Annotated in this window: 48 protein-coding genes and 2 tRNA genes (1 of these 50 running past the window's edge); 25 read left to right on the top strand and 25 right to left on the bottom strand. The window is 71.1% G+C overall.

Annotated elements, in window-relative coordinates:
* The 6 genes from BCL76_RS36730 to BCL76_RS36705 form a co-directional block, all read right to left on the bottom strand.
* A protein-coding gene (locus BCL76_RS36730) for a 6-phospho-beta-glucosidase (protein ID WP_109783836.1) crosses the window boundary here: on the bottom strand, positions 1-916 show its 5' portion. The gene continues 350 nt to the left of window position 1, outside the view; 916 of the gene's 1,266 nt are visible here — the first part of the coding sequence; its start codon is at positions 914-916; the stop codon falls past the left edge of the window.
* 5 nt (positions 917-921) lie between these two features.
* Complete coding sequence (locus BCL76_RS36725) at positions 922-1,776, bottom strand: carbohydrate ABC transporter permease (protein WP_109783834.1); 855 nt, start codon at positions 1,774-1,776, stop codon at positions 922-924.
* Positions 1,773-2,717, bottom strand: coding sequence for a carbohydrate ABC transporter permease (locus BCL76_RS36720; protein WP_109783832.1), 945 nt, complete (start codon positions 2,715-2,717; stop codon positions 1,773-1,775). Before BCL76_RS36720 ends, BCL76_RS36725 begins: the two co-directional genes overlap by 4 nt.
* A gap of 4 nt (positions 2,718-2,721) precedes the next feature.
* Positions 2,722-4,056: an ABC transporter substrate-binding protein gene (locus tag BCL76_RS36715; RefSeq protein ID WP_109783830.1), complete on the bottom strand. Its 1,335-nt coding sequence runs from the start codon at positions 4,054-4,056 to the stop codon at positions 2,722-2,724.
* A gap of 182 nt (positions 4,057-4,238) precedes the next feature.
* Positions 4,239-5,468, bottom strand: a complete 1,230-nt coding sequence (locus BCL76_RS36710; protein WP_109783828.1) for an ROK family transcriptional regulator — start codon at positions 5,466-5,468, stop codon at positions 4,239-4,241.
* 207 nt (positions 5,469-5,675) lie between these two features.
* Entirely contained in the window at positions 5,676-6,758 is a 1,083-nt protein-coding gene (locus BCL76_RS36705; protein WP_352040804.1) for a mechanosensitive ion channel family protein, read from the bottom strand.
* Positions 6,759-7,043: 285 nt separating this feature from the next.
* On the opposite strand from BCL76_RS36705, the gene BCL76_RS36700 reads away from it, so the two are divergent.
* Entirely contained in the window at positions 7,044-7,586 is a 543-nt protein-coding gene (locus BCL76_RS36700) for an HNH endonuclease (protein ID WP_109783827.1), read from the top strand.
* A gap of 249 nt (positions 7,587-7,835) precedes the next feature.
* Here BCL76_RS36700 and BCL76_RS36695 read toward each other — a convergent pair whose 3' ends face one another.
* Positions 7,836-10,793 (bottom strand): beta-N-acetylglucosaminidase domain-containing protein, encoded by a 2,958-nt coding sequence (locus BCL76_RS36695; protein ID WP_375138010.1) that lies wholly within the window; start codon positions 10,791-10,793, stop codon positions 7,836-7,838.
* A gap of 259 nt (positions 10,794-11,052) precedes the next feature.
* On the opposite strand from BCL76_RS36695, the gene BCL76_RS36690 reads away from it, so the two are divergent.
* Positions 11,053-13,080, top strand: a complete 2,028-nt coding sequence (locus tag BCL76_RS36690) for a 4-alpha-glucanotransferase (protein ID WP_181382885.1) — start codon at positions 11,053-11,055, stop codon at positions 13,078-13,080.
* A 20-nt stretch (positions 13,081-13,100) separates the two neighbouring features.
* On the top strand, positions 13,101-13,340 hold the full coding sequence (locus BCL76_RS36685; RefSeq protein WP_030757193.1) for a hypothetical protein: 240 nt from the start codon (positions 13,101-13,103) through the stop codon (positions 13,338-13,340).
* A gap of 150 nt (positions 13,341-13,490) precedes the next feature.
* Here BCL76_RS36685 and BCL76_RS36680 read toward each other — a convergent pair whose 3' ends face one another.
* A complete protein-coding gene (locus tag BCL76_RS36680) occupies positions 13,491-13,982 on the bottom strand; it encodes a MarR family winged helix-turn-helix transcriptional regulator (RefSeq protein WP_109783821.1) in 492 nt (163 codons plus the stop codon).
* A gap of 117 nt (positions 13,983-14,099) precedes the next feature.
* Between BCL76_RS36680 and BCL76_RS36675 the strand changes: the two genes are divergently transcribed.
* The 4 genes from BCL76_RS36675 (at position 14,100) to BCL76_RS36660 (ending at position 18,325) form a co-directional block, all read left to right on the top strand.
* Positions 14,100-15,422, top strand: coding sequence for an MFS transporter (locus tag BCL76_RS36675; RefSeq protein WP_258310132.1), 1,323 nt, complete (start codon positions 14,100-14,102; stop codon positions 15,420-15,422).
* Positions 15,423-15,508: 86 nt separating this feature from the next.
* Complete coding sequence (locus tag BCL76_RS36670; protein ID WP_109783817.1) at positions 15,509-16,441, top strand: EamA family transporter; 933 nt, start codon at positions 15,509-15,511, stop codon at positions 16,439-16,441.
* A 50-nt stretch (positions 16,442-16,491) separates the two neighbouring features.
* Complete coding sequence (locus BCL76_RS36665) at positions 16,492-17,412, top strand: DMT family transporter (protein WP_109783879.1); 921 nt, start codon at positions 16,492-16,494, stop codon at positions 17,410-17,412.
* 10 nt (positions 17,413-17,422) lie between these two features.
* Positions 17,423-18,325: a LysR family transcriptional regulator gene (locus BCL76_RS36660; protein WP_109783815.1), complete on the top strand. Its 903-nt coding sequence runs from the start codon at positions 17,423-17,425 to the stop codon at positions 18,323-18,325.
* Positions 18,326-18,441: 116 nt separating this feature from the next.
* On the opposite strand, the gene pepN (BCL76_RS36655) is transcribed toward BCL76_RS36660, so the two are convergent.
* The 4 genes from pepN (BCL76_RS36655) to BCL76_RS36640 form a co-directional block, all read right to left on the bottom strand.
* Positions 18,442-21,027, bottom strand: a complete 2,586-nt coding sequence (gene pepN / locus BCL76_RS36655; RefSeq protein WP_109783813.1) for an aminopeptidase N — start codon at positions 21,025-21,027, stop codon at positions 18,442-18,444.
* A gap of 139 nt (positions 21,028-21,166) precedes the next feature.
* Positions 21,167-22,195, bottom strand: a complete 1,029-nt coding sequence (locus BCL76_RS36650) for an aspartate-semialdehyde dehydrogenase (RefSeq protein WP_109783812.1) — start codon at positions 22,193-22,195, stop codon at positions 21,167-21,169.
* Positions 22,196-22,517: 322 nt separating this feature from the next.
* Positions 22,518-25,841 (bottom strand): S8 family serine peptidase, encoded by a 3,324-nt coding sequence (locus BCL76_RS36645; RefSeq protein WP_109783878.1) that lies wholly within the window; start codon positions 25,839-25,841, stop codon positions 22,518-22,520.
* A gap of 273 nt (positions 25,842-26,114) precedes the next feature.
* Positions 26,115-26,675, bottom strand: coding sequence for a CGNR zinc finger domain-containing protein (locus tag BCL76_RS36640; RefSeq protein ID WP_109783811.1), 561 nt, complete (start codon positions 26,673-26,675; stop codon positions 26,115-26,117).
* Positions 26,676-26,796: 121 nt separating this feature from the next.
* Between BCL76_RS36640 and BCL76_RS36635 the strand changes: the two genes are divergently transcribed.
* Positions 26,797-27,255, top strand: coding sequence for a VOC family protein (locus tag BCL76_RS36635; RefSeq protein WP_109783810.1), 459 nt, complete (start codon positions 26,797-26,799; stop codon positions 27,253-27,255).
* Positions 27,255-28,142: a pyridoxamine 5'-phosphate oxidase family protein gene (locus tag BCL76_RS36630; RefSeq protein ID WP_109783808.1), complete on the top strand. Its 888-nt coding sequence runs from the start codon at positions 27,255-27,257 to the stop codon at positions 28,140-28,142. The genes BCL76_RS36635 and BCL76_RS36630 overlap by 1 nt, the downstream gene beginning before the upstream one ends.
* Here BCL76_RS36630 and BCL76_RS36625 read toward each other — a convergent pair.
* A complete protein-coding gene (locus tag BCL76_RS36625; protein WP_109783806.1) occupies positions 28,118-29,080 on the bottom strand; it encodes a hypothetical protein in 963 nt (320 codons plus the stop codon). The two genes, BCL76_RS36630 and BCL76_RS36625, sit on opposite strands and share 25 nt — an antisense overlap.
* A 230-nt stretch (positions 29,081-29,310) precedes the next feature.
* Positions 29,311-31,872, bottom strand: coding sequence for an aminopeptidase N (gene pepN, locus BCL76_RS36620; RefSeq protein WP_109783804.1), 2,562 nt, complete (start codon positions 31,870-31,872; stop codon positions 29,311-29,313).
* Between the two features lie 139 nt (positions 31,873-32,011).
* Here pepN (BCL76_RS36620) and BCL76_RS36615 point away from each other — a divergent pair, with 139 nt between their 5' ends.
* A complete protein-coding gene (locus BCL76_RS36615; RefSeq protein WP_030715850.1) occupies positions 32,012-32,656 on the top strand; it encodes a mycothiol-dependent nitroreductase Rv2466c family protein in 645 nt (214 codons plus the stop codon).
* Between the two features lie 138 nt (positions 32,657-32,794).
* Here BCL76_RS36615 and BCL76_RS36610 read toward each other — a convergent pair whose 3' ends face one another.
* The 3 genes from BCL76_RS36610 to BCL76_RS36600 all read right to left on the bottom strand — a co-directional run bounded on the left by BCL76_RS36610 (position 32,795) and on the right by BCL76_RS36600 (position 36,622).
* Positions 32,795-33,451, bottom strand: coding sequence for a superoxide dismutase (locus tag BCL76_RS36610; RefSeq protein ID WP_030016698.1), 657 nt, complete (start codon positions 33,449-33,451; stop codon positions 32,795-32,797).
* A gap of 165 nt (positions 33,452-33,616) precedes the next feature.
* Entirely contained in the window at positions 33,617-35,017 is a 1,401-nt protein-coding gene (locus BCL76_RS36605; protein WP_109783802.1) for an amino acid permease, read from the bottom strand.
* Between the two features lie 207 nt (positions 35,018-35,224).
* On the bottom strand, positions 35,225-36,622 hold the full coding sequence (locus BCL76_RS36600; RefSeq protein WP_109783800.1) for an amino acid permease: 1,398 nt from the start codon (positions 36,620-36,622) through the stop codon (positions 35,225-35,227).
* A 285-nt stretch (positions 36,623-36,907) separates the two neighbouring features.
* Between BCL76_RS36600 and BCL76_RS36595 the strand changes: the two genes are divergently transcribed.
* A complete protein-coding gene (locus BCL76_RS36595; RefSeq protein ID WP_109783798.1) occupies positions 36,908-37,492 on the top strand; it encodes a biotin transporter BioY in 585 nt (194 codons plus the stop codon).
* A 75-nt stretch (positions 37,493-37,567) separates the two neighbouring features.
* Here BCL76_RS36595 and BCL76_RS36590 read toward each other — a convergent pair whose 3' ends face one another.
* Positions 37,568-39,001 (bottom strand): amino acid permease, encoded by a 1,434-nt coding sequence (locus BCL76_RS36590; RefSeq protein ID WP_109783796.1) that lies wholly within the window; start codon positions 38,999-39,001, stop codon positions 37,568-37,570.
* A 218-nt stretch (positions 39,002-39,219) separates the two neighbouring features.
* On the opposite strand from BCL76_RS36590, the gene BCL76_RS36585 reads away from it, so the two are divergent.
* Together BCL76_RS36585 and BCL76_RS36580 are read left to right on the top strand one after the other, a co-directional pair.
* The gene (locus tag BCL76_RS36585) at positions 39,220-39,705 is read left to right on the top strand and encodes a ribose-5-phosphate isomerase (protein WP_030710811.1); all 486 of its coding nucleotides are present in this window, start codon (positions 39,220-39,222) and stop codon (positions 39,703-39,705) included.
* A gap of 79 nt (positions 39,706-39,784) precedes the next feature.
* Positions 39,785-40,594 (top strand): Fpg/Nei family DNA glycosylase, encoded by an 810-nt coding sequence (locus BCL76_RS36580; RefSeq protein ID WP_109783794.1) that lies wholly within the window; start codon positions 39,785-39,787, stop codon positions 40,592-40,594.
* 67 nt (positions 40,595-40,661) lie between these two features.
* On the opposite strand, the gene BCL76_RS36575 is transcribed toward BCL76_RS36580, so the two are convergent.
* Positions 40,662-41,897, bottom strand: coding sequence for a GNAT family N-acetyltransferase (locus BCL76_RS36575; RefSeq protein ID WP_109783791.1), 1,236 nt, complete (start codon positions 41,895-41,897; stop codon positions 40,662-40,664).
* Between the two features lie 117 nt (positions 41,898-42,014).
* Between BCL76_RS36575 and BCL76_RS36570 the strand changes: the two genes are divergently transcribed.
* Both BCL76_RS36570 and BCL76_RS36565 read left to right on the top strand, forming a co-directional pair.
* Positions 42,015-43,157, top strand: a complete 1,143-nt coding sequence (locus tag BCL76_RS36570; protein WP_109783789.1) for a PP2C family protein-serine/threonine phosphatase — start codon at positions 42,015-42,017, stop codon at positions 43,155-43,157.
* Positions 43,158-43,272: 115 nt separating this feature from the next.
* The gene (locus BCL76_RS36565) at positions 43,273-44,163 is read left to right on the top strand and encodes an ABC transporter ATP-binding protein (protein WP_258310131.1); all 891 of its coding nucleotides are present in this window, start codon (positions 43,273-43,275) and stop codon (positions 44,161-44,163) included.
* Positions 44,164-44,166: 3 nt separating this feature from the next.
* Here BCL76_RS36565 and BCL76_RS39330 read toward each other — a convergent pair whose 3' ends face one another.
* The gene (locus BCL76_RS39330) at positions 44,167-44,574 is read right to left on the bottom strand and encodes a DUF4232 domain-containing protein (protein ID WP_181382884.1); all 408 of its coding nucleotides are present in this window, start codon (positions 44,572-44,574) and stop codon (positions 44,167-44,169) included.
* Between BCL76_RS39330 and BCL76_RS39325 the strand changes: the two genes are divergently transcribed.
* From BCL76_RS39325 to BCL76_RS36545, 4 genes are all read left to right on the top strand, one after another.
* The gene (locus BCL76_RS39325) at positions 44,555-44,812 is read left to right on the top strand and encodes a hypothetical protein (RefSeq protein ID WP_181382883.1); all 258 of its coding nucleotides are present in this window, start codon (positions 44,555-44,557) and stop codon (positions 44,810-44,812) included. The two genes, BCL76_RS39330 and BCL76_RS39325, sit on opposite strands and share 20 nt — an antisense overlap.
* A 75-nt stretch (positions 44,813-44,887) precedes the next feature.
* The gene (locus BCL76_RS36555; protein ID WP_109783785.1) at positions 44,888-46,306 is read left to right on the top strand and encodes a pyridoxal phosphate-dependent decarboxylase family protein; all 1,419 of its coding nucleotides are present in this window, start codon (positions 44,888-44,890) and stop codon (positions 46,304-46,306) included.
* Positions 46,303-46,758, top strand: a complete 456-nt coding sequence (locus BCL76_RS36550; RefSeq protein WP_109783783.1) for an HD domain-containing protein — start codon at positions 46,303-46,305, stop codon at positions 46,756-46,758. The genes BCL76_RS36555 and BCL76_RS36550 overlap by 4 nt, the downstream gene beginning before the upstream one ends.
* Positions 46,759-46,934: 176 nt before the next feature.
* Entirely contained in the window at positions 46,935-47,129 is a 195-nt protein-coding gene (locus BCL76_RS36545; protein ID WP_030008564.1) for a membrane protein, read from the top strand.
* Between the two features lie 142 nt (positions 47,130-47,271).
* On the opposite strand, the gene BCL76_RS36540 is transcribed toward BCL76_RS36545, so the two are convergent.
* The 4 genes from BCL76_RS36540 to BCL76_RS36525 all read right to left on the bottom strand — a co-directional run bounded on the left by BCL76_RS36540 (position 47,272) and on the right by BCL76_RS36525 (position 48,963).
* Positions 47,272-47,733 carry a hypothetical protein gene (locus BCL76_RS36540; RefSeq protein WP_109783781.1) on the bottom strand — a complete coding sequence of 154 codons (462 nt, stop codon included), beginning with the start codon at positions 47,731-47,733 and terminating at the stop codon, positions 47,272-47,274.
* A 128-nt stretch (positions 47,734-47,861) separates the two neighbouring features.
* The gene (locus BCL76_RS36535) at positions 47,862-48,323 is read right to left on the bottom strand and encodes a hypothetical protein (protein WP_109783779.1); all 462 of its coding nucleotides are present in this window, start codon (positions 48,321-48,323) and stop codon (positions 47,862-47,864) included.
* 101 nt (positions 48,324-48,424) lie between these two features.
* Positions 48,425-48,697, bottom strand: a complete 273-nt coding sequence (locus tag BCL76_RS36530; RefSeq protein WP_109783777.1) for a hypothetical protein — start codon at positions 48,695-48,697, stop codon at positions 48,425-48,427.
* Between the two features lie 195 nt (positions 48,698-48,892).
* A tRNA-Gly gene (locus tag BCL76_RS36525) sits at positions 48,893-48,963 on the bottom strand.
* Between the two features lie 168 nt (positions 48,964-49,131).
* Here BCL76_RS36525 and BCL76_RS36520 point away from each other — a divergent pair.
* The 5 genes from BCL76_RS36520 to clpX all read left to right on the top strand — a co-directional run bounded on the left by BCL76_RS36520 (position 49,132) and on the right by clpX (position 53,819).
* A tRNA-Pro gene (locus BCL76_RS36520) sits at positions 49,132-49,208 on the top strand.
* A 164-nt stretch (positions 49,209-49,372) separates the two neighbouring features.
* Positions 49,373-50,761, top strand: a complete 1,389-nt coding sequence (gene tig, locus BCL76_RS36515; RefSeq protein WP_030757272.1) for a trigger factor — start codon at positions 49,373-49,375, stop codon at positions 50,759-50,761.
* A gap of 276 nt (positions 50,762-51,037) precedes the next feature.
* On the top strand, positions 51,038-51,655 hold the full coding sequence (locus BCL76_RS36510; RefSeq protein ID WP_109783775.1) for an ATP-dependent Clp protease proteolytic subunit: 618 nt from the start codon (positions 51,038-51,040) through the stop codon (positions 51,653-51,655).
* Positions 51,656-51,710: 55 nt separating this feature from the next.
* Complete coding sequence (locus BCL76_RS36505; protein ID WP_033223992.1) at positions 51,711-52,379, top strand: ATP-dependent Clp protease proteolytic subunit; 669 nt, start codon at positions 51,711-51,713, stop codon at positions 52,377-52,379.
* A 153-nt stretch (positions 52,380-52,532) separates the two neighbouring features.
* Positions 52,533-53,819, top strand: coding sequence for an ATP-dependent Clp protease ATP-binding subunit ClpX (gene clpX / locus BCL76_RS36500; protein ID WP_030026955.1), 1,287 nt, complete (start codon positions 52,533-52,535; stop codon positions 53,817-53,819).
* 76 nt (positions 53,820-53,895) lie between these two features.
* On the opposite strand, the gene BCL76_RS36495 is transcribed toward clpX, so the two are convergent.
* A complete protein-coding gene (locus tag BCL76_RS36495; protein WP_109783772.1) occupies positions 53,896-54,831 on the bottom strand; it encodes a hypothetical protein in 936 nt (311 codons plus the stop codon).
* 127 nt (positions 54,832-54,958) lie between these two features.
* Between BCL76_RS36495 and BCL76_RS36490 the strand changes: the two genes are divergently transcribed.
* Positions 54,959-57,580: a valine--tRNA ligase gene (locus BCL76_RS36490; RefSeq protein ID WP_109783770.1), complete on the top strand. Its 2,622-nt coding sequence runs from the start codon at positions 54,959-54,961 to the stop codon at positions 57,578-57,580.
* Positions 57,581-57,671 lie beyond the last annotated feature (91 nt).

Here is a 57,671-nt window from a genome sequence, read left to right as displayed (position 1 = left end):
GGTCGACGGCCGCCTCGGAGTAGAAGGCGCCGCCCCGCTTCGCCAGCAGCGCCGGCTTCTCGTCGAGCGCGGGATCTGCGTACAGGGAGAGCAGTTCCCGCTCCATCGCGGCGACCTCGGCGGCCCGCGAGGGCTTGGTCCCCAGCTCCCGGACGACCTCGTCGTGGGCGTAGAAGTAGCGCAGGTAGTACGAGGGCACGACGCCGAGCCGGTCCAGCACCGCCCGCGGCAGCCGCAGGTCCCCGGCGACGGCGTCCCCGTGCGCGGCGAGCAGCCCCGGCAGCAGGTCCTCGCCGTCCGGGCCGCCCCGGCGCACGCCCATCTCCCAGGTGAGGTGGTTGAGGCCCACGTGGTCCAGGTGGATGTCGGCCGGCGCCAGGTCCAGCAGGGCCGCGAACTTGCGCTGCAGGCCGATGGCGACGTTGCACAGTCCGACGGCCTTGTGCCCGGCCCGCAGCAGGGCCCGGGTGACGATCCCGACCGGGTTGGTGAAGTCGATGATCCACGCGTCCGGGTTGGTCCGCCGGACGCGCTCGGCGACGTCGAGGACCACGGGGACGGTGCGCAGCGCCTTGGCGAGCCCGCCCGCGCCCGTGGTCTCCTGGCCGACGCAGCCGCACTCCAGGGGCCAGGTCTCGTCCTGGAGCCGGGCGGCCTGCCCGCCGACGCGCAGCTGGAGCAGGACCGCGTCGGCCCCGGCGATGCCCGCGTCGAGGTCGGAGGTGGTGGTGACGCGGCCCGGATGGCCCTGCCGGGCGAAGATCCGCCGGGCCAGGCCGCCGATCAGCTCCAGCCGTTCGGCGGCCGGGTCGATCAGTACGAGCTCGCCGACGGGCAGGGTGTCGCGCAGTCGCGCGAACCCGTCGACCAGTTCGGGGGTGTAGGTGGAACCGCCGCCCACCACTGCGAGTTTCATCGTCGTCAGCCTTTCACGCCGGTCAGGGTGACTCCCTCGACGAACGCCTTCTGGGCGAAGAAGAAGAGGACGATCACCGGTGCCATGACCAGTACGGTCGCGGCCATGGTCAGGTTCCAGTTGGTGTGGTGCGCCCCCTTGAAGGACTCCAGTCCGTAACTGAGGGTCCAGGCGGCCGGGTTGTCGGAGGCGTAGATCTGCGGGCCGAAGTAGTCGTTCCAGGCACAGAAGAACTGGAAGAGCGCGACGGCGGCGATCCCGGGCTTGGCCATCGGCAGCACCACGCGCAGCAGGGTGCGCAGCTCGCCGCAGCCGTCGACACGGGCCGCGTCCAGGTACTCGTCGGGGATGGTCAGCAGGAACTGGCGGAGCAGGAAGATGGAGAACGCGTCACCGAAGGCCATCGGCACGATCAGCGGCCACAGCGTGCCCGACAGGTCGAGTTGCCTGGCCCAGAAGAGGTACATGGGGATGACCACCACCTGCGGCGGCAGCATCATCATGGCGATCACCAGGAGCAGCGCGAGCCGCCGCCCGCGGAAGCGGAACTTGGCGAGCGCGTACGCGACGGGCACGGAGGAGACCACGGTCAACAGGGTGCCGAGTCCCGCGTACAGGAGCGTGTTGCGCCACCAGGTCAGGAAGCCCGGGGTGTGCCACACCTTCGCGTAGTTGCCCCATTCCCAGGTGTCGGGCCACAGGTCGCGGGTCAGCGCCTGCCGGTCGCCCATCAGGGAGGTGAGGAGCAGGAAGACGAAGGGGAGGACGAAGAAGAGGGCGGCGGCCACGCCGAGCGAGTGCACCGCGACCCAGTGCAGGAGTGCCTTGGAGGATCTCCGGCCGGCGTACGAGCTGCTCATTCACCGGCTCCGATCAGACCGCCACGGCGCCGCATCAGGAGCGCGGTGAAGGCCATGGACAGGGCGAACAGGACGAGCGCGACGACACACGCGGTGCCGTAGTCGAAGCGCTGGAACCCGAGGTTGTAGACGAGCTGGGGCAGCGTCAGGGTGGACTTGTCGGGGTAGCCGGGCTCGAACTGCTGGCCCGAGCCGCCGATCACCCCGGCCGCGACCTTCCCCGCCACCAGGGGCTGCGCGTAGTACTGCATGGCCTGGATGACCCCGGTGACCACGGCGAACATGATGATCGGCGAGATGTTGGGCAGGGTGATGTGCCGGAACCGGGCCCAGGCGCCGGCCCCGTCCAGCTCCGCGGCCTCGTACTGCTCCTTCGGTACGTCGAGCAGCGCGGCCATGAAGATGACCATCAGGTCGCCCACCCCCCACAGGGCGAGGGCGGTCAGGGCCGGCTTGGACCAGTCGGCGTCGGTGAACCAGCCCGGGGTGGGCAGTCCCACCGCGTCCAGCAGGGTGTTGACGGGGCCGGTGCCGGGGTTGAGCAGGAAGACGAAGGCCAGGGTCGCGGCGACCGGCGGGGCCAGGTAGGGCAGGTAGAACAGGGTCCGGAAGATCCCCGTGCCCGTCTTGATCTTCGTGATGAGCAGGCCGATGCCGAGGCCGAAGGCGACCCGGCAGGTGACCATCACCAGGACCAGCCACAGGGTGTTGCGCATCGCCGGCCAGAAGAGCGGATAGTCCGTGAAGACGTAGCTCCAGTTGTCCAGGCCGTTGAAGGCGGGCTGCCGGAAGCCGTCGTACCGGGTGAAGGAGAAGTACAGGGTGGACAGCAGCGGATAGACGAAGAAGACCGCGAAGCCGATGAGCCAGGGGGACAGGAAGGCCGCGGTCCGCAGGGCGGAGCGCCGCCGCTTCGACCGCAGGGGGTGGGCGCCGGTCATCGGTCTACTTCGCCTTCGCGATGTCCGTGTCGATCTGCCGGTCGGTCTTGGCGAGACCGGCCGGGATGTCGGCCACGTCGCCCTTCTCCACCCCGTACGCGAAGTCCTCGAAGGTCAGTTGGTAGGTGCCGCCGTCGGCCTGGGCCGGGGTGGTGGCGGACTTCGGGTGCCGGGCGATGTCGAGGAAGGTCTTGAACTCCGGGGTCACCTGCAGGTTCGGGGACTCCAGGGCGGCCAGGGTGGAGGGCACGTTGTGGATGGCGTTGGCGAAGGCCACGACCGCTTCGGTGTCGCTGGTCATGTACTTGACCAGCTCCCAGGCGGCGTTCTGCTTCTTGCTGCCCGCGGCGATGCCCATGATCGTGCCGGAGAGGTAGCCCTTGCCGTAGTCGTCGGCCTGATCGTCGGGTACGGGCAGCGGCGCGGTGCCGATCTCGAAGGTGACCCCGGCCTCCTTCGCCATCGGGGCCCGCCACTCGCCGTCGATCTGCATCGCGACCAGCCCCAGGTGGAAGGGGTGCTCGGCGCTCCACTCGTCCCCGAAGGTGTTGCGGAACCGCTCCAGCTTCTCGTAGCCGCCGAGCTTGTCCACCAGGTCCTTCTGCGCGGTCAGCATCTTCGCGAACGCCGGGTCCCCGGCCAGGTTGGACTTGCCGTCGGCCCCGAAGTACGTGGCGCCCCACTGCGCCGCGAGCCGCGTCGGCTTGGTCTCGTAGCCGTGGAAGGTGGGCATCAGGCCGACCTGCTCGTACGAGTCGCCCTTGGGTTTGGTGAGCTTCTGCGCGACCTCGGTGAACTGGCTCCAGGTCCGCGGGGGTTCGGTGATACCGGCGGCCGCGAAAGCGGTCTTGTTGTAGACGAGGCCGTACGCGTCGTGCAGCAGCGGCAGGGTGCACTGGTTGCCTTCGAACTGCGTGTACTCCAGGAGGGTCTTGGGGAAGACCTTCGTCTTGTCCACCCCGGACTTCTTCAGGAAGGGGTTCAGATCGGCGAAGGCGCGGGAGTTGCAGAACTTGCCCACGCTGTCGGTGGTGAAGGAGGAGACCACGTCGGGGGCCTTGTCCCCGCCCGCCCGCAGCGCTTGGTTGATCTTGTCGTCGGTCATGTTGCCGGTGACCTCGACCTTGATGTTCGGGTGCGCCTTCTCGAACCGGGCGATGTTGTCCTCGATCGCCTTGGTCTCGCTCGGCGCGGACCAGCCGTGCCAGAAGTTGAGGGTGACGTCCGCTTTCGGATCGTCGGAGGCGGTGTCCGCGCCCTGGCCCGTACAGGCCGTGGCGAGGGCGGATATCGCCGCGAGGACGGCGATCGCGGTGGTCGGGCGTCCGATTCTGGGCATGGCGGGGCTCGCTCTCTGCGGGAGGAACTTCCGTGGGGGGTGCCGGTGGCGGTGGGGTGTGCGCGTGCGGGCGTGCGGGTGCGTGCGGACGTGCGTGCAGACGGACGGACGGACGGACGTGCGGGTGCGGGTCCGGGATGCGGGGTGCCGGCCGAGGGTGTGGACGGCGGGGACCGGACGGTTCAGCCCGAGGTGTCGAACACCTCGTCCCGGGTGGCGGCCAGCGCGCTCTCCAGCGCGCCGTGCAGGACCGGCCTCTCCCGTACCTCGCCGGGGACCAGCCGGGGCCGGGAGGGGGCCAGTTCGGCGAGCTCGGCCTCCAGCAGCGCGCGCAGCGGCTCGCCGCCGGCGTTGATCGCCGCCCCGGACAGGACCACGATCTCCGGGTCCAGCACGGCGACGACCGAGGCGAGACCGGTGGCCAGCGCGGTGGCGTACGACTGGAGGAAGCGCAGGTGCGCCCCCTCGGGCGCGGCGGCGGCCCGGGCGAGCAGGGAGACGGCGGCGGCGACCTCCGGCCCGTGGGGTGCGCCGGGGGCCTGTCCGGTGGCGGGGACCTCGGGCGGCTCGACGCCCAGTTCCGCGGCGAGCCGGGGCAGCCCTTCCACGCCGGCCAGCTCCTGGTACCCGCCGGAGTTGGCCCGGGTGACCTGCCGGACCAGGGGCCGGCCCGGCACGGGCAGGAAGCCCACCTCGCCGGCGCCGCCGGTCCAGCCGCGGTGCAGCCGGCCGCCCAGGACCAGGGCGGCACCGAGGCCCTCCTCGTTCCACAGCAGGACGAAGTCCTCGTGGCCGCGGGCCGCGCCGAGCCGCTGTTCGGCGACGGCGGCGAGATTGACGTCGTTCTCGTACTCGACGGGCATCGGCAGGGCCGCCGCCAGCTCCTCCAGGAGGGTGGGGGAGTGCCAGCCGGGGAGGTGGCTGGCGTAGCGCAGCCGGCCGGTCTGGGGGTCGAAGGCGCCCGGTGTGCCGATGACCACCCGGCGCAGGTCGGTGCGGGTCAGTCCGGCGGCCTTGACGGCCCCGCCCAGGGCCTCGGTCACCTGGTCGAGGGCCTCGGCCCCCTCGGTGTAGGGAACCTCGTGGGTGGCGACCACCGTGCCCGTGAGGTCGGCGACGGCGGCCAGCACCCGCTCCGGGGTGACGTCCAGGCCCCCGACGTAGGCGGCCCGCGGGTTGATCGCGTAGAGCTGGGCGCTGGGGCCGGGGCGGCCGCCGTCCGTGCCGGTGGCCACGACCAGCCCGACCGCTTCGAGGCGGGCGAGCAGCTGGGAGGCGGTGGGCTTGGACAGCCCGGTCAGGTGCCCGATGCGGGTCCGGGACAGCGGGCCGTGCGTCAGCAGGAGTTCGAGTGCGGCCCGGTCGTTCATGGCGCGCAACAGGCTGGGCGTTCCGGGCGTGGCGGCGGGCATCGTGCGGCTCTCCCTCACCGAGGTGATCTGTTAGGTAAGTTTCCTATCACCTGTTGAAGTGTGTCAATGCCGCTGCCCCGCAGGCTGTGTCATTTCACGTGGCATTTCACGGATGACCTGCGGGGCAGCGGGACGAGCGGGGCTCGTGGGGTGCGCGGTGAGAGAGGCCACGCGGCTACCGGGCTACGGGGCTGCGCGGCCGGGTGGCTACTTGGTGATCCGCGGGCCGGCCGGCGGCGGGATCGGGGCCGTGGCCAGCGACTGCGGGGAGGTCGGGTTGGCCAGCGCGGACGGCGCGGCCACCGAGGCCGACGGGTCCGCCGGGGCCTCCTCGTCCTCGTCGCCCGCCGGCACCCCGCCGATGATCCGGATGCCCGCGGCGTCGAAGGCCTCCTTGATCCGCCAGCGCAGTTCCCGCTCCACGGCGAACTGCTGGCCGGGCATGGTCTTGGCGGACACCTTCACGGTCATCGAGGCGAGCAGCACCTCGTCCAGGCCCAGGACCTCCACCGGACCCCACAGGCGCTCGTCCCAGGGGGACTCCTTGGCCATGGCGTCGGCGACCTCCTTGACCACCTCGCGGATCCGGGACAGGTTCTCCGAGGGCTTGACCTGGACGTCCACACCCGCGGTCGCCCAGCCCTGGCTGAGGTTGCCGATCCGCTTGATCTCGCCGTTGCGCACGTACCAGATCTCGCCGTTGTCCCCGCGGAGCTTGGTCACACGCAGTCCGACCTCTATGACCTCGCCCGAGGCCACGCCCGCGTCGATCTTGTCGCCGACGCCGTACTGGTCCTCCATGATCATGAAGACGCCGGACAGGAAGTCCGTCACCAGGTTCCGGGCGCCGAAACCGATCGCCACACCGGCCACACCGGCACTCGCCAGCAGCGGGGCCAGATCGATCTTCAGCGCGGCCAGGACCATCAGCGCGGCCGTACCCAGGATCAGGAACGAGGCCACCGACCGGAGCACCGATCCGATCGCCTCCGAACGCTGGCGCCGCCGCTCCGCGTTGACCAACAGCCCGCCCAGCGCGGTGCCCTCCACCGCCTCGGCGCTGGTGTTCATCCGGGTTATGAGCTTGGTCAGCGCCTTGCGGACCGCCGAGCGGATCACCGCCGCTATCACGACGATCAGCAGGATCCGCAGGCCGATGCTCAGCCAGGTGGCCCAGTTCTGCTCGATGAAGCTGGCGGCCTCGGTGACGCTCGCCTGCGCCTCCTTGACCGATGCGGGCGCGTCCGGAACGTCGGCTGCCAGCGGCAGCAGAGCGGCGGGCCAGGGCACGACGGGAACCTCCAGGTGTAGCGGTCTGCCCGCGGAACCGGGGGGACCCCCGGACGGATCCGGGGATATGCGGGACAGACAGACCACACTAACGGGGCAATCCCTTCACCTTGGTGCCGTGTTCGAGGGAGAGACCAGACTCACCTGGGGATGACTGACTGTGGTTGAAAACACCTCGGACCCGTTACGGGCGAGTGGTGGCGTTTCGACCAGCCGTAAGGAGAGACTGGAGAGCAGATCGTCCCGGCGCGAGCCACGCGCCGCCGGCGTACAAGGAGGCAGTCCGTGCCGCACGTCCTGGTCCTCAACGCGTCGTACGAGCCCCTCGGCGTCGTACCGCTCCGCCGCGCGCTCGTCCTCGTCCTGGAGAACAAAGCGGTCTCCCTGGAGGAATCCGGCGCCTATCTGCACAGCGCGACAAGGGTCGTCCCCGCGCCCAGCGTGGTACGGCTCAAGCGCTTCGTGCGGGTCCCCTACCGGGGGCCCGTTCCACTCACCCGACGCGCCCTGTTCGCGCGGGACGGCGGTCGCTGCATGTACTGCGGTGCCGTCGCCACCAGCGTCGATCACGTCATCCCGCGCAGCCGGGGTGGGCGGCACGCGTGGGACAACGTCGTGGCCGCCTGCCGCCGCTGCAACCACGTCAAGGCCGACCGGCACCTGCTGGAACTGGGCTGGCGCCTGCGGCACCAGCCGGCGCCGCCGTCCGGGCTGGCGTGGCGGATCATCGGGACGGGGCATCGGGATCCGCGGTGGATGCCGTATCTCCAGCCGTACGGGGCGGAGGATGCGTTGGAGCGGATCGGGATCGGGGTGGCGGCCGGGTAGCTCCGGCCGGTCCCCTGCGGGGTCGCGCCCGTCGTGGACCTGCGGCCCGGCCTCCCGGGGCGCTGCCCCGGGCCCCGCGCCTCAAACGCCGGCGGGGCTGGGAGAGCGGGGCGCTGCCCCGGGCCCCGCGCCTCGAACGCCGGCGGGGCTGGGTGGGTGCGCCGGTGGGGCTGGGAGGTGCGCCGGCGGGGGTGGGTGGGTTGCGGGCCGGGAGGGAGGGCGGGGGCCGTCCCGTGCCTCGGGCGAGGGCTACGGCGTGACCGCGTAGGCCTCTGCCGACCAGAGGGAGCAGCCGTAGCGGGTCGCTCGGGTCTCGCAGGTGATGCGGAGGAAGCGGGTGTCCGGGGCGTCCATGCGGAGCGACTCGTGGCCGCCCCGGGAGGCCTTGACGGCTGCCGCCGGGCGCCAGGTCACCCCGTCCGTGGAGGTCTCCACCCGGTACGCCGACGGGTACGCGTCCTGCCATTGCAGCTCCAGCCGCCCCACCCGCGTCGCAGCGGGCAGTTCCGCCTTCCACCACGCGCCGTCCACCGCCGGCGACGACCAGCGGGTGGCCATGGAGCCGTCCACGGCCGCCGAGGCCGGGAAATCGGGCGTCTCGTTCGCCGACGAGGTCGCCCGCGCGGTCCGCAGCAGATCGGGGCCACCGGTACGGGCCACCGCACGTACCGTCAGGGTCCGTGTCTCCCCGTCGAAGGTCACCGGCACCTGGTAGCTGCCCGCCGGGGTGCCCGCGGCGACGCCGACCTCCAGCGGGATCGACACCTGGCCGCCCCGCGGGGCCACCACGGTCTGCGGGAGGCGCACCTCGATGCCCGCCGGCGGCCGCGCCGACAGCGGGCCCCGGACCTCGGCGGGCCCCAGCGCCGACAGCTGCGCCGAGACCCGCTGCGCGGCGCCGCCGATCTCGGCGTCCGCCGCGGCCCCGTCGGCCAGCTCGAAGCGGGCCCGCGGGCCGTCGCCGAACCACGGCACCACCTGGTGCACCGTGGGCGCGGACTCGGCCCCGGCCCAGGACAGCCGTACCGCGTCCGCGCTCAGCCCCGGTGTCTCCACCTGGGTCCAGCCCGAGGCCGCGGCGTCGGCGACCTTGCGCCAGCCCTCGCCCGGTACGTGCGCCTCGACCACGGCGCCGCGCGCCCCGGCCGGGAGCGGCTCGGTCATCACGGTGATCGCCGAGAGCGGGCGCGGGGCGTCCAGCCGCACGGTCCAGGCCTCGGCCTCCTTCGTCACCGTGCCGGTCTTGCGGGCGGCCCCGGTCCAGGCGTCGGCCTCGGCCACCGCCTTCGTCAGGAACGGTTCCAGGACGGCCTTGTCCACCCGGGCCGATCCCGGCTGCGCCAGTGTCGTCCGGACCTCGGTCAGGGCCCGGGAGGCCTTCCAGGCGGCCGTCCCGTCCCCGCGGGCCTGGGCCTGCAGCACGTCCACCGCCAGTTCGCCCGCCGTCCCGTAGCGCGCCAGGCGGTCCAGCCAGGGGCCCGCCTCGCCCGAGAGGGCCGGCAGCCGCTCCTTGGCCTCGCGCAGGACCGTGAACGCCTTGCGCAGCTCGGTCCCGGCCGCCGGATCGCCCGCGGCACGGGCCTTCCAGAACTGCTCGACCAGAGGCTTCAGATACGCCGACTCCTCCTGCTTGAGCCCGGACGACGCGGTGTTCCCGGCGAGCGCCGCCACGGCCTGTCGGGTGCGCGGGTCGGGGCCCGTCAGCTCGCGGACCGCCGCCGCCCAGGACTCGCCGGGCCGGTAACCGCGCGGGTTCCACGCGAAGTCCGCCGCCGTGAAGAGCGGGATCCGCGACAGGGTGCCCTGCGGCATCGCGTTGGCCAGCAGCGCCGCCGAACCGCCCGCCACCGCCGGCTCGCGGCCCGCGTACGGGCCGAGGAAGATCCGGCCCGGATCCCAGTCGTTCACCGGGTAGTTGTCCATGGTGATCAGGGGGTGCCCCAGGGCGGAGCGGGCCCCGGCCAGTTCCTTGCCCGTGATCGTCCGCGGCACCACGCCCACGCCCGTCCAGGCCACCTCCACCCGCGGGTCCAACGCGCCCGCCAAGGCCGTCCGGTAGGTGGTCGAGCCCTCCTGGTAGTACTCCGTCGGCAGCAGCGACAGCGCGGGCGCTCCCGGGTAGCGGGCGGCCAGGTGCGCGGCCAGTCCACCCGCGACCTCGGCGTGCGCCTTCGCGGCCGCCGCCGGACCCTTCCCGTACCGGTCCCGGTCGGCCCGGCAACCCCACTCGGTGTAGCTGACGTCCTGGAACTGCACCTGGAAGGCCCGGAAGCCGAGGTCCCACATCGCGTCCAGCTTGCGGGCGAGCGCCGCCCGGTCGGCCTCCGAGGACAGGCACATCGACTGCCCGGGGGTCACCGCCCAGGCCAGGACGACCTGGTTGGCGCGCGCCCGTTCGGCCAGCGCGCGGAACTCCGCCTGCTGCTCCTGCGGATAGTCCTGGCGCCAGTTCGTCGTGCGGTACGGGTCGTCGCCGGGCGCTATGAGCAGTCGGTTCTGCTTGGTGCGGCCCATGAAGTCCAGCTGGGCCAGGCGCTGTTCCTGGGTCCACGGCTGCCCGTAGAAGCCCTCGGTGATCCCGCGCACCGGCGCGGCCGGCCAGTCCCGCACCAGGACGCCGGGCATCTTCCCGCCGCCGGCCGCGAGGAGCTGGCGCAGCGTCTGCGCCGCGTGGAAGAGCCCCTCCCCGCCCATGCCGGCCAGCGCGATCGTGTCCCGGCCGGCGTACCGGCCCGCGGCCAGCCGGTAGCCCCCGACCGGCAGGTCCGACGGCGCGGCCGCGCCCAGCGCCCGCAGCGCCTGCTCCGTGTCGGCGTCCTGGAGCCGTACGACGGTGCCCCGCGCGGGCAGCGGGGCCCCGGGAGCCGGTTCGTGGACGGTGCGGACGCCCGCCGCGCGCAGGGCGTCCCGGACGACCCGGACGGCGTACGGATCGGCGTCGGGGGCCGCGACCAGTACGGCCTCGGTGCCCAGCGGCAGCTCGCGCGCCGGATCGGCGGTCATCGCCTGCGGCCGGGGCCACACGGCGGGACCCTCGGTGGCCGCCCGGGCGATGTCGGCTCCCGGGTCGAGCACCGGCCCGGCCGCGGCGGACACCGGGGTCGCGCCGGGGCTGCCCCCGGGCGCCGGTCTGTCCGGTGCGCTGGGCGCCGCGAAGGTCCCGGGCGGCGCGGAGGACACGGCGCCGCCCAGGAGCGTGCCGATCACCGCCACAGCGGCAGCGGTGTTCCGCCTCCTACCCCTGAACTGCACGGAGCCTCCTCGTCCCGAAACGTCCCCCACTCGTACGAATGAGCCTGAGCCCACCATCCGTGCGGCTGGAGTGTCAATGCGGGTGGGTGATCTGCCCCGGATGCGGCAGGAATGCGGTGCCTCCGAGTGGGTATGGACGCGGTGTTCCCCGGCGGCGTCCCACCCTCGTGAACCACCCTTGTGCCCCAGTCTTCTGACTCATCCTCATGCCCTGATGCCCGCACGCACGAAGGAGCGCCCGCAGATGGACGACCTGGCCCGGCTCGCAGCCCAGTACGGAGTCGCCACCGACTACCGGCCCGCCGCGGACGTCACCGTCCCGGTGCCGGAGGCCACCGTCAGGGCGGTCCTCGGGCTGCTGGGGGTGGCCACCGACGACGCGGAGAGCATCCGGGTGTTCGCCGAGTCCGCCGCCCGGGAGGCGGCCGGGCGGCTGCTGCCGCCCACGGTGGTGCTCTGGCGGGGGGAGCGGGTGGCCCCGGAGCCCGCCGGGCTGCCCGCGGGTACCCGGGTGCGGGTGGTGGCCGAGGAGACGGGCGAGGTGCTCGCGTGGGGTCCCGCGCTGCCGCTGGGCGTCCATCGGCTCGTCGCCGAGGCGCCCGACGGGCGCAGCGCCGAGGCCACCCTGGTCGTGGCCCCGGAGCGGGCCCCGGCGGCGCCCGAGCGAGCCCACGGGCTGCTCGTCCAGCTCTACTCCCTGCTCTCCGAGCGCTCCTGGGGCATGGGCGACCTCGGCGACCTCGCGGAGCTCGCGCGCTGGGCGGGCCGTACCCACGGCGCCGGGTTCATCCAGGTCAATCCGCTGCACGCGGCCGTGCCCGGGGCCCCGACCGACCCGTCCCCGTACCGGCCGTCCTCGCGGCGCTTCCCGGACCCCGTCCACCTGCGGATCGAGGACGTCCCCGAGTACGCCGACTGCCCCCACCGTGAGGCCCTCGACGAGCTCGCCGCACGCGGCGGCGAGCTGCGCCGCCAGGTCCTGGAGAAGGGCGCGCTGATCGACCGCGACGCCGTCTGGGATCTCAAGCGAGCGGCTCTGGAGCTGCTGTACGCCGTGCCGCGCACGCCCGAACGCGAAGCCGCCTATCGGGCGTTCTGCGCCGAGCAGGGCGCCCCGCTGGACGTGCACGCCGTCTGGTGCGCCGGTCACGCGGGGGAGGAGGACCCGAAGGAGCGCAGCGATTTCCACCGCTGGCTGGTCTGGCTGACGGACGGCCAGCTCGCCGCCGCCCAGCGGGCCGCCCGCGAGGCCGGCATGAGCGTCGGCATCGTCCACGACCTCGCCGTCGGGGTGCACCCGCAGGGTTCCGACGTCTTCGGCTCGCCCTGCTACGCCCGGGACATCTCGGTCGGCGCGCCCCCGGACGCCTTCAACGCCCGCGGTCAGGACTGGGGGCTGCCCCCCTGGCGCCCCGACGTGCTGGCCGCCACCGGCTACGCCCCCTTCCGGTCCCTGCTGCGCGGGGTGTTCCGCTACGCGGGCGCGCTGCGGATCGACCATGTGATGGGGCTGTTCCGGCTCTGGTGGATCCCGGAGGGGACCCCGCCCGCGGAAGGGGCGTACGTCAGCTACGACGGTGAGGCCATGCTGGCGATCCTCGTCCTGGAGGCCCACCGGGCGGGCGCCCCGGTCATCGGCGAGGACCTCGGGACGGTGGAGCCCCGGGTCCGTCGGGAACTGGCCCGGCGCGGGGTGCTCGGCACCTCGGTGCTCTGGTTCGAGCGGGACTGGGACGGCGGCGGCGACCCGCTGGCCCCGCAGGCCTGGCGGGCCGACTGTCTGGCCACCGTCACCACGCACGACCTGCCGCCCACGGCCGCCAAGCTCGCCGGGGGCCATGTGGAACTGCGCGACCGGCTCGGCCTGCTGACCCGCCCGGCCGAGCTGGAGCGTGCCGAGGACGCCGCCGACACCGCCGAGTGGCTGGAGCTGTTGGACGGGCTGGGGTTGGACACCAAGGGCGAGGAGGCCGCCGTACGGGCCCTGTACGCCTTCCTGCTGCGCACCCCCGCGCGGCTGGTCGGCGTATGGCTGCCGGACGCGGTGGGGGACCGGCGGCCGCAGAACCTGCCGGGCACCTGGGACCAGTACCCCAATTGGCGGCTGCCGGTGGCCGATGCCGCGGGGCGGCCGCTGACGTTGGAGGAACTGGTGTCCTCGCCCCGGGCGAACGCCCTGCTGAGCGCGGTGGGGGAGGGCGTACGGCCCCGTACGGCACCCCCGGGCGCGCGCCCTGTTTAGGTGTTCGCTACGTTTGCACCGTGGACAAGAAGAACGCTCTGCGCGCCGGCGCCGTCACGGCCGGAACCGCGCTGATGATGCTGCTGATGACGTCTCCCGCCCTCGCGCTCACCCGCGACGACGGTGACGACCCGGGTCCGGGCCTGAGCATCGGCGAGACGGTCGGCCTGTACGTGGTCACGCCCCTCGTGATCTTCGCGGTCATCATCGGCCTGGTGATGGTCCTCGACAAGTCGGACAAGAAGCAGAAGCAGGCCTGATCCGGTCCGGCCCCACGGGGCCGGGACCAGCAGACCTTTCCCGGGCGCCGGGGGTCCGCACAGCCGTTCCGAATCGGCCGTGCGACGCCCCCCGGCGCCTTGTCGTGTCCTCAGCCGACTCCAGTCGACTTCAGCCGATCTCGGCGGTCCTCAGATGCCGGCCAGGAGCCGGCGGAGCAGACCGGTGAGCACGACGACCTCGTCGTCGGTCAGCCCGGTGAGCGCGGCGCGTTGTACTTCGAGCCCGGCGCCGACGGCCTCGTCGATGAGGGCCAGGCCGCGGTCGGTGATCGTCACCTGGAGCCCCCGCCGGTCGTGCGGATCGGGCTTGCGGCACAGCAGCCCGGCCTTCTCCAGCTTGTCCAGACGCCCGGTCATGCCGCCCGTGGTGAGCATGAGGGTGGCCGAGAGCTGCCGGGGTGAGAGCGTGTACGGCTCGCCCGACCGGCGCAGCGTGGCCACGACGTCGAACTCGCCGCGCGAGATGCCGAAGCGCGCGTAGCACTCCTCCATCGCGTCGCCCATCGTCCTGGCGATCCGGTAGATGCGTCCGAAGACGGCCATGGGGGCCGTTTCCAGGTCGGGGCGCACGGCGAACCACTGGGCCGTGATCGCATCCACTGCGTCCTTGTCGTCACTCATGCGTGCAGTATCCGGCCTCCCCGAGATCGTTCGCAAGAAAGTTGCTTGACGATAAGTAGCTTAGCGATAAGCTACTTATCAGCAACCGAGTCCGGGGGAGAGGTCATGACGGTGTTCATGAGGAAGACAGCCGCGTCAGGGGAAGCGAAGGTCGCGGGGGAGCGGTCGCTGCTCCTCGGGATCGGTATCAGCGCGGTCGGGATCGGCATGTACGTCCCCTTCTCGCTGGTCTTCTTCCACCACGTCACCGGCCTCTCCCTCACCGTCGTCGGCCTGGTCATGACGGTCACCGGGCTGGCCGGGCTCGGGTTCATGCCGCTGGCCGGCACGGCCGTCGACCGGTTAGGCGCCAAGCGGGTCAACCTGGTGCTCTACGGGATACGGGCGCTCGGCTTCGCCCTCTACCCCTTCGCGAGCTCCCTGCCCGCCTTCGCCGCCGTCGCCCTCGTCACCGCCCTCGCCGACCGCTCCTTCTCCGTCGTCCAGCAGTCCCTGATCGGCGAGGTGGCGCGGGGCGCCGCCCGCGACCGGCTCCAGGCGTCCACCCGGGCCCTGCAGAACGCCGGGATGGGTGCGGGCGCCCTGCTCGTCACCGGGGTGCTGGCCCTGTGGGGCACCGGCGGATTCACGTACACCGCCTGGGGCAACTCCCTGGCCTTCGCCCTCGCCGGACTGCTCGTCGCCCGGGTACGGGCGGTCCGGGTGGTCCCGACGGCCGGTGCCGCAGGTACCGCAGGTGCCGCCGGTGCCCCGGCGGCCGGATCCGCCGGATACCGCACCGTCCTGCGCGACCGCCCCTTCCTCGGGCTCACCGCCGCCAACTTCCTCACCGCGCTGGGCTACTCCGCCCTCTCCGTCCTCTTCCCGCTCTACCTCTCCACCTGGCTCAGGGCCCCCGACTCCCTCACCGGAGCCGCCTTCACCGTCAACACCGTGCTGTGCGCCGGGATCGGCGTACTGGTCGCGGGCCGGGTCCGCCGCTCCGGCGCCCGCCGCACCCGCTCGGCCGCCCTCGGCGCCGTGCTCTTCGCCGCCGCCTTCGTCGGGCAGATCGCGCTGGGCACACTCCGACCCGGCCGGACCGCCACCCTGATCGCCCTGCTGGTCATCGTCGTCGTCTACACCCTCGGCGAGCTCGTCCACAGCCCCTCCGGCGGCGCCCTGTCGGTCTCCGCCGCCCCCGAGGCCGTCCGCGGCCGCTACCTGGCCACCTACCAGCTGTCCTACTCGCTGGCCGGTGCGCTCGCCCCCTCCCTCTTCACCGCCCTGCTCGCCGTCGACGGCCGCCTGCCCTGGGCCGTCCTGGCCGTCGCCGCCCTCGGCGCCGCCCTCGCGCTGCTCCGACTGGAACGGCACCTGCCGGCCGAGGCCGTGCACGCCGAGCCCCCGGTGGTCCGGGGCGCCGCTGCCCGGCCGGTCCCGGTGACCGCCGCGGCCTGAGCCCGGCCCCGGCCCCGGCCCCGGCCCTCCCCTTGCCTTCCCTCGTCCTCACTCGTCTTCCCTCGTCCGATCCAGGAGCCCCCGCCATGAAGCGCTCGGCCACCGTCGTCCTGACCGCACTCGCCCCCATCTCCTGGGGTTCCACCTACGCCGTCGCCACCGAACTGCTGCCGCCCGACCGGCCGCTGTTCACCGGGGTCATGCGGGCCCTGCCCGCCGGACTGTTACTGACCGCCCTGGCCCGCACCCTGCCCAAGGGGCAGTGGTGGTGGAAGTCCGCCGTCCTCGGCATCCTCAACATCGGCGCCTTCTTCCCGCTGCTGTTCCTCTCCGCCTACCGGCTCCCCGGCGGTGTCGCGGCCGTACTGGGTGCCGCCGGCCCGCTGTTCGTCGTAGGACTGGCCGCGCTCCTCCTCGGGGAGCGGGCGAGCCTGCGCACCGTACTGGCCGCCGTCGTCGGGGCGTTCGGCGTGAGCATGGTGGTCCTGACCGCCGAGGCCCGGCTCGACGCGGTCGGCGTCGTCGCCGGTGTGATCTCCTCCGCCTCCATGGGCGCCGGCACCGTGATGACCAAGCGCTGGGGCCGCCCGGAGGGCGTGGGCCCGCTGGCGATGACCGGCTGGCAGCTCACCGCGGGCGGACTGTTCATCATCCCCGTCGCCGCACTCGTCGAGGGCGCCCCGCCCGCGCTCGACGGCAAGGCCTTCCTCGGCTACGGCTACATGATGCTGATCAACACCGGGATCGCGTACTGGCTCTGGTTCCGCGGCATCGGCACCCTCAGCGCCACCTCGGTCACCCTCCTCGGCCCGCTCTCCCCGCTCACCGCCGCCGTCATCGGCTGGGCCGCCCTCGGTCAGGCGCTGTCGCCCGTGCAGCTCGTCGGGATGGCGATCGCTTTCGGGGCCACCGTCGCCGGCCAGCTGGTGGCCGCCCGCGCCGTCCGACCGTTCAGTTCTACTGAAAAGAATGATCAGAACATTTCGATGGACCTGACGGATGGGACGGTGCGACGGTAGTCCCCACACCCCACCGACCCACCCCGAGGAGCAGACCCACAGTGGCCGTCATGGACCGCGTCCGTACCGTCTCGCAAGCCAAGCCCGGCAGCACGGAGAAGAAGGGTGCCGCCGGGTTCGGCGTGCTCCTCGCCCTGCTCGCGACGGTCGTCTGGTCCGGCAGCTTCGTCGCCACCCGGGGCATGGCCGAGACCGTCCCACCGGTCCAGGCGGTCTTCTGGCGCTGGATCATCGCCCTGCTCGCGGTCGCCCCCTTCGCCGCCCGTCAGGCCTGGCAGCAGCGGGCCCTGATCCGGCGGCACCTCGGCTTCATCGCCCTCGCCTCGCTGTTCGGCGTCACCCTCTACAACACGCTCGTGCACCAGGCCGGACTGACCACCTCCGCCTCCAACATGGGCATGATCATGGCCGCCTCGCCCGTCATCATGGCGCTCTACGCCCGCTTCGGTGGCGAACGGCTCGGCGCACGCCGGACCTTCGGCATCCTGCTGGCCGCCCTCGGGGTGCTGCTGCTCGTCGGGGACGGCTCGATCGGCTTCGACTTCGGCGCCGGAGACCTGTGGATGTTCGCCGCCGCCCTTTCCTTCGCCACGTACAGCGCCCTGCTCAAGCGCAAGCCCGCCGAACTCGGCGGACCGGCCTTCCTGATCACCACCTTCGTGCTCGGCGCACTGATGCTGGCCCCCGCCTATGCCGTCTCCCTCTCCGTCCAGGGCGGCTTCGAGGTCACCGCCGGGACGGTCGGACCGCTGCTGTACGTCGGGGTGTTCTCCTCGGCCGTCGCCTTCTTCGCCTGGAACAAGGCCGTCTCGATGATCGGCGCCGCCCGCGCGGGAGTCGTCTACTACCTCCAGCCGGTGTGCGTGGCCGGGCTCGGCTTCCTGCTCCTGGGCGAGCGGACCGGACCGGCGCAGCTGCTCTGCATGGCGCTCATCCTCGGCGGAGTCGGGCTGGGGAGTGCCCGGCGGTAGGTTCGGGCCCATGACCGAGTGGGACATCAAGAAGCTGCGGATCCTGCGGGCCCTCGCCGAACAGGGGACCGTGACCCGGGCGGCCGAGGCGCTCCACATGACGCCCTCGGCCGTTTCGCAGCAACTGACGAACCTGGCCCGGCAGCTCGGCGTGGTGCTGCTGGAGGCCGAGGGCCGCCGGGTGCGGCTCACGGACGCGGCCCACCTCGTCCTACGGCACACGGAGGCGGTGTTCGCGCAGCTGGAGCGGGCCGACGCGGAACTGGCCGGCTACCTCGCGGGTGACACGGGCGAGGTACGGGTGGGCGCCTTCTCCACCGCGGTACCGGCGCTCGTGGTGCCGGCGGTGGCCGCGCTGCGGCGGACCCACCCAGGAGTGGAGGTCCGGGTCCGGGAGACGGAGGCGGCCGAGGCCTACGAGCTGCTGTCGGCCGGGGGTGTGGACCTGGCGCTGTCCCTCACCGCCCACGCGCCGACCGCGCGCGATCCCCGGTTCACCCGGGTGGCGCTCCTGGAGGACCCGCTGGACGTGGCGCTCCCGCCGGGCCATCCGCTGGCGGCCGCGGCCGATCTGCGGCTGGCGGACCTGTCCGGCGACCCGTGGATCTACGGGGGCAGCGGCCCCTGGTCGGAGATCGCCCGGTCCGCGTGCGAGGCGGCGGGCTTCGTCCCGGAACAGGCGCACTCGGCGTCCGGCTGGACCGCGATCCTGGCCATGGTCGAGGCGGGGATGGGGGTGGCCCTGGTCCCCAGGATGGTGTCGAGCCGTGCCTCCGGGGGGACGGTCCGGGTCCTCACCCACGACCGCCCGACCCGCCACGTGATCGCGGCGGTCCGCCGAGGCGCCGAGTCCGCGCCTGCCCTGTCCCACGTCCTGGCGGCCCTGCGCGAAGTGGCCTCGGCCCGGCGGTAGGGGTGGCCGGGCTCCGCCCGGACCCGGTCCTCAAACGCCGGACGGGCTGAAAAACCAGCCTCGCCGGCGTTTGAGGCGCGGGGTCCGGGGCGGAGCCCCGGCTACGGTGCGAGCCGTCAGACCTGAGCGGCAGCGGCGTCCGCGGCCTGGGCCTTCAGCGCGCGCTCGACGCCCGCACGGGACTCCGAGATCAGCCGGCGCAGGGCCGCGTTCGGCTCGGCCGAGGCCAGCCACGCGTCCGTCGCGTCCAGCGTCGCCTGCGAGACCTGCAGCGCCGGGTAGAGACCCACCGCGATCTGCTGGGCGATCTCGTGGCTGCGGTTCTCCCAGACGTCCTTGACCGCCGAGAAGAACTTCTCGGTGTACGGGGCCAGCAGCTCGCGCTGGTCGGTCTGGACGAAGCCGCCGATCACCGCCTCCTGGACCGCGTTCGGCAGGTCGCCGGACTCCACCACCGAGGCCCACGCCTCGGCCTTGGCCTCCGCCGTCGGGCGCGCCGCCCGGGCGGTCGCCGCGTGGCGCTCGCCGGCCGCCGTGGCGTCCCGCTGCAGCTCCGCCGCGATGGCCGGCTCCCCGGCGACACCCGTCGCGACGAGCCGCTCCAGGAAGGTCCAGCGCAGCTCGGTGTCGACGGCCAGGCCCTCGATCTCGGCCGCGCCGTCCAGCAGCGCCGACAGGTAGGTCAGCTGACCCTCGGTGCGGGCCGTGGCCGCGAAGGCCCGCGCCCACGCCAGCTGGTGGTCGCCCGCCGGCTCGGCGCCGCGCAGGTGCTCCAGCGTGGCCTCGGTCCAGGCCGCCAGGCCCTCCTCCCGCCACGCCGGGGCGGCGTACAGGTCGATGGCCAGCTTCACCTGGCGGTGCAGCGACTGGACCACGCCGATGTCGGACTCCTTGCCGATGCCCGAGAGGACCAGCGCGAGGTAGTCGCGGGTGGCGAGCTCGCCGTCGCGGGTCATGTCCCAGGCCGAGGCCCAGCACAGGGCGCGCGGCAGGGACTCGGTGAAGTCGCCGATGTGCGCGGTGACGGTGGCCAGGGACTCCTCGTCCAGGCGGACCTTCGCGTACGACAGGTCGTCGTCGTTCAGCAGGAAGACCGCCGGACGGGTGCGGCCGACCAGCTCCGGCACCGTGGTGAGCGCGCCGTCGATGTCCAGCTCGATCCGGTCGGTGCGCACGAGGGCGCCGTCCTGGAGCTCGTACAGGCCGACCGCGATGCGGTGCGGGCGCAGGGTGGACTCGCCCTTGGCGCCGGCGGGCAGCGCGGGCGCCTCCTGGCGGATGCCGAAGGCGGTGATCACACCGTTCTCGTCGGTGGTGACCTCCGGGCGCAGGATGTTGATGCCGGCCGTCTCCAGCCACGCCTTCGACCAGGCGGCCAGGTCGCGGCCCGAGGTCTCCTCCAGAGCGCCCAGCAGGTCGGACAGGCGCGTGTTCCCGAAGGCGTGCGCCTTGAAGTACGCCTGCACGCCCTTGAAGAAGGCGTCCGTGCCGACGTAGGCGACGAGCTGCTTGAGCACCGAGGCGCCCTTGGCGTACGTGATGCCGTCGAAGTTGACCATGACGTCGTCGAGGTCACGGATGTCGGCCATGATCGGGTGCGTGGAGGGCAGCTGGTCCTGCCGGTACGCCCAGGTCTTCATGGAGTTGGCGAAGGTGGTCCACGCGTGCGGCCACTTCGAACCCTCGGCGTAGGCCTGGCAGGCGATCGAGGTGTAGGTCGCGAAGGACTCGTTCAGCCACAGGTCGTTCCACCACTCCATGGTGACCAGGTCGCCGAACCACATGTGCGCCAGCTCGTGGAGGATCGTCTCCGCGCGCACCTCGTACGCCGCGTCCGTCACCTTCGAGCGGAAGACGTACTGGTCGCGGATGGTGACCGCGCCCGCGTTCTCCATGGCGCCCGCGTTGAACTCCGGGACGAAGAGCTGGTCGTACTTGGCGAAGGGGTACGCGTAGGCGAACTTCTCCTGGAACCAGTCGAAGCCCTGCCGGGTGACGTCGAAGATCGCGTCCGCGTCGAGGAACTCGGCGAGCGAGGGACGGCAGTAGATGCCGAGCGGTACGGACTGGCCGTCCGGGCCCTCGTAGGAGCTGTGCACCGCGTGGTACGGACCGACGATCAGCGCGGTGATGTACGAGGAGATGCGCGGGGTGGGCTCGAAGCGCCAGACGTTGTCCTTGACGTCCGCGGCCTCGGGGGTCGGGGAGTTCGAGATGACCGTCCAGCCCTCGGGGGCCGTCACGGTGAACTGGAACGTGGCCTTCAGGTCGGGCTGCTCGAAGCTGGCGAAGACCCGCCGCGCGTCCGGTACCTCGAACTGGGTGTAGAGATAAGCCTGCTGGTCGACCGGGTCGACGAAGCGGTGGAGGCCCTCACCGGTGTTCGTGTAGGCGCAGTCCGCGACGACCCGGAGCTCGTTGGCACCGGCCGCCAGGTCGTTCAGCGCGATCCGGGAGTCGTGGAAGACGGCGGCGACGTCCAGCGACCTGCCGTTGAGGACGACCTCGTGCACGGCCGGAGCGACCAGGTCGATGAAAGTCTCACCCCCGGCCTCGGTCGACTGGAAGCGCACGGTGGTCACGGACGGGTAGGTGCCACCCTCCTGCGCGCCGCTGAGATCGAGTTCGATCTCGTAGGAGTCGACGGTCAGCAGCTTTGCCCGCTGCTGAGCCTCTTCACGGGTGAGATTCGTGCCAGGCACGCGTTCATCTCCTTCGATGGTGACGTTGCCCGGCCATCCTGCCATCCGGACAACCTCACCGCCTCGGAGTAATCCACGGGCGAAAAAACGCGCGAGGACGGCACCGTGACGGTGCCGCCCTCGCGTCGGGTGAGCGGGATCAGCCGCGCAGCTCCTCGGCCACGAGCTCGGCGATCTGCACCGCGTTCAGCGCCGCGCCCTTGCGGAGGTTGTCGTTGGACAGGAACAGCGCGAGGCCGTTCTCCACCGTCTCGTCGGAGCGGATGCGGCCCACGTACGAGGCGTCCTTGCCCGCCGCCTGCAGGGGGGTCGGGATCTCCGAGAGCTCGACGCCCGGGGCGTCCGCCAGCAGCTCGTAGGCGCGCTCGACGCTGATCGGGTTCGCGAAGCGGGCGTTGACCTGCAGGGAGTGGCCGGAGAAGACCGGGACGCGCACGCAGGTGCCGGAGACCTTGAGCCCCGGGATCTCCAGGATCTTGCGGGACTCGTTGCGGAGCTTCTGCTCCTCGTCGGTCTCGAAGGAGCCGTCGTCGACCAGGTTGCCGGCGAGCGGGACCACGTTGTAGGCGATCGGGCGCTTGTAGACCGCCGGCTCGGGGAACTCCACCGCGTCGCCGTCGAAGGTCAGCTGGTCCGCGGCCTCGGCCACCGCGCACGCCTGGCCCTTGAGCTCGGCCACACCGGCGAGGCCCGAGCCGGAGACGGCCTGGTAGGTGGTGGCGATCAGCGCGGTCAGGCCGGCCTCGTCGTGCAGCGGGCGCAGTACCGGCATCGCGGCCATGGTGGTGCAGTTCGGGTTCGCGATGATGCCCTTGGGGCGGTTCTTGATCGCGTGCGGGTTGACCTCGGAGACCACGAGGGGGACCTCGGGGTGGCTGCGCCAGGCGGAGGAGTTGTCGATCACGACGGCGCCCTGGGAGGCGACCTTCTCGGCCAGGGCGCGCGAGGTGGCGCCGCCGGCGGAGAAGAGCACGATGTCCAGGCCCGCGTAGTCGGCCGTGGAGGCGTCCTCGATGGTGATCTCCTGGCCCTCCCACGTGAGGGTGGAGCCCGCGGAACGGGCCGACGCGAACAGCCGCAGCTCGTCCACCGGGAACTTCCGCTCGGCGAGGATGCCGCGCATGACTCCGCCGACCTGTCCGGTGGCTCCGACGATTCCGACCCTCACGGTGACTCCTTTTGGTACGTACGACGCGGGCGCGCGTGTAGCCATCATGCGTTCGACCCCACGAGCCTTGTCCAATCCATTGTCCGAGGTACGGACGGTGTCTCGGATGTGAACCTCTGTGGCGCGTTCGTGGCGGGCGCGTCGCAGGGCCTCCGAGCACCCGTTTTGCCTGGTCGGAGCCGGTCGGCGGCCGGTCCGTCGCGTCCGCTTTCCGGACGTGACCGACCGGAGGGCGGACCACCGTTCCGCGGGACCCCGAACGGCCCGAGGGGGCGGTGCTCGTCAGAGCACCGCCCCCTCGGGTTCGTCCGGCCGCAGGGTCCTACGGGAGGACCTTCTCGATCTGGACGCTGCCGGTGCCGGCGGCGGTGCCGCGGGCGTTGAGCAGCTGGACCTGGCCGAAGAACTGCCGGCCCTCGGGGGCCGGGCTGGTGACCAGGACGTTCGCCGAGACCTGCGCGGTGGCGCCGGTGGCGAGGTTCACCGTGGCGGCCTCGTCGACCTGGACGGAGCCCAGGGCGGCCGAGAAGAACACGTCGCGGTAGTCGTACGTGGTGGTGCCGGACGGGATCGCGTAGCCGATCACCTTGACGGTGTAGGTGCCCGCGGCCGGGTTGACCAGGCTCACGGCTTCCTCGGAGTCGCCGTCGGCGGCCGAGCCGACCTTGATGCCGTCCTTGTAGACCTCCAGGTCGAGGTCGGCGGCGGTGTCGGACACCTTGCCGATCGCGACGTCGAGGCGCGAGGTGCCCGCGGGCACCACGATCTCGGTGGAGTGGGTCTCACCGGGGGTGATGGTCGGCTTGGCGACCTTCGCGGAACCGAGCGGACCGCCGACGAGCTTGCCGCCGGAGATGGCCGCGCCCGCGTTCTTGACGCTCCACTGGACCGGGGCGGGGGTGCCCTGCTTCACCTCGGGCAGAACCTTGACCGCGGGGTCGAAGGCCGCGCCGAGCACGGAGACGTCCAGCTTGAACGGGTTGTCGAGCACCGGAGAGGTACGACGGGCCTCGACCTCGATCTCCCAGACACCCGGGGTGGGCTCGGGGTACGAGCGCACGTCGGGGCGGCAGGTGTTGGCCGGGTTGTCGTAGTTCGGGTAGCAGTTGGTCGTCGCCGTCGGGTCCACCGGGGTGCCGTACGGGTGGATCGCGATGAAGCGCGTCTGGCTGCCGGCCGCGAGACCGCCGAGGGCCACCTCGAGGCTCTTGGCGCCCGCCGGGACGGTCACGAAGTACGACTTGTGGCTGTTGCGCTGCACCGAGGAGGACTGCGACAGGGCGAACGACGGCGCGGCCAGGGGGGCGGAAGCCACGACGGTCGTCAGGATCTGCTTGTCGATGCCCTCGGTGGTCTCGTCGTCCAGCTGCAGGATGCCGCTGTGGACGCCCGCCGACTTGGCGTTGGCCTCGACCTTGATGGTGACGGGCTTGTTCAGCGGCAGGGTGACGTAGTCGTAGCCGCCGATGACCTTGAAGGTCCCGTCGTTGTTGCGCCAGCTCAGGTCGTGCCGGGTGCCGTACTTGACGCCCGTGGTGCGGGTGACGACGACGTCGTAGACCTTCTTCTGGCCGACCTTGAGGCCGCCCTCACGGTCGTACAGGCCGGTGCCGAAGCCCGGGGTCTTCAGGAACTGGTCGATCGCGGTGTCGACCGGAGCCTTGACGGTGAACTCGTTGGCCTTCGCGTCGCGCTGGACGGACTCCCACGCGCCGGGGATGTCGATCAGACCCGAACCCTGCGCGTGCGCGGGGACGTTGTCGATCTTCTTGGCGGCCGTGGTGAGCGCGACCCGCAGGGAGGCCGGCGTCAGCTTGATGTTGTGCTGCTTGGCGGCCGAGATCAGCAGGGCGCTGGCGCCCGCTGCCTGCGGCGAGGCCATCGAGGTGCCCTGGAGCATGCCGTAACCGGCCGGCAGGGTGTAGCCGGCCTCCTTCACCGGGGCGCCGGGCAGCCAGGTCTGGATGGTGTTGATGGCCGCGCCGGGGGCGCTGATGGTCGGCGTGAAGCCGCCGTCCTCACGCGGACCGCGCGAGGAGAAGGGGAACATGTTGTACTTCGCGCTCACACCGGAGCCGTAGTTGGCGGCCCAGGTCTCCTTGGAGACCGACGCGCCCACGGAGATGACCTTGTCCGCGAGGGCCGGGTCGCCGATGGTGTTGACGCCCGGGCCCGAGTTGCCGGCCGAGATGACCAGCTGGACGCCGTAGGTGTCGATGAGGTTCCTGTAGAGCTCGGAGCGCGCGTTGTTGCCGTCGTTCAGCGCCGGCAGGCCACCGATGGACATGTTGACGATGTCCACGCCACGGTTGACGACGAGGTCGATCATGCCCTCGGTCAGCGCGATGTTGGTGCAGCCGCCGGACCAGGAGCAGGCGCGCGAGGAGACGAGCTTGGCGCCGGGCGCCTCGCCGTTCATCTTGCCGCCGAAGAGGCTGTTGGCGGCGGTGATGCCGGCGACGTGGGTGCCGTGCTCGGACTCGATGATGCCGACGTTGACGAAGTCGGCCTTCTTGCCGACCCAGTCACCGCCCAGCGGATCCATCGGGACGTCCTTGCGGATCTCGATCACGAACGGGATGCGCTCGGCGACGTCGGTCGCCGGGTTGTCCGTGCCGAAGTAGCCGATCTGGTAGCCGTCCTTGTACGGCTTCATCGGCTCGTTGTTCGTGAAGTCGCCGTCCTGGTCGGTGTCGACGCGGACGGTGCCGGCGGCGGCGTCGTAGAGCAGGCCGAACCGGTCGGTGGTGTCACCGTCGCGGTTGACGTCGCCGGCCATGTCACCGGTGGCGGTGATGGACTCGGTGAAGCGGCTCCACTGGAAGCTGCCCTCCGGGGCCTTCCAGCTCTGACCGCCCGCGGTGAAGCTACCGCCGCTGGAGGTGACCGGGGTGATCTGGGGGCGCCAGGTGGCGTCGTTGTCCGTGATCGGGTCGGTCGCCGTGACCCAGTCGACGATCTTGCGCTCGCCGGTGGTGGTCTTCTGCAGGGCCGGGTGACCGAGGTCGATGCCCGAGTCCATGATGCCGATGGTGACGCCGCGGCCGTCGGCCTGCGGGTTGTCCTTCACGAAGTCGACCGCGCCGGTCTCGAAGGACGGGTTGTACGGGTTCTTCGCGGGGGTGTTCTTGTCCGGCGCCGCGTAGGTCTCGGCGGCGGTCTTCTTCACCGCGCCGGTCGAGCGGTCCGCCTCGGGGCGCGGGTCCGGCAGTTGGATCTCGTGCCGCAGGTCGATGCCGTGCACCGAGGACAGCTTGGCGGCCGCCTTGAGTGCGGCGTCGGCCTTGCCGGTGGGCAGGGTGGCGCGCACGTAACCGAGGTTGTCGTACGTCTGGCCCACCGAGGCGCCCTGGACCGAGCCGAGCTGGTCCGCCACCTGCTTGGTCTGGCCGGGAGCGGTCGCGACCATGACGGTGACGTTGGCGTCACCCTTGGCCTTGGCCTGCTGCAGCAGTTCGGCGTCGGCCGAACCGAGCTTCTGCTCCGCGGACTTGACCGCGGGCGAGGTGCCCGGGGTGTCCGCGCCGGTCGCCGCGAGGACGGGCCCGGCGCCGGTGGCCGCGAGAGCGGCGACCAGACCGGCCGCGGCCGCGACGCGCGCGACGCGTCTGGCCCCGGATATGGAGCTGGGGGATTCGAGGGTCATCAGCATCCCTGGTAAGTGAAAGATACGGTCCGGATTTCGGTGCCGGATGACCGGTCAGCTTGGCCTAAGCGACAGCTCTTTGGGGAGAGTTGTCATTGACCGAGACCTGTCATGGCGGACTCCCGCCGGCGCGAAGAATGCGCCGGCACGGCCCAACCGGGGCACAGTGGTGCGAACCGCAGGGGCTGATCGATCGATTTATCGACTTGGCGGCCCTACGTCAGCACCGGGACGCGACAGCGCCCCGGTGCGGGTGTGACAGATTTCGCGCGCTCAGCGCTCGCGCGTGCGCGCGTAATGACGTGAGGCTTTCGCCCGGTTTCCACAGGCGGCCATCGAGCACCAGCGACGCGTGCCGTTGCGCGAGGTGTCGTGGAAGTGCAGGACGCAGGTCTCGGAGGCGCACTTGTGGATCCGCTCGGGCGTGGAGCCCAGCAGTTCCAGGTAGTTCCTGGCCGCCGTCCAGGCCGGACCCCAGGTGGGGTCGTCGAACTCGGCGCGCTCGCCCGGCCCTTCGGCGGTCAGGGTGGCGCGGATGCGTCCGTGCTCCAGCACGGCGTCGATCAGGGCGATCGCGCTCTCGTCGGTCGGGTCCGCGACGGCGCGGGCCAGGGCCTCGCGCGCGGTCATCAGATGGACGAGGGTCGCCGCGTCGGCCCGGAAGCGACCGGCCAGACCGGTGCTCTCCAACCAGACCGCCAGCCCTTCGACGCGGCTCAGCCCGAAGGCCCCCGCGAAGAGGTCGACCAGTTCCCCCTCGCGCATCCAGCGGGTGTTGAGCAGATCGAGGGCGATCGGCTCCCCGATCAGGGGCCGTGCGTCCGCCGTCGCCATGTCCGTCTCCTCGCTCGCTAACCCCTCAAGAGTACGTGAGCGGTTGACACGGATCGACCTAACCTTTAAATTGAATTTAGAAGGTTAGTCATTGTGGAATGATCTCTGCGGAGGACCCGTCATGAGCACCGTCATCAGCAAGCTCCGTACCGGGCACGTCGGCCTGAACGTCACCGATCTGGAGCGCTCGCTCGCCTTCTACCGGGACGCCCTCGACTTCCAGGTGCTCGGCGAGGGCAAGGAGGAGGGCCGCCGCTTCGCCTTCCTCGGCCGGGACGGCGAGCTCGTCCTCACGCTCTGGCAGCAGGCCGACGGTGCCTACGCCCCGGCCGCGGCCGGACTGCACCACCTGGCGTTCTCGGCCGACGCCGTCGAGGAGGTGCGCGCGTACGAGGAGCGGCTGCGCGGCCTGGGCGTCGCGTTCGCCTACGAGGGCGTCGTCGCGCACCGCGAGGGCGCGGCCTCCGGCGGCATCTTCTTCCACGACCCCGACGGCATCCGCCTGGAGATCTCCGTGCCGACCGGTGCCGAGGATGCGCCCGCCCCCACCGCGGGGGCGCCGACCTGCGGGTTCTTCTAATGAGTGGCGTCTACCACCGGGGGTCGCTGGCGGTGCAGGAGCGGGTCGGCGTGCGCGGGCCGGCCGAGCACGTCGGCCGCTCGATCGGTACGGGCATCCGTGACGTCGCCGCGGCCTTCCTGGAACTCCAGCCGCACCTGGTCGTCGGGGCCGCCGACGGCGCCGGCCGGGTGTGGGCCTCCCTGCTCACCGGCCCGCCCGGCTTCGTGCGGGCCACCGGCCCGCACCGGATCTCCGTGGCGGGAGGAGCCCCCGCCGGAGACCCCCTCGCAAAGGCACTGGCCACGGACGGGACGCGGATCGGGACCATCGCGCTCGATCCGCGCACCCGGCGCCGGATGAGGCTGAACGGAACCCTCGCGGCGACACCCCGGGGCTTCGCCGTCGAGGCCGAGCGGGTCTTCGCCAACTGCCCCAAGTACCTGCAGAAGCGGCAGCCGCTGGAACGCGTCGCGGAGGGGAGCGGAGTCGTGCGCCGGGGGGAGGCGCTCACCCCCGACCAGCGGCGGACCGTAGAGGGCGCCGACACCTTCTTCGTCGCCACCACGGCGGAGGCGGACGGGGTCGACGCCAGTCATCGGGGCGGGCTGCCGGGCTTCGTGGAGGTGCTCTCGCCGGTCGAACTGGCCTGGCCGGACTACGCGGGCAACGCCATGTTCCTGACGCTGGGGAACCTGACGGTCGACCCACGGGCCGGGCTGCTCTTCCCGGACTGGGAGAGCGGGGCCGTCCTTCAGCTCAGCGGCCGCGCCCGGACGGAGTTCGGGGCCGACGGGAGCCGCCGCACCCACTTCCGGGTGGAGTCGGTGGTGGAGAGCGTGCATCCGGGGCGGCTGCTCTGGAGTACCCCGGAGTACTCGCCTCACCTGGGCAGTACGACCAGGTAGGCGGCGGGTTCCCGGTCGTCGGCGGCGGTCAGGGCGGTCCGGATCACCGCGGCCTGCTGCTCGGGCCAGTCGCGGAGCTTGCGCGGGGTGATGTGGATGACGGTCACCCCGAGCCGCTCCAGCGTCTCGCGCTTGCGCACCGACTCGGACCACTGCTCGTCCTCGCCCTGACGCGGGGCCCGGGTGTCGATCTCCACGGCGACGGAGTGCTCGGGCCAGTACGCGTCGACACCGCCGAGGTGCGGGCCGCCCGGCAGTCGAAGGTCGACGTTCCAGACCGGGTCGGGGAGCTCGTAGCCGCGTACGACGTGGTACAGCCGGTCCTCGGCGATGGCCCGCCCCTCCGCGAGCAGCGATTCGACGGCGTCGACCACGTGCGGCCGGTTCAGCAGCCGGGCCACGGTCAGCTCCCGGACGACGGCGGCCGGTTCGCAGTGCCCGCCGCGGACGGCCTCGCTCAGCAGACGGCGCACAGTCCCGGCGTCGGAGAGCTGGGTGACGGCGTCGGCGACGGCCCGGGCGACGGGAGCCACCGGCAGCCCGGTCACCTCCTGCGACCGCGGCGGGGTGTGCGTCCGTACGATCCGCACGTCCCCGGTGGAGCGCAGCCGCCGGGTGCCGGGCACGAGCACGTCGATGTGCGAGAGGGCGAGCAGCGGGGGCGCCGAGCTGAACCGGTACAGGGCCAGCGCCGCCAGCCCGGTGATCATGGCCTCGCCGCCGGCGCGCCGGCCCGCGTACAGCAGCGCCGCGTGCAGCCGCTCCTCGCTGGTCGCGGGACCGGGGTGGAGCAGGAACACCCCGGGCAGGATCTGCTGCCAGGACCGCTCGGTCGCGTCGGAGGCGGTGACGCCGTGCTCGCGCAGCTGTGCGAGGGTCAGCACGCGGGGGCGGCTGCCGGTGAGGTGGGCGAGGGGGAGGGGTGCGTTGTGGTTCATGACGCGGTGATTCCCTCAGGCCATGGCCTTGCTAACCCCTGTTACACGCTCGTCGACAAATCCGGACAAGCCGGGGCTAAAGTACGGGCGTTCGACTGCCGATGGGATGCGCCCGTACGGGCTACCGCTGCCCGGACCCGGTCCTCAAACGCCGGACGGGCTGAAAACTCAGCCTCGCCGGCGTTTGAGGCGCGGGGTCTGGGGCGGAGCCCCAGCAGCGGCGCCGCGGGCTAGGCGCCGGCCGCCCCGGCGTCGCAGGCCTGGGCGCGCAAGGCCCGGGCCAGGTCGTCGTGGGCCTCCAGGACCAGCCGGCGCAGGGCCGGCGGCGCCGCGGGGTGCTCGGAGAGCCAGGCGTCCGTCGCCGAGACGGTGGACGCCGAGTCCTGCAGCGACGGGTACAGCCCCTTCACCACGTCCATGGCGATCTGGATCGACCGGTCCGCCCACACCCGTTCGATCACCTCGAAGTAGCGCCCCGCGTAACCCGCCAGCAGGCCCCGCTGCGAGGACTGCTGCATGCCCGCGATCGTCGCCTCCACCAGCGCGTTCGACAGCGCGTCCGACTCGACCACCGCCGCCCACGCCTGGTCCTTCACCGCCTGCGAGGGCCGCGCCGCCAGGCACCGCACCTGGTGTCGCTTGCCCGAGGCCGTGTCGTCGCGCGCCAGTTCGGCGGCCAGCACGGCCTCGTCCACGGCCCCGTGCGCGGCCAGCGGCAGCAGGAAGTCCCAGCGCAGCTCCTGGTCCACGTCCAGCCCGTCGATCCGGGCCGAACCCTCCAGCAGCCCCAGCAGCAGCTGGAAGTCGCCCTCTGTCGCCGCGCTCGCCGCGAAGAAGCGGGCCCACGTCAGCTGGTGCTCCGACCCCGGTGCCGCGTTCCGCAGCTCGTGCAGCGCACCCGCCGCCAGCTGCCGGCCGCCCTGCTCGCGCCAGGCGGGCGCCGCGTAGTGGGTGACCGAGGTCAGGGCCTGCGTGTGCAGCATCTGCAGGACGCCGACGTCGCTCTCGCGGCCCGCGTGCGCGAGGACCAGCGAGACGAAGTCCCGGGCCGGCATCAGACCGTCGCGGGTCAGGTTCCACAGCGCCGACCAGCAAAGGGCCCGCGCGAGCGGGTCCGTCAGATCGCCGAGGTGCGCCCGCAGGGTCTCCAGCGAGCCCTCGTCGAAGCGGATCTTGCAGTAGGTGAGGTCCTCGTCGTTGACCAGGACCAGGTCCGGGCGCTCGGTGCCCGCCAGTTCCGTGACGACCGTCCGCGCACCCGCCACGTCCGCGTCGGCCCGCGCGTAGCGGACCAGCGTCCCGTCGGACTCCAGCCGGTACAGGCCCACCGCGACCCGGTGCGGGCGCAGCTCGTCGCCCTCCTGCACGACGGCCAGTTCCGTCACCCGGCCGCCCGCGTCGTAGGTGATCACCGGGGTCAGCGCGTTCACGCCGGCGGTCTGCAGCCACGCCCGCGACCACTGCGCCATGTCCCGACCGGAGACCTCCGCGAGCACCGACAGCAGGTCGTCCAGCGTCGTGTTCCCGTACGCGTTGGCCTTGAAGTAGCGCCGGGCGCCCTCCAGGAAGGCCTCCCGTCCCACGTAGGCGACGAGCTGCTTGAGCACCGAGGCGCCCTTGGCGTAGGTGATGCCGTCGAAGTTCAGCTTGGCGTCCTCCAGGTCACGGATGTCGGCCGTGATCGGGTGGGTGGACGGCAGCTGGTCGGCCCGGTAGGCCCACGACTTGCGGCGGTTGGCGAAGGTGATCCACGCCTGGTCGAAGCGGGTGGCCTCGACGAGCCCGAAGGAGCCCATGAAGTCGGCGAAGGACTCCTTCAGCCACAGGTCGTCCCACCACTTCATGGTGACCAGGTCGCCGAACCACATGTGCGCCATCTCGTGCAGGATGACGTTCCCGCGCGCCTCGTACGAGGCCTGCGTGACCTTGCCGCGGAAGATGTACTCCTCGCGGAAGGTCACCATCCCCGGGTTCTCCATCGCGCCCAGGTTGTACTCCGGCACGAAGGCCTGGTCGTACTTCCCGAAGGGGTACGGGTAGTCGAAGATCTCGTGGAACAGGTCGAAGCCCTGCTTGGTGATCAGGAAGATGTCATCGGCGTCGAAGTGCTTCGCCAGACCCTTGCGGCACATCGCGCCCAGCGGGATGGTCAGGTCCCCGCGCGTGTAGGAGTCCGTCACGTAGTGGTAGGGGCCCGCGACCACGCACGTGATGTACGTGGAGATCGGAGCGGTCTGCGCGAACTGCCAGACACCCGCCTCGCGGGACTCCTCCGCGCCGTTGCTCCACACCTGCCAGCCGTCGGGAGCCGTCACCTCGAAGCGGTACGGGGCCTTCAGGTCGGGCTGCTCGAAGTTCGCGTACACCCGCCGCGCGTCGGCCGGCTCGTACTGGGTGTAGAGGTAGACCTCGCCGTCCTCCGGGTCGACGAAGCGGTGCAGGCCCTCGCCCGTCCGGCTGTAGGCGCAGTTCGCGTCGACCACGAGGACGTTCTCGCTGGCGAGGCCGTCGAGGGTGATCCGGGAGCCGTCGAAGACGGCGGCCACGTCCAGCGCGCGCCCGTTCAAGGTCACGGCGTTCACCGAGGGCGCGATCAGGTCCGCGAAGGTGGCAGCGCCGGTGCCCGCCGCCCGGAAGCGGATCGTCGTCACCGAGCGGAAGGTCCGCGGACCCTCGGCCGGTTCGGCCTCGTCCACCGCGGACCGGATGTCGAGGACCACCTCGTACCCGTCGACGGACAGCAGCTCGGCCCGCTCGCGGGCCTCGTCGCGGGACAGATTCTCTCCGGGCACATGCACTCCTTCGTGCGTGATCGCGTTCTTGTGTCGAATCCTCGCACGAGGGAATGCGCGCCACCCGGTACTGGTTGGTGACGGGGAACGTGAGCCCAGTGATGCCCTTTTGCGACGCACGCCGAGACTGAGGAGAGACATGACCGACACCCAGGTGCGCGAGAAGACCCCGGTCGACTTCTGGTTCGACCCGCTCTGCCCTTGGGCCTGGATGACGTCCCGCTGGATGGTCGAGGTCGAGAAGGTCCGCGACGTCGAGGTCCGCTGGCACGTGATGAGCCTCGCGGTGCTCAACGAGAACAAGCTCGACGAGCTGCCCGAGGTCTACCGCGAGCTGCTCGGCCCCAAGGGCTGGGCCCCGGTGCGCGTGGTGATCGCGGCGCAGCAGAAGCACGGTGAGGAAGTCACCGGCAAGCTCTACACGGCGCTGGGCACCCGCATACACAACGACGAGAAGGGTCCGACGCGCGAGGTGATCGCCGAGGCGCTGGCCGAGGTCGGCCTGCCGGCCGAGCTGCTCGCGTACGCCGACTCGGACGAGTACGACGAGGTGCTGCGGGCGTCGCACAACGACGGGATCGACCGGGTGGGCCAAGAGGTCGGCACCCCGGTGATCTCCGTTCCGGGCGCCGAGGGCGATGTGGCCTTCTTCGGTCCGGTGGTCACCCCGACCCCGCGCGGCGACGCGGCCGCCCGGCTCTGGGACGGCACCCTGCTCGTCGCCTCGACCCCGGGCTTCTACGAGATCAAGCGCACCCGGACCAAGGGCCCGTCCTTCGAGTAGGCGGACCCGCCGGCCCGGCCGGCGCACCACACAGAAGACCCCCGTGAGTCACGTCCTCACGGGGGTCTTCCGTTCGACACGCCCGCCGGTGAAGGTTGAGAAGACGATCACGAGGCGGACGGGTTCGCGGCGCTGCGATCAGCCCTTGGCGGGGATCAGCAGCGGGGTGTTGGCCTTGGCGTCGGCGTAGCGCTTGGAGACGTCCTGCCAGTTGACGACGTTCCACATGGCCTCGATGAAGTCCACCTTCTGGTTCTTGTACTGAAGGTAGAAGGCGTGCTCCCAGGCGTCGAAGACCAGGATCGGGGTGCTGGCCACGCCCACGTTGCCCTGGTGGTCGTAGACCTGCTCGACGACCAGGCGGCCGCTGACCGGCTCGTACGCGAGCACGCCCCAGCCGGAGCCCTGGGTGGCGGAGGAGGCGAAGGTCAGCTGCTTCTTGAACTTCGCGAAGGAGCCGAAGGACTCGGTGATCGCGTCGGCCAGGTCGCCCAGGCCGTCGGCAGCGGTGGGCTCGCCGCCGCCCTCACCGGTCTTCGGGCTGGCCATGTTGTGCCAGTAGATGCTGTGCAGGATGTGGCCGGAGAGGTGGAACGCGAGGTTCTTCTCCAGGCCGTTGAGGGCGCCCCAGTTCTCCTTGTCGCGCGCCTCCGCCAGCTGCTCCAGCGTGTTGTTGGCGCCCGTGACGTAGGCCGCGTGGTGCTTGTCGTGGTGCAGCTCGATGATCTGCGGGTTGATCACCGGCTCCAGTGCCGCGTAGTCGTACGGAAGCTCAGGAAGCGTGTAGATGGCCATGCGTGTTATCCGGTCCCCTCGGCGTGCCAACTGCTTATTGCAATCAATGCGCAACTGCACGCTAGCAGTATCTATTCCAGCCGACATGTAAGGGTTACCTCCGAACGACGAAGGCGGGCCCCGTGTCTTCGCACGGGGCCCGCCTTCGTTTCTTCCGAGGAGCCGTCAGCTCCGGACGGCCGCCCGGCGCTGCATCACGTAACCGGTCACCGCGAGGGCGACGGTGAGGCCGCCGGTGAAGACCACCTGGACGCGCGTGTCCTCGCCCAGGGCCATCAGCACCAGGACCCCGAGCACCCCGGCCAAGGCCACCCAGGTCAGATACGGGAAGCCCCACATCTTCACGACCAGCTTCTCGGGGGCCTCGCGCTCCAGCCGGCGGCGCAGCACGAACTGCGAGACGGCGATGAAGCCCCAGACGATCAGGATGACCCCGCCCACCATGTTCAGCAGCCAGGCGAACAGGGTGTCCGGGTACCAGTAGGACAGCAGCACGGTGACGAAACCGAAGCCGCAGGAGGCGAGGACCGCGCGGCGCGGCACCCGGCCGCTGACCTTGCCCAGCGCCTTCGGGCCCTGGCCGCGGGAGACGAGGGAGTGGGCCATCCGCGAGGAGCCGTAGATGTTGGCGTTCATCGCGGACATCAGGGCGATCAGGATGACCACGTTCATGATCTCGCCGGCGGCCGGTATGCCCAGGCGGTCCAGGGTCGCGGCGTACGGGCCGTCCGCCGTGACGGCCGGGTCGTTCCACGGCAGGAGGGTGACGACGACCAGCATGGAGCCCACGTAGACGATCGCGATCCGCCACATGGTGGTCCGCACGGCCTTGGCCACGCCCTGGACCGGGTTCTCGGACTCGGCGGCCGCGATGGTCACCGTCTCCAGTCCGCCGTAGGCGACGACCGAGGCCAGCAGTCCGACCAGCAGGCCGTCCATGCCGTGGGGCAGGAAGCCGCCGTCGTGCAGCAGGTTGGCGGCGCCGGGGGAGTCGGTGCCGGGCAGCAGGCCGAGCACGGCGAGGACGCCCAGGCCCAGGAAGAGCGCGATCGCGCCGATCTTGAGGGCGGCGAACCAGAACTCGAACTCGCCGAAGTTCGAGACGGCGGCGAGGTTGGAGCCGCAGAACACCGCCATGAAGACCAGCACCCACATCCAGGAGGGGGTGCCCGGGAACCAGCCGGTCATGATGTGCGCCGCGCCGATGCCCTCGATGGCCACGCCCACGCAGAGCAGGGTCCAGAACATCCAGCCGGCGGTGAATCCGGCCCAGGGGCCGATCGCGCGCTCCGCGTGCACGGAGAAGGAGCCCGAGGCGGGGTCGGCGGCCGACATCTCGCCGAGCATCCGCATCACGAACATCACGAGCAGCCCGGAGGCGGCGTACGCGAGCACGATCGAGGGGCCCGCGGCCGCGATGCCCGCGCCCGAGCCGACGAAGAGCCCGGCGCCGATGACGCCGCCGAGGGCGATCATCGAGAGGTGGCGCTGCTTGAGTCCGTTGCCGAGGGGTGATCCGGCGTCGGTCTGCGGTGCTTCGGGGGGTGTCAGGGTGCTCTGGCTCATTGAGGGTGTGCCTGTCCGGTTGTGCGGCGGGACGTGATGAGGTGCGCCAGTCTGCCGAGTGTCCGATCAACGGACGTCTTGCGTCCGATATTCGGACATCCGGCTCACGGTTCGTGATCACCTCCGTACGCCGCCACGCCGGCCCGGGAGGAAAAGAACGAGGACCCCGGCGCCGTGGCGCCGGGGTCCTCCGCTCCGTCTCCCGCGTCAGGCCTTGCGGGCCCGCAGCTCCCGGATCCCCGCCACGGCCAGGACCAGCGCGGCCGCGCCCGTGGACCACAGCAGCTGCGGCCGCGCGGAATCGTCGAACAGCATCAGGACCAGCACCGCCGCCATCCCGAGCAGCGCCGCCCAGGTCGCGTACGGGAACAGCCACATCGGCAGGGTCAGCCGCTCGGGCATGTCCCGCTCGATCCGACGGCGCAGCTTCAGCTGCGAGACGGCGATCAGCGCCCACACGAACAGCAGCACCGCGCCGACCGCGTTGAGCATGTAGAGGAAGATCGTGTCCGGCCACAAGAGGTTGAGCACCACCGACACGAAGCCGAAGGCCACCGAGGCGAACACCGCCCGGCGCGGCACCCCGCCGCCCGAGACCTTCAGCAGCGCCTGCGGCGCCTCACGGCGCTCGGCCAGCGAGAAGACCATGCGGGAGGACCCGTAGAGGTTCGCGTTGAGGGCCGACAGCAGCGCCACGAACACCACGATGTTCATGATCTGCCCGGCCGCCGGGATGCCGATCGAGTCGAGGACCGCGACGTAGGGGCTCTCGCCCGGCTTCAGCGAGTTCCACGGCAGCAGCGTCACGATGACCACCATCGAGCCGACGTAGAAGAAGAGGATGCGCCACACCGCGCTGCGCACCGCCCGGGACACCGACCGCGCCGGGTCGTCCGACTCGGCGGCGGCGATGGTGACGACCTCCAGGCCGCCGAAGGCGAAGATGACGGCGAGCATGCCGGCGACCACGCCGCCGAAGCCCTCGGGGAAGAAACCGCCCTGGCCGGTGAGGTTGGCCATGCCGATCGGCTCCGTGTCCGGGAGCAGGCCGAAGACCGCGAGGGTGCCGAGGATCAGGAAGAGCACGATCGCGCCGACCTTGAGCGCCGCGAACCAGAACTCGAACTCGCCGAAGTTCTTCACGGCGGCCAGGTTGCTCACGGTGAAGGCCACCATGAACAGCAGGACCCACACCCACTGGTCGACCGCGGGCAGCCAGCCGTTCGCGATCTTCGCCGCGCCGGTGGCCTCCACGGCCAGCACCACGACCAGCAGGAACCAGTAGAGCCAGCCCGCCGAGAAACCGGCCCAGCGCCCGAGCGCGCGCTCCGCGTAGACGGAGAAGGAGCCCGAGGCGGGCATCGCGGCCGACATCTCGCCCAGCGCCCGCATCACCAGCATCGCGAGCACGCCCGCGAGCAGATAGGAGCAGATGATCGCGGGACCTGCGATGCCGATGCCGGCGCCGGAGCCGACGAAGAGCCCGGCGCCGATGACGCCGCCGAGGCCCAGCATGGTCAGGTGGCGCTGCTTGAGGCTGTGGCTGAGGGGTTCCGCGGGCAGGTCGCCCGTCGTGGGGGGTGCTTCTTCCAGGCGCTCGCGCATGAAGGGTGCTCGTACTCTCGTTCGGCCCAGCGGCGGTGGGGGCTCCGCGTCAGGTTTGGCGGGACCCTACAGTCTGGCTGAGTGGCGGTCGTCCGTGCAAAACGGACGCATTCTCTGATCTTCCTCGTGACGAGGATCACGTCGAGTCGCGGATGGTGGGCGGGGTTTGTGGTATCCCCACCAAAGTGGGGAGTGCTGCTTTGTTCCGGGTGACGGTGGGGCGGAGGGGGAGCGCGCACTAGCGTCGGTGATCGTCCCGCCACCCCCTTCCCGTGGAGCCTCCCGATGAGCACTGCCTCCGTCTCCCCCCGGCCCGGCGCCGTCCTCGCCGATCTGCTGCCCGCGAGCCGCGTCCGCGACATCGCGCTCGTCGTCGGCGGCGCCGCGCTCACCGGGCTGGCCGCCCAGATCGCGGTTCCCGTTCCCGGCTCCCCGGTCCCCGTCACCGGCCAGACCTTCGCCGCGCTGCTCGTCGGCAGCGCGTTCGGCGCCCGCCGCGGCTTCCTGTCGCTGGCGCTCTACGCATTCGTCGGCATGGCCGGGGTGCCGTGGTTCGCGGGTGGGACCTCCGGCGCGGGCGGCGCCTCCTTCGGCTACGTGCTCGGCATGCTGCTCGCCGCCACCGTCGTCGGCGCCCTGGCACGACGCGGCGGCGACCGCTCGGTGCTGCGCACCGCCGGCCTGATGGTGCTGGGGTCGGCCGTGATCTACGCGGTGGGCGTGCCGTACCTGATGGCCGCCACCGGGATGTCCCTCGGCGTGGCCGTCGCCAAGGGCCTGGTCCCGTTCCTGATCGGCGACGCCCTCAAGGCCGCGCTGGCCATGGGCGCGCTGCCGACCGCCTGGAAGCTGGTCGGCCGCCGCGGCTGAGCGGCCCCCGATACGCACCGGAGCCCGGCCCGCCTCGTGGAGGCGGGCCGGGCTCCGGCGTACGTGCACGTGCGATCAGCCCTGCAGGGCCTTCTTGCGGCGGACGTCCAGCACCACGCCGACGAGCACGACGATGCCGGCGACCAGGGTGGACAGGGTGACCACCTCGCGGTTGGCGTCGTCCACGAACATGTAGCCGATCACGAACATGATCAGGGCGGCGGTGGCCCAGGTCAGCCACGGGAAGAGCCACATCTTCACGGTCAGCTTCTCCGGGGCCTCGCGGACCAGGATCCCGCGCATCCGCAGCTGGGTGAAGCAGATCACCAGCCAGACGAAGAGCGCGATGGCGCCGGACGAGTTCAGGAGGAAGTTGAAGACCGTGTCCTTGAACGCGTAGTTGAAGTAGACGGCGACGAAGCCGAAGACCGTGGAGCCCAGGATCGCGGCAACCGGCACACCGCGGGAGTTGACCTTGGCGAACGCCTTGGGGGCGTCACCGCGCTCACCGAGCGAGAAGGCCATGCGGGAGGCGGTGTAGAGGCCCGAGTTCAGGCAGGACAGCACGGCGGTCAGGACGATGACCTCCATGATCGTGCCGGCGTGCGCGATGCCGATCGAGTCCAGGGCGGCGACGTACGAGCCCTTCTCGGTGATCGACTTGTCGTTCCACGGGAGCAGGGTCAGCACGATGAAGATCGAGCCGAGGTAGAAGACGCCGATCCGCCAGATGACGGAGTTGGTCGCCCGGGTGACCGCCTTGCGGGGGTTCTCCGACTCGCCGGCCGCCAGGGTGACGATCTCGCTGCCCATGAAGGAGAAGACGACCATCAGCACACCGGTGAGGACCGCGCCGTAGCCGTTGGGGAAGAACCCGCCGGCGTCGGTGAGGTGCGCGAAGCCCGCGCCAGGGTTGTCCGAGCCCGGCAGCACGCCGAAGACGGCCAGCATGCCGACGATCACGAACGCGCCGATGGCGACGACCTTGATGCCCGCGAACCAGAACTCGAACTCACCGTAGGAGGCGACCGAGCCGAGGTTGGTGGCGGTCAGGATCGCCATCACGATCAGGGCCCAGGCCCACTGCGGGACGGCCGGGATCCAGCTCTCCAGGATGGCGGCACCGGCGGTGGCCTCCACCGCGAGCACGACGACCCAGAAGAACCAGTAGAGCCAGCCGATGGAGAAGCCCGCCCAGCGGCCGAGCGCGCGGTCGGCGTAGGCCGAGAAGGAGCCCGAGTTCGGGCTGGCGGCGGCCATCTCGCCGAGCATGCGCATCACGAAGACGACCATCGCGCCGACGAGCGCGTAGGAGATCAGGATGGCGGGGCCGGCCTTGGCGATGCCGCCACCGGAACCGACGAAGAGGCCGGCGCCGATGACGCCGCCAATGGCGATCATGGACAGGTGGCGGTTCTTGAGACCGGCCTTCAGACCGTCGGAGGGCAGGCCGTCACCGGAGTTACCGGTGGGGCCGCCTTCTTTCTGAAGGGTCGTCGTGGAGCTCATGGACGGATCCTTAGGTTCTCGGGTTGCGAGCCCCGGCATTCAAACCTGAGATGAACGCAGGACGGAAGACCTCAATCCGGATCGTTGCCTTGGTGTGAACGTCCAGGACGCCGTCCCGCCCTGTCCCATCTGCGTTCTTTGGGTTTACTTGAGCTTTAGAAGTGACTTACGCGACACCCGCTGCGGGCCGGCGGGCCTCCTCGTGCCACACTCGTCCCATGCGCGTGTACCTCGGATCCGACCATGCCGGCTTTGAGCTCAAGAACCACCTGGTGGACTGGCTCAAGGACAACGGCCACGAGCCCGTCGACTGCGGGCCCCACATCTACGACGAGGTGGACGACTACCCGCCGTTCTGCCTGCGTGCCGCCGAGCGGACCGCCGCGGACGAGGGCAGCCTCGGCATCGTGATCGGCGGCTCCGGCAACGGCGAGCAGATCGCCGCCAACAAGGTCAAGGGCATCCGCGCCATCCTCGCGTGGAGCGTCCAGACCGCCGAGCTGGGCCGCGAGCACAACAACGCCAACGTCATCTCCGTCGGCGGCCGCATGCACACCCAGGACGAGGTCGTCAGCTTCATCGACACCTTCCTGAAGACCCCGTACTCCGGCGCGGAGCGGCACACCCGCCGCATCGACATGCTCACCGCCTACGAGCAGACCGGCGAGCTGCCCCCGATCCCGGCCCACCACCCGCAGGGCTGATCCCGCCGCAGGCCGTGCCGCCCGAGGACGGGTGGCACGGCTCTTTCATTGCCCGAAGCCTTCTCCGAGGAGCGCCGCCGTGCCCGAAGGGCATACGATCCACCGCCTCGCCGAGGACCACCTGATCCGCTTCGCCGGGTGGGAGGTCGCCGTCAGCAGCCCTCAGGGACGGTTCGCCGAGAGCGCGGCCCTGCTCGACGGCCGGATCCTGGACGGCGTCGACGCCCACGGCAAGCACCTCTTCCTCGGCTTCAAGGAGAACGGGTGGATCCACATCCACCTCGGACTCTTCGGCAAGTACGCGATCGGCCCCACGCCCGCCCCGCCGCCCACCGACACCGTCCGGCTGCGCCTGGCCAACGACGACCACTTCTCCGACCTGCGCGGCCCCACCACCTGCGCGTGGATCACCGACGAGGAGAAGGACGCGATAAGCGACCGGCTCGGCCCGGACCCCTTGCGCCGGGGCGACGACCCCGACCGCGCCTGGGCCCGCATCTCCCGCTCCCGCACCACCGTCGCCGCCCTGCTCATGGACCAGAAGGTCGTCGCGGGCGTCGGCAACGTCTACCGCGCCGAGGTCCTCTTCCGGCACGGCATCGACCCGTACCGCGCGGGCAAGGACCTCACCCGCGCCGAGTGGGACGCCATGTGGGCCGACCTGGCGGCCCTGATGCGCCAGGGTGTGCGCGACAACCGCATCGACACCGTCCGCGACGAGCACCTGCCCGAGGCGATGGGCCGGCCGCCGCGCGTCGACGACCACGGTGGCGAGGTGTACGTCTACCGGAGGGCGAACATGCCCTGCCACATCTGCGGAGGCGAGATCCGTACCGCGGACCTCGCCGCCCGCAACCTCTTCTGGTGCCCCGGCTGCCAGTCCCGCTGACACGGGACCGGCTCCGGTCCGGCCGGCGCGGGACAGGAGCCGCTCCTGTCCCGCCGACGCTCGTCGGTCAGAAGCCGTGCGGCAGCCAGGGCGCCACGTCCCCGGCGAAGGCCCGCGAGGCCTCCGTCAGCGCGCCCGGGCGCAGCTCCCGTACCAGGCCGGCCGCGGCCAGCGAGGTGAGGGTGATCCCGCCCAGGTACGCCGAGCCCAGCTCCCGCACCGACAGCTCCAGGTCCGCGGGCTCCGCGGTCCGGGTGCAGCGGGCCGCGCCCTCGGCGTCCACGACCAGCCGCCACCGCCCCTCGTTCCAGGGGCAGAACGCGTCCTCGACCTCGATCACCACGTCCGCCGGAGCCCCGTACGTCCGCGCCTCCAGCGCCGCCGCCAGGTCCACCAGCCGCAGGTGGAGCGAGTCGCGCACGGTCGGCTTCGACCGTCGGACGTCACTCACCAGGTGCAGCAGCGGGTCGTCCACCGGGCGCTTGGCGGCCCGCACGGTCCACGTCAGGTCGATGGAGAACAGGTAGCGCCACAGGGCCGCCGTCGCCGCCGGGTCCAGCGCGTCGAGGGCCTCGACCTGGACCGTGCCGTCCGAACCCGACGGGGTCCAGTCCGGCTTGACCCGGTAACGGGCGTACCCGATCACCTCGCCGTCCGCCCGCTCGGCCACGAGGCACTTCAGCGGGGAGGCCCCTCCCCGTTCCCCGGGCGGATCCGTGATCGTCATGCGCTCCCAGCCCGGCCGGCGGGCCGGCGCTCCCGGCCGCCGGGACACCAGCTCCGCGTACACCCGCTCGCAGTCGGGCAGCGACTTCTCCGGGTCGGCCAGTCGCAGTCGCACCTCGTCCGTCCCCGGCGGCACGGCGAGCCGGACACGCGTCGTGTCGATCTCCAGGGACAGGGAGTAGGTCGCGGTGCCGTACCCGAAGCGCCCGTAGATCGCCGGGTCCGAGGCCGTCAGCACGGCGAGCGGCTCACCGGCCGCCCGGAAGTCGTCCAACTGGCGCCGCATCAACGAGGTGAGGATTCCGCGCCGGCGGTGGGTCGGCGCGACTCCCACGAAGGTCACCGCGGCCGTCGGGACCAGCGCGGCACCCGGCACCGAGAGTCGGAAGCTGAAGGCCGACGCCGAGCCCACGCAGGTCTCGCCGTCCCAGGTTCCGAGCGAACGCCCCGGTTCTGTCAGGGTCCGCAGCAGCTCCCGGCCCTCCGGGGGCTCGGCCACGCCGCCGAACGCCAGTTCCAAATGATCGAACCAGACATCCCACTCGTCCTGTTGCAAAACGCGCATCTCAAGAGCCATCAGACCATCCTCACCCAGGAGTTCCGTCGTAGTCGAAGGGTTTTCCGACGTCGGCGGGACCCCGGTCCGGGGGTACCCCTGCGCATCCACAGCCAGGATGGATAGGGTCCCGAAGCAATGGCCGGAGCACGCGTGGAATCCCTCATGGCCCGGATGCGCATGCTGTCGCACCGGAGCCGCACAGCCCTGCGTAAATCAGCCGTCGACTACTTCCGAGGCGACGGCTCCGACTGGCTCGCCTTCGGCGGGCTGCTGCTCACCGTGCCCGCCATCGCCTGCGGCACGATCATGCTGCCGGTCTGGTTCTCGCCGTCGGCGCTCGTCCTGCCGATCGTCGCCGGCGGCCTGCTGCTGCGCCCCGCCAGCCTCCTCGGCCTCTACGCCGCCTCCGCGACCGCACTGATCGTCGAAGCCCTCGTGCTCGGCCCCTACACCCAAGGTCCGGCCCGCGTCACCCCCGGCACCGTGCTGGTGGTCGCGGCCTGCGGCTTCTTCGGCCTGGTCATCGCCCAGTTCCGCAGCCGCGTCGGCGTGCCCTGGCGGCGCGGCGGCACCATGCTCTTCGACCTGCGCGAACGCATCCGCGTGCAGAGCAAACTGCCCGCCCTGCCGCGCGGCTGGCACCGCGAGATGGCCCTGCGCCCGGCCGGCGGCCAGTCCTTCTCCGGCGACTTCGTCGTCGCGGCCCGCACCAACGGCGGCCGGACGCTGGAGATCGTCCTGACCGACGTCTCCGGCAAGGGCATGGAAGCCGGTTCCCGGGCCCTGCTGCTGTCCGGCGCCTTCGGCGGACTGCTCGGCGCGCTGCCCGCCCACGGCTTCCTGCCCGCCGCCAACGGCTACCTGCTCCGCCAGGACTGGGACGAGGGTTTCGCCACCTCCATCCACCTCGTCCTGGACCTGGAGACCGGCGACTACGAACTCCTCTCGGCCGGCCACCTCCCCGCCCTCCAACTCTCGGCGGGCACCGGCCGCTGGCAGGAGAAGTCCGGCGAGGGCCCGCTGCTCGGCGTCTACGACGGCGCCGAATTCACCCCCGCCGCCGGCAACCTGCGCCCCGGCGACGTCCTGATGCTCTTCACCGACGGGCTCGTCGAGACCTCGGACCGAGAGATCAGCGAGGGCATCGACCGCCTCACCGGCGAGGCCGACCGCTACGTCGCCGCCGGCTGGGACGGCGCGGCCTGGCACCTGATCGAGAAGGTCGCCAAGGACGTCAACGACGACCGCGCCCTGCTGCTCATCCGCCGCTCCGCCTGACCACGAGGTGGGGCCTGCCCCACCACCGGTCCGCCGGGCGGCCTCATGGCCGCCGCCCCACCATGATCCGTAGCGTCGGAGCCACGATCAGGACGGCGGCGAGAGGCGGCACACCATGGGGCTCCGACGGAGCGAGCGGCGACACCGGCACACCTCGCAGGAGCCGGGGGAGCGGTACGACACCAGCGCCGCCGTGGAGCTGCGCGGTGTACGGCGGGCCTACGGACGCGGGAGCTCCGCCGTGCACGCGCTGCGCGGGATCGACCTCAGCCTGCCGCGCGGCAGCTTCACCGCCGTCATGGGACCCTCCGGCTCCGGCAAATCCACCTTCCTGCAGTGCGCCGCCGGACTCGACCTCCCCACCGAGGGCTCCGTCCGGCTCGGCGGCACCGAGATCACCGCGATGAACGAGAACGAGCTCACCGAACTCCGCCGCAGCCGCCTCGGCTTCGTCTTCCAGGCCTTCAACCTGCTGCCGTCCCTCACCGTCGAGCAGAACGTACTGCTCCCCCTGCGGCTCGCCGGTGGCCGCCGCGCACACGAGGGCCGGACCCGCGCCGCCGAACTGCTCGCCCGCGTCGGCCTGGAGGGCAAGGGCGGCCGCCGCCCCGCCGAGCTGTCCGGCGGCCAGCAGCAGCGCGTGGCCATCGCCCGGGCCCTCGTCACCCGGCCCGACGTGGTCTTCGCCGACGAACCCACCGGCGCGCTCGACACCACCACCGCCGGGGAGGTCCTCGGGCTGCTCCGGGACGCCGTCGACGCCCTGCACGCCACCGTCGTCATGGTCACCCACGACCCGGCCGCAGCCGCCCATGCCGACCAGGTGCTCTTCCTCGCCGACGGTCTGATCGCGGACCGGCTGCCACGCGGCTCGGCCGCGGCCGTCGCGGCCCGGATGGCCACGCTCACCGGCCGGCGCGCACCGGCCCTCGCCGCCGCCGGTGCGGCGGATGCGGCGGATGCGGCCGGCGTGGCCGGTGGAGTCGGTGCCGTCGGCTTCGGCTGAGGCTCAGCGGACCAGCGGCTGCCACGGCCCGAGCCCCAGCTTCCCGGTGTTCCCGAGGTCCACCGGCTCGGAGAGCCGCAGCGACAGCCGGGGCGCGCCGGGCCGGGGCTCGACCTCCACGTTCCATGCCGTGGTGGCCACCACCGTGCCGTCGGTGACGAGGTTGCGCCACACGATCCCGAAGAAGGCCGCCTGCCCCGGGGCCAGCGCCACCCGCTGCGGTGCCGCGTCCAGGTTCGGCGTGCCCGTGGTGATGCCCGCCGACCCGTGTTCCACCGAGACCTCCACCGGCGCGTCGTGGTCGTCGCGCAGCGACAGCCGCGGGTAGCCCTCCAGCACGTAGGGCTGCGTACCGCAGTTGACCAGCTGGAAGCTCGCCACCCGCAGCCCCATGGCCGCGTCCCCGGTCATCTCGACGAGCCGGACCCCGCCCTCGGGGCAGGCATCCGCCGTGGCCGACGGCGAGGGCGGCGCGCTCCGGTCGGGCGCGAGCCTCGGCATCCCGCCCACCGCGGTCGGCGCGGGCGCCGCCCTCGGGGCCGGAGGCGTCGAGCACCCCGCCGTCCCCGTCAGCACGCCCGCCAGTACCCCCACCGTGACCAGGGCCGGTATCCGTCGCCTCGTCCGCCGCTTCGCGATCATCCGGTGAGCCTACGACGACACGCGGGCCAATCCCCATGGATTGGCCCGCCCCCTCGGCCCCGGCCGCGCCTACCGTGCCCCCATGGACCGCACGCTCGCCGCCGACCTCGCCCGCCTCCCCGAACTCCTCGACGCCACCCGCGCCGCGGCCGCCGACGCGCTCGCCACGCTGGACGCGCGGCCTGTCGTACCGCCAGCCGTCGTACCGCCAGCCGTCGTACCGCCCGTCGGGGAGCCGCCCGCCCCCGAAGGCCTTCCGGAGCACGGCACCGGCACGGACGCCGCGCTCGCCGCCTTCCGCGACCGCTGGGAGCCGCGGTTGTCGACCTCCGCGGGACCGCGCTACCTCGGCTTCGTCACGGGAGGCGCCACCCCGGCCGCCCTCGCCGGTGACTGGCTCACCGCCGTCCACGACCAGAACTCCAACTCCGCGCTCGACGGCGGCGGCCAGGACCTCGAACGCGAGACCGTCGGCTGGCTGCGGGATCTCTTCGGCCTGAGCGCCGCCCACTCCGGCACCTTCGTCTCCGGCGCCACCATGTCCAACACCACCGGCCTCGCCATCGCCCGCGAATGGCTCGGCGAACGCCTCGGCGTCTCGCCCGCCGAGGACGGCGCGGCGGCCCTCGGCCCGGTCCGCGTGCTCTCCGGCGCCCCGCACTCCTCGATCGGCAAGGCCCTCTCGGTCCTGGGCCTCGGCCGCAACTCCCTGGTCCGGGTGCCCACCCTGCCCGGCCGTGAAGCCGTCGACCCCGCCGCCCTGGAGCGGGCGCTGGCCGAGCGCCCCGGACCGGCCGTCGTCGTCGCCAACGCCGGCACCGTCAACACCGTCGACTTCGACGACCTCCGCGCGATCGAAGCCCTGCGCGAGCGCCACGACTTCTGGTTGCACACCGATGCCGCGTTCGGCGCCTTCGCCGCCCTCTCCCCGGAGCACGCCCACCTCGCGGACGGGCTGGACGCCTCCGACTCCGTCTGCGTCGACCTGCACAAGTGGCTCAACGTCCCCTACGACAGCGCCGTCCAGTTCACCCGCCGCCGCGATCTGCAGGCCCGCGTCTTCCAGAACTCCGCCGCCTACCTCGGCCCCCTCGGCGAGCACCCCGACCTCGTCCACCTCACCCCCGAGAACTCCCACCGGATGCGCGCCCTCGCCGCCTGGTTCACGCTCCGCGCGTACGGCCGCCAGGGCCACCGCGAGATCGTCGAACGCGACATCGCCTGCGCCCGCGCCCTGGGGGCCGCCGTGCAGGCGGACCCCGCCCTCACCCTCCTCGCCCCGGTCCGGCTGAACGTCGTCTGCTTCACCCTCGCCGAGGCCCCCACCCCGGAGCGCCTCGCCGCCCTGCGCGAGGCGGCGGCCGGCGAGGTGTTCGTCACTCCCACCGTCCACGAGGGAACCGCCGGCCTGCGTGCCGCGTTCTCCAACTGGCGTACCACGCAGGCGGACGTACGCCGGGCAGCGAAGGCCCTCGGCGCGGCGGCAAGGGAGATCGCATGACGGACAGCCCCCTGACTCTGATCGAGGTCGAGGCCCTGGCGCGCAGCGCGCACGAGGGCCAGACCGACAAGGCCGGCAGGCCCTACGCCGAACACCTCGCGGCCGTGGCCGAAGGCGTACGGCTGCGCGGCGGCACCGCCGAACAGCAGGCGGCGGCCTGGCTCCACGACGCCATCGAGGACGAGGCCCTCAGCCTCACCTGGCTGGATTCGGCTGCCCTCCCGCAGACGGTGAAGGAGATGGTCCTCGCGGTCACCAAGCGCCCCGGCGAACCGGTCGAGCGGTACGCGGCCCGCATCCTGGCCACCCCGGGCGCCCTGCTGATCAAGGAGGCGGACCTCGCGCACAACGCGGACCCCGTACGGCTCTCGGTGCTCGACGACCCCACGCGCGAGCGACTGTCCGTAAAGTATGCGAATATCCGTTCCCTCCTCGGCCTCCCCACCCCGTGACCCGTGCCTCGTGCCCGAAAAATTCCTGTCGTGCGAGGGGTTGGCGGAAACGGAACCACGGCTATTCGTCACGGGGCGTATAGCCGAGGCCCGTTGGTGGGAGGATGGTCCATGTGGGGGTGTGCATGGCCGTGCGCCCCGGGCCGACCAGGGGACGACCGAAGGTGTGATCAGTAGTGGCCATTTCGCTGTCAGTGGTGGTTCTGTTGGCGGTCATCCTGGTGGTGCTGATCCGCGGCAACCACATCAAGACGGGCCCCGCCATCGTCGCGGCGCTCTTCGGCTTCTTCCTCGCGTCCAGCTCGATCGCGGACGACGTGAACCGCTTCCTGAACTCCCTCGCGACGATGATCGCGAACATCAAGCTCTGACCTCGGACGCCTCGGCGACACACCGGTGGAGACCGGGAAGCTCGACGAAACCTCTGAGTAGTGCTGAAGGCGGGGACCGAGGGCCCGAGGACCGCCGGTGGAGGCCTCCATCGGGATCGGCGGTTCGTCCGATCCCGCCACCTCACTCGCTCGTCGGTGCCCACCGCGCCACGAGGTCCGCGCACACGATCCGCACGGTCGCCGTCGTGAGCCTGAGCTCGTGGGAGCAGCCCGCCTCGTGCGGCAGGACCTCGTCCAGCCGCACGCTGTTGTAGTCGGACAGCTCGACGTCGCCTCCGTCGTCAGCCGTGATCTCGATGAGGCGGACACCGCTGTAGCGGATCGCGAGCACCTCGTCCTGGCCGCCCGACCAGGCGAAACGGATCTCGCAGTGCTCCGGTGCCGCGTCCGCCGAAGGCAGGGCCAGGGGGCGGAGGTCCTTCACGCACCGCGGCGCCGAGAAGTCGTAGTGCTCGGGATCCGTGGCGAACGCACGGGCCCCGGGCGGGAGGGCCGGGGCGAGTTCGGGCAACTCGGCAAGGTAGGCGCGGGGGTTGTGCCCGTACGTCCCTCGTCCCTGCTGCTCGACGACCACGTATTTCACGTTGCCCCTTCCGTCGGTCGTCTGCGGTACTTGGGCGACGCGCCGACCGTACACGCACGACCGAACGGCGCCGCAGCAGACGAAACGACGAGACGGGGGCTCCGATGGAAGCGGCGGATCGCCGGCTCCTAGCGGCGTTGCCGGTACGGCTTGTAGATCGTCCGCGGCTCAGGGGGACGTGGCTGCCCCGGATCGAGCAGCGGCAGTTCGTACTCCGGCACGAGAAAGCTCCTGTACTCCTCCGGAGCGGAGGATTCGCCCCAGTACACGGCGCCGGCGACCACGAACCCGCCCAGCAGGCGCTCGCCGAGGACGAAGGCCCGCGCGTCGTACCAAGGGTCAGGCACCGCTTCGCGCAATTCCGCCTCTTCCTCGTCGGACGCGTCGCGGATGGTCAACGAGGGGTAGTGCGCCCGGACGGACAGGGCCCTGACGTTCTTGAAGAGCACTTCCAGCGTGGTGGAGAGGCCCCGCTCGTCGTTCTGGTGCCCTCTGAGCAGGAGTTGACTGTGCCCGATGATGTAGGTGACCAACCCGACAGGCCGCGCGAAGTCCACCGGCAGATGGGTCAGAACGACCTGTTCAGTCACTACTTGGCCTCCCTGACCCCTGAGAAGGGCTACGCCGACACCCCGGCGGCCCCCTTCCGAGGATACGAGCCGCCCACCCGGCAGGAGTCCGACCAGCGAGGTCAGGCGTCGTCGTCCTGGGACCGCTCCAGGGATTCCATGAGCGCGTTGTGGGAGGCGAGTTCCGCGGCCCGACAGGGCGCGGTGAGGAACATCTCCTGAGCCCCGCCGAGACTGCACCCGACCACCTGCCGGGTCACCAGGACCGCGTCCACCCCGTCACAGCCGATCGCTTTCAGGAACTGCTGCAGCACCCCACCGTCGTGGTGCTCCGCCCACACGGGCCGCGCACGCGCGGCCACCTCGGCGATGCGAGCCTCTCGCTCCGCGTCCACAGCGATACCCCTCTCTCCTTCGCCGACCGGCTCTCGGCGCCGTCAACCTGGCGGAGATCTCGCCGCTCCCCGTCCGTGGTCGGCGCGCCGACGAACTGCTGCGGCGGAGCCCCCGCCACGAGCCGACCGGAGCCCCGGGAACGACGAAGGACCAGGCTGAGGAAACATCCTCTGACCTGGCCCTTCGTGCTTCTGAGCGGGTGACGGGAATCGAACCCGCGTAGCTAGTTTGGAAGACTAGTGCTCTACCATTGAGCTACACCCGCAACGCGCGCGCCGCAGGTCCGGGGACCTTGGCACGGACAGCATCCTAGCGGGTCGCTCCCGGTGGGTGCACACCACATTCGACGTCGTGGCGAAGCTCCACCCGAAATACCTCGGGAAACCCCGCGCATCAGAGTGTCTCCAGGCATGTACCCTACGTGTCGCACCGACGGGGTGTGGCGCAGCTTGGTAGCGCGTCCGCTTTGGGAGCGGAAGGTCGTCGGTTCGAATCCGGCCACCCCGACCAGCAGCAGTGTCTCCACAAGATCGCGTTGTGGGCTGATTGCCGCTTGCGGTTACTATGCAAGCTGCGTGCCCGTGTGTCTGATGTACCGGGCCGAAGTCCGCCGAACCGCTGAATCACAGCGCGACGGCAGAATCCCCAGCAGTCAGCCACAAGGAGACCGAACCGTGAAGAGCGCCGTGGAGACCCTGAACCCGACTCGGGTTCGGCTCACTGTTGAGGTGCCCTTCGAGGAGCTCAAGGACAGCCTCGACGCGGCGTACAAGAAGATCAACCAGCAGGTCACGGTGAAGGGCTTCCGTAAGGGCAAGATCCCGGCCCGAGTCATCGACCAGCGCTTCGGCCGCGGTGCGGTGCTGGAGGAGGCCGTCAACGACGCGCTCCCGAAGTTCTACACCGAGGCCGTCAACGAGGCCGACCTGAACCCGCTGGGCCAGCCGGACGTGGACATCACCGAGCTCAAGGACGGCGAGGTCCTCGCCTTCACCGCCGAGGTCGACGTCCGTCCCGAGATCGAGATCCCGGACTACTCCGGCATCGAGGTCGAGGTCGACGCCATCGAGGTCTCCGACGAGGACGTCGAGAAGTCCGTCGAGCAGCTGCGCGGCCGCTTCGGGTCCACCAAGGACGTCGAGCGCGCCGCCGCCGAGGGTGACGTCGTCACCATCGACCTCGAGGCCAAGGTCGACGGCGAGGTGCTGCCCGACGGCGTCGCCTCCGACGTCTCCTACACCATCGGCTCGGGCGAGCTCCTCGAGGGCATCGACGAGGCCGTGACCGGCCTGGAGGCCGGCGGCGAGGCCACCTTCACCTCGCAGCTGAAGGGCGGCTCCGCCGAGGGCAAGGACGCCGAGGTCACCGTCAAGGTCACCAAGGTCTCCGCCAAGGAGCTCCCGGAGCTGGACGACGAGTTCGCGCAGATGGCGAGCGAGTTCGACACCCTCGAGGACCTCAAGGCGGACAGCCGCAAGCGCCTCGAGAACATGAAGCAGTACGACCAGGCCACGCAGGCCCAGGAGCGTGTCCTGGAGAAGCTGCTGGAGCTCGTCGAGGTCCCGATCCCCGAGAAGCTCCTCGCGGACGAGGTCCAGACCCGCAAGCACAACCTGGAGCACCACCAGCTCGGCCAGATGGGTCTGACCATCGAGAAGTACCTGGAGTTCCAGGGCAAGACGGTCGAGGAGTTCGACGCCGAGACCTCCGAGCAGGCGATCAAGGGCATCAAGACCCAGTTCGTCCTCGACGCGCTGGTCAACAAGGAGAAGCTGGGCGTCGACCAGGAGGAGCTCACCGAGCACCTCATGCGCCGCGCCGCTTCCTCCGGCATGTCCCCCGACCAGTTCGCCCAGGCCGTGGTCGAGGGTGGCCAGGTTCCGATGCTGGTCGGCGAGGTCGCCCGCGGCAAGGCCCTCGCGGTCGTCGTCGAGGCCTCCAAGGTCGTCGACACCAACGGTGAGGTCGTGGACCTGTCCGACGAGGACGAGGAGCAGGCCGCCGAGACCGTCGAGGCCGCCGTGGACGGCGACGACGAGGTCAAGGCCGACGAGGCCAAGTAACACCCCGGGCCCAGCCCACCGAGCAGTGCCCCGAAGGGCCCGGACACCGTCGTGTCCGGGCCCTTCGGCACAGGCCCCGTAAGGGCCTTGGAGCTTGCGCTCCGAGCGAACAGTTCGGGAAGCGGGATGGCGTTGTCCGACCTGCGCGTTAGGGTCCATGAATACGAGGGCACGTGAGTACCCGGGCGCCGGCGGAATCGTCCGCTCCGGCCGGACCGGACCCCAGAACGAGACGCTGAGACGGCACATGGCCGTCGGAGACGAGCAGGTGGATACGTGACGAATCTGAAGCCTTACGCCGCGGGTGAGCCGTCCATCGGTGGCGGCCTCGGCGACCATGTCTACAACCGGCTGCTCGGCGAGCGCATCATCTTCCTCGGCCAGCAGGTCGACGACGACATCGCCAACAAGATCACCGCGCAGCTCCTGCTCCTGGCCGCCGAGCCGGAGAAGGACATCTTCCTCTACATCAACAGCCCCGGTGGCTCCGTGACGGCCGGTATGGCCGTCTACGACACCATGCAGTTCATCCCGAACGACGTCGTCACCATCGGTATGGGTATGGCCGCGTCGATGGGGCAGTTCCTGCTCACCGGTGGCGCCAAGGGCAAGCGCTTCGCCCTGCCGAACACCGACATCCTGATGCACCAGGGCTCCGCCGGTATCGGTGGCACCGCGTCGGACATCAAGATCCAGGCCCAGTACCTGCTGCGCACCAAGCAGCGGATGGCCGAGATCACCGCGTTCCACTCGGGCCAGACGGTCGAGGCGATCATCCGTGACGGTGACCGTGACCGGTGGTTCACCGCCGAGGAGGCCAAGGACTACGGCCTCATCGACGAGATCATCTCGGCCGCGTCCAGCGCGCCGGGCGGCGGCGGCACCGGGGCCTGATCCAGGGTCCCACCGTCAGTACGCAGCAGCCGACAGCCCGCAGAACGCCACCAGGATGGTGAACACCCAGATGCAGAACAACTTCTCCGCGAGCGGCCTCTACACCGGCCCGCAGGTGGACAACCGCTACGTCATTCCGCGCTTCGTCGAGCGCACCTCGCAGGGCGTGCGCGAGTACGACCCGTACGCGAAGCTCTTCGAGGAGCGCGTCATCTTCCTCGGCGTGCAGATCGACGACGCGTCCGCCAACGACGTCATGGCGCAGCTGCTGTGCCTGGAGTCGATGGACCCGGACCGCGACATCTCCATCTACATCAACAGCCCCGGTGGCTCCTTCACCGCGCTGACGGCGATCTACGACACCATGCAGTTCGTGAAGCCGGACATCCAGACGGTCTGCATGGGCCAGGCGGCCTCCGCCGCCGCGGTCCTGCTGGCCGCCGGTACCCCCGGCAAGCGCATGGCCCTGCCGAACGCCCGCGTGCTGATCCACCAGCCCTCCGGTGGCACCGGCCGCGAGCAGCTCTCCGACCTGGAGATCGCGGCCAACGAGATCCTGCGCATGCGTGACCAGCTGGAGACCATGCTGGCCAAGCACTCGACGACGCCGATCGAGAAGATCCGCGACGACATCGAGCGCGACAAGATCCTCACGGCCGAGGACGCGCTCGCGTACGGGCTGATCGACCAGATCATCTCCACCCGTAAGAGCAGCAAGGCCTGATCCTTGCCACCAGTTGGCGTGAGCACGTCTCCGGACTCGGAGATGTGAACCACGTCAAGGGGGCCCCGCACGGGGCCCCCGGCAAGGTACCGTCGGATATGAGGCACCAGGAGCGCTGAACCAGGCGTCTCCCAGGCGAAGGGGAAGCACCTCGTGGCACGCATCGGTGACGGCGGCGATCTGCTCAAGTGCTCGTTCTGCGGAAAGAGCCAGAAGCAGGTGAAGAAGCTCATCGCAGGACCCGGTGTGTACATCTGCGACGAGTGCATCGACCTCTGCAACGAGATCATCGAAGAGGAGCTCGCGGAGACCTCCGAGGTCCGGTGGGAGGAACTCCCCAAGCCCCGTGAGATCTACGAGTTCCTGGAGAGCTACGTCGTCGGCCAGGAGCCGGCGAAGAAGGCTCTCTCGGTAGCGGTCTACAACCACTACAAGCGGGTACAGGCCGGCGAGAACGGCGGCGCGCAGGGCCGGGACGACGCGATCGAGCTCGCCAAGTCCAACATCCTGCTGCTGGGCCCCACGGGCTCGGGCAAGACGCTGCTGGCCCAGACGCTGGCCCGCATGCTGAACGTCCCCTTCGCCATCGCCGACGCGACGGCGCTGACGGAGGCCGGGTACGTCGGCGAGGACGTCGAGAACATCCTGCTGAAGCTGATCCAGGCCGCCGACTACGACGTCAAGAAGGCCGAGACCGGGATCATCTACATCGACGAGATCGACAAGGTGGCCCGCAAGAGCGAGAACCCGTCGATCACGCGCGACGTGAGCGGCGAGGGCGTGCAGCAGGCCCTCCTGAAGATCCTGGAAGGCACGACGGCCTCGGTGCCGCCGCAGGGCGGGCGCAAGCACCCGCACCAGGAGTTCATCCAGATCGACACGACGAACGTGCTCTTCATCGTGGGCGGCGCCTTCGCCGGCCTGGAGAAGATCATCGAGTCGCGCGCGGGCGCCAAGGGCATCGGCTTCGGGGCGACGATCCGCTCGAAGCGCGAGATCGAGGCCAGCGACCAGTTCCAGGAGGTCATGCCGGAGGACCTGGTGAAGTTCGGGATGATCCCCGAGTTCATCGGCCGCCTCCCCGTGCTGACCTCCGTGCACAACCTGGACCGCGAGGCCCTGCTCCAGATCCTGATCGAGCCGCGCAACGCGCTGGTGAAGCAGTATCAGCGGCTGTTCGAACTCGACGGCGTGGAGCTGGACTTCGAGCGCGAGGCGCTGGAGGCCATCGCGGACCAGGCGATCCTCCGCCAGACGGGCGCGCGCGGCCTGCGCGCCATCATGGAAGAGGTCCTGATGTCGGTGATGTACGAGGTCCCGTCCCGCAAGGACGTGGCCCGCGTGGTCATCACCGCGGACGTGGTCCGCTCCAACGTCAACCCGACGCTGGTCCCCCGGATCGTCCCGAAGGACCAGGGCCCGCACGAGAAGTCGGCGTAGCGGCACTCGGCAGCGAACAACACGCAGAAGGGGCGCCCCGGTCGGGGCGCCCCTTCTGCTTGTTCCGTGCGTGCCGCTACTTCTTGACGCGGGCGGTGTTGTAGAGCTTCGCGGCCAGGTCCGCGGTCTGCTCCAGGGTGTAGCCGGGCTTGCTCGCCATGATGGAGGCCACGTCGCTGGCGCTGACCATGGTCAGGGTGCTGTAGTCGCCCCAGATGCACATCGGGAGGGTGAACTCCTTGGGGCCCTTGCCCGAGGTGTCCTTGAGGACGAACTTCGCCTCCTGGCACTTCATCACGGCGCCCTTGAAGACGGCCGGCTTCATCGTCTTCGGGCTGCCGATCAGCTGGACGTCCGACTTGCCGTCCTTGGAAGCGTTCAGCTTGGCCATGGCGAAGTAGCCGTCCACAGCCTTCTCCGGGTCGGCGATCTCGCCGTAAAGTCCCTTGAAGTTGAGGCCCTTGGCCGTCAGCGGGTTCTTCGGGTCGCCTGCGGTGTAGGTCATGCCGACCTGGCTCGGGTTCTTGACGCCCGCTGCCGTGGCCTTCTGCTTGTCCTCGTCGGTGAAGGCCGGCTCCTTGTACGACGGGTCCTTCTTGAAGTCGTCCACCGACTCCGGGGCGACCAGCTTGTAGCCCTTGGTGTCCGCGGAGATGTCGCCGCCCGCGCCGCCGCCCACGAGGTACCAGCCGCCGCCCGCGATCACCGCCACCGCGACGATCACGCCGATGATCACGCCCGCCTTGGACTTCTTCGGGGGCTGCCCGCCGTACGGGGCCTGCTGCTGCGGGTAGCCGTAGGCCGGGGCCGGCGGCTGCTGGGGGTAGCCCTGCGGGGGGACGCCCGGCTGCTGCGGGTAGCCGTAGCCCGGCTGCGGCGCCGCGGGCTGCCCGTACGGGTTGGGCTGGGGGGCGGGCTGGCCGTACGGGCCCGGCGGCGGCGGGGGCTGCTGCCCGTACGGTCCCGGCTGCTGAGGCTGCTGTCCGTAGGGCCCTGGCTGGTTGTAGCTCATCCCGCGTCCCCCAATGAGGTTGCTTATCCGTTTCACACATCCTGACGGAAGGCGGGAGCGGGCAGGGCGCCGGGCCCCTGGATTACCGGTTTCATGACTGGACTGTTACCGCTCTAAACTGTGCCCCGTGACCGAGAACACGCAGACACCCAGCAGCCCCAACTCCGAACTGCCGACCACGTACGCGCCGGCCGAGGTAGAAGGGAAGCTCTACGAGCGCTGGGTAGAGCGCGGTTACTTCGAGGCCGACGCCAAGAGCGAGAAGCCTGCGTACACGATCGTCATCCCGCCGCCGAACGTCACCGGCTCCCTGCACCTGGGGCACGCCTTCCAGCACACGCTCATGGACGCCCTGACCCGCCGCAAGCGGATGCAGGGCTACGAGTCGCTGTGGCTGCCCGGTATGGACCACGCCGGTATCGCCACCCAGAACAAGGTCGAGCAGCAGCTCGCCGAGGAGGGCAAGTCCCGCCACGACCTGGGCCGCGAGGAGTTCACCGACCGGGTCTGGAAGTGGAAGGAAGAGTACGGCGGCAAGATCCTCGGCCAGATGCGCCGCCTCGGCGACGGCGTCGACTGGTCGCGTGAGCGCTTCACCATGGACGAGGGCCTGTCCAAGGCCGTCCAGACGATCTTCAAGCGGCTCTACGACGACGAGCTCATCTACCGCGCCGAGCGCATCATCAACTGGTGCCCGCGCTGCCTGACCGCCATCTCCGACATCGAGGTGGAGTACCAGGACGACGCCGGTGAGCTCGTCTCCATCCGCTACGGCGAGGGTGAGGACAGCCTGGTCGTCGCCACCACCCGCGCCGAGACGATGCTCGGTGACACCGCGGTCGCCGTCCACCCCGACGACGAGCGCTACGCCCACCTCATCGGCAAGCAGATCAAGCTGCCGCTGACCGACCGCACCATCCCGGTCGTCGCCGACACGCACGTCGACCCGGAGTTCGGCACCGGCGCCGTCAAGGTGACCCCGGCGCACGACCCGAACGACTTCGCGATCGGCCAGCGCCACGACCTGCAGTCGCTGACGGTCATGGACGAGCACGGTGTGATCACCGTCCACGGCCCCTTCCTCGGCCTGGACCGCTTCGAGGCCCGTTCGGCGATCGTCGGCGCGCTGCGCGAGCAGGGCCGCATCGTCGCCGAGAAGCGCCCGTACATGCACTCCGTCGGGCACTGCTCGCGCTGCAAGACCACGGTCGAGCCGCGCCTGTCGATGCAGTGGTGGGTCAAGGTCGGCCCGCTGGCGCAGGCCGCCGGTGACGCCGTCCGGGACGGCCGCGTCAAGATCCACCCCGAGGACATGTCGAAGCGCTACTTCGACTGGGTCGACAACATGCACGACTGGTGCATCTCGCGCCAGCTGTGGTGGGGCCACCGCATCCCGATCTGGTACGGCCCCGAGGGCCAGGTCGTCTGCGTCGGCCCCGACGAGCAGCCGCCCACCGGCGAGGGCTGGACGCAGGACGCCGACGTCCTGGACACCTGGTTCTCCTCCGGCCTCTGGCCCTTCTCCACCCTCGGCTGGCCGGAGCGGACCCCGGACCTGGAGAAGTTCTACGCCACCGACGTCCTGCTCACCGGCCACGACATCATCTTCTTCTGGGTCGCCCGGATGATGATGTTCGGCCTGTACGCCATGGACGGCGTGGCCCCGTTCCACACCATCGCGCTGACCGGTCTGGTCCGCGACGAGTTCGGCAAGAAGATGTCGAAGTCGAACCCGAATGCGGTCGACCCGCTGGACTGGATGGACAAGTACGGCTCCGACGCCGTCCGTTTCACCCTGGCCAAGGGTGCCAACCCGGGCGCGGACGTCCCGATCGGCGAGGACTGGGTCCAGGCGTCCAGCAAGTTCGCCAACAAGATCTGGAACGCCACCCGCTTCGCGCTGATGAACGGCGCCACGATCGAGGGCGAGCTGCCGCCGGTCGAGCGGCTGTCGGCCACCGACCGCTGGATCCTGTCCCGGCTGAACAAGACGGTCGCGCAGGTCGACGCGTACTACGAGGACTACCAGTTCTCGAAGCTCAGCGAGGCGCTCTACCACTTCGCGTGGGACGAGGTCTTCGACTGGTACGTCGAGCTGTCGAAGACGACCTTCTTCGCGGGCGGCGAGCAGGCCCAGGTCTCCGGCCGGGTCCTCGGCGAGGTCGTCGACGTCATGCTGCGCCTGCTGCACCCGATCGTCCCCTTCGTCACCGAGACGCTGTGGACCACGCTGACCGGCGGCGAGTCCCTCGTCATCGCCGACTGGCCGAAGGACAGCGGCTTCCGCGACGAGGCCGCCGAGGCGGAGATCGCCTCCGTCCAGTCGGTGATCACCGAGGTCCGTCGGTTCCGCAAGGAGCAGGGGCTGCAGGACGGCCAGAAGGTTCCGGCCCGCCTGGACCTGGGCGCCACCGCGCTGGGCGCGCACGAGGCCGCCATCCGGCAGCTGCTGCGCCTCCAGCCGGAGGGTGACTCCTTCAACGCCACCGCGACCCTCCCGGTCGCCGGCGGCACCGTCGCGCTCGACCTGTCGGGCACCATCGACGTGGCCGCCGAGCGCAAGCGTCTGACGAAGGACCTGGGCGCCGCGGAGAAGGAGAAGCAGCAGGCCGAGGCGAAGCTCGGGAACGAGGCGTTCATCGCCAAGGCCCCGGACAACGTCGTGGACAAGATCAAGGGCCGGCTCGCCAAGGCCGAGGCGGACATCGCCCGACTCCAGGCGCAGCTGGACGGCCTGCCGGCCGCCTAGGCCGTGTTTTAGAACTGGGGTCCGTGTCTCGCCCTGTGCCGTGATGATCTCGGTGTGGGGCGAGGGGATCTTTCAGATGAGCAGTGGGCGG

The organism is Streptomyces sp. CG 926 (assembly GCF_003148825.1).
GTDB lineage: Bacteria > Actinomycetota > Actinomycetes > Streptomycetales > Streptomycetaceae > Streptomyces.
This window is presented reverse-complemented; position numbering and strand designations above follow the sequence as displayed.

Bases quoted from the DNA above. Each gene is read 5' to 3' on its own strand.
- BCL76_RS36725 (WP_109783834.1), bottom strand. From the start codon at position 1,776: ATGAGCAGCTCGTACGCCGGCCGGAGATCCTCCAAGGCACTCCTGCAC.
- BCL76_RS36720 (WP_109783832.1), bottom strand. From the start codon at position 2,717: ATGACCGGCGCCCACCCCCTGCGGTCGAAGCGGCGGCGCTCCGCCCTG.
- BCL76_RS36715 (WP_109783830.1), bottom strand. From the start codon at position 4,056: ATGCCCAGAATCGGACGCCCGACCACCGCGATCGCCGTCCTCGCGGCG.
- BCL76_RS36710 (WP_109783828.1), bottom strand. From the start codon at position 5,468: ATGCCCGCCGCCACGCCCGGAACGCCCAGCCTGTTGCGCGCCATGAAC.
- BCL76_RS36690 (WP_181382885.1), top strand. From the start codon at position 11,053: ATGCCCGCACGCACGAAGGAGCGCCCGCAGATGGACGACCTGGCCCGG.
- BCL76_RS36680 (WP_109783821.1), bottom strand. From the start codon at position 13,982: ATGAGTGACGACAAGGACGCAGTGGATGCGATCACGGCCCAGTGGTTC.
- BCL76_RS36675 (WP_258310132.1), top strand. From the start codon at position 14,100: ATGAGGAAGACAGCCGCGTCAGGGGAAGCGAAGGTCGCGGGGGAGCGG.
- BCL76_RS36670 (WP_109783817.1), top strand. From the start codon at position 15,509: ATGAAGCGCTCGGCCACCGTCGTCCTGACCGCACTCGCCCCCATCTCC.
- BCL76_RS36665 (WP_109783879.1), top strand. From the start codon at position 16,492: ATGGACCGCGTCCGTACCGTCTCGCAAGCCAAGCCCGGCAGCACGGAG.
- BCL76_RS36660 (WP_109783815.1), top strand. From the start codon at position 17,423: ATGACCGAGTGGGACATCAAGAAGCTGCGGATCCTGCGGGCCCTCGCC.
- BCL76_RS36645 (WP_109783878.1), bottom strand. From the start codon at position 25,841: ATGACCCTCGAATCCCCCAGCTCCATATCCGGGGCCAGACGCGTCGCG.
- BCL76_RS36640 (WP_109783811.1), bottom strand. From the start codon at position 26,675: ATGGCGACGGCGGACGCACGGCCCCTGATCGGGGAGCCGATCGCCCTC.
- BCL76_RS36635 (WP_109783810.1), top strand. From the start codon at position 26,797: ATGAGCACCGTCATCAGCAAGCTCCGTACCGGGCACGTCGGCCTGAAC.
- BCL76_RS36630 (WP_109783808.1), top strand. From the start codon at position 27,255: ATGAGTGGCGTCTACCACCGGGGGTCGCTGGCGGTGCAGGAGCGGGTC.
- BCL76_RS36625 (WP_109783806.1), bottom strand. From the start codon at position 29,080: ATGAACCACAACGCACCCCTCCCCCTCGCCCACCTCACCGGCAGCCGC.
- BCL76_RS36615 (WP_030715850.1), top strand. From the start codon at position 32,012: ATGACCGACACCCAGGTGCGCGAGAAGACCCCGGTCGACTTCTGGTTC.
- BCL76_RS36610 (WP_030016698.1), bottom strand. From the start codon at position 33,451: ATGGCCATCTACACGCTTCCTGAGCTTCCGTACGACTACGCGGCACTG.
- BCL76_RS36605 (WP_109783802.1), bottom strand. From the start codon at position 35,017: ATGAGCCAGAGCACCCTGACACCCCCCGAAGCACCGCAGACCGACGCC.
- BCL76_RS36600 (WP_109783800.1), bottom strand. From the start codon at position 36,622: ATGCGCGAGCGCCTGGAAGAAGCACCCCCCACGACGGGCGACCTGCCC.
- BCL76_RS36595 (WP_109783798.1), top strand. From the start codon at position 36,908: ATGAGCACTGCCTCCGTCTCCCCCCGGCCCGGCGCCGTCCTCGCCGAT.
- BCL76_RS36590 (WP_109783796.1), bottom strand. From the start codon at position 39,001: ATGAGCTCCACGACGACCCTTCAGAAAGAAGGCGGCCCCACCGGTAAC.
- BCL76_RS36585 (WP_030710811.1), top strand. From the start codon at position 39,220: ATGCGCGTGTACCTCGGATCCGACCATGCCGGCTTTGAGCTCAAGAAC.
- BCL76_RS36575 (WP_109783791.1), bottom strand. From the start codon at position 41,897: ATGGCTCTTGAGATGCGCGTTTTGCAACAGGACGAGTGGGATGTCTGG.
- BCL76_RS36570 (WP_109783789.1), top strand. From the start codon at position 42,015: ATGGCCGGAGCACGCGTGGAATCCCTCATGGCCCGGATGCGCATGCTG.
- BCL76_RS36565 (WP_258310131.1), top strand. From the start codon at position 43,273: ATGGGGCTCCGACGGAGCGAGCGGCGACACCGGCACACCTCGCAGGAG.
- BCL76_RS39325 (WP_181382883.1), top strand. From the start codon at position 44,555: ATGGCCGCGTCCCCGGTCATCTCGACGAGCCGGACCCCGCCCTCGGGG.
- BCL76_RS39330 (WP_181382884.1), bottom strand. From the start codon at position 44,574: ATGACCGGGGACGCGGCCATGGGGCTGCGGGTGGCGAGCTTCCAGCTG.
- BCL76_RS36555 (WP_109783785.1), top strand. From the start codon at position 44,888: ATGGACCGCACGCTCGCCGCCGACCTCGCCCGCCTCCCCGAACTCCTC.
- BCL76_RS36550 (WP_109783783.1), top strand. From the start codon at position 46,303: ATGACGGACAGCCCCCTGACTCTGATCGAGGTCGAGGCCCTGGCGCGC.
- BCL76_RS36505 (WP_033223992.1), top strand. From the start codon at position 51,711: ATGGTGAACACCCAGATGCAGAACAACTTCTCCGCGAGCGGCCTCTAC.
- BCL76_RS36495 (WP_109783772.1), bottom strand. From the start codon at position 54,831: ATGAGCTACAACCAGCCAGGGCCCTACGGACAGCAGCCTCAGCAGCCG.